Raw genomic sequence first — 57,671 nt, 5'->3', positions numbered from 1 at the left:
CGCCTTCGGGCTCGGCACCGACGTACTGACCTGGGTCGGCCGCGCCGTGGGCCTTTCCGAACGTATGGCCACCGGCAGTGAGCGCGACGGTTTCCTCGTCGTTCATGGCCATGCGCGCGAAGGTTTCGCGGATGTCCCGCGCCGAGCCCAGCGGGTCCGGCTGACCATTCGGGCCCTCGGGGTTCACATAGATCAGGCCCATCTGGACGGCGCCAAGCGGGTTCTCGAGTTCGCGGTCGCCGGTGTAGCGTTTGTCGCCCATCCACTCAGCCTCAGGCCCCCAGTAGATGTGCTCTGGCTCCCACACGTCTGGCCGCCCGCCGGCGAATCCGAAGGTTTTGAAACCCATCGAATCCATGGCCACGGTGCCTGCCAGCACCATCAGGTCGGCCCAGGAGATTTTGCGGCCGTACTTCTGTTTGATGGGCCAAAGCAGACGGCGCGCCTTGTCAAGGTTGCCGTTGTCCGGCCAGCTGTTGAGCGGGGCAAAGCGCTGGGTACCGGAGCCGGCACCGCCACGGCCGTCGGCGATGCGGTAGGTACCTGCGCTGTGCCACGCCATGCGAACGAAAAGCGGGCCATAGTGGCCGTAGTCGGCAGGCCACCAGTCCTGCGAATCAGTCATCAGCGCATGCAGGTCGCTGACCACGGCATGCAGGTCCAGGCTCCTGAATTCTTTGGCGTAGTCGAAGGACACGCCCATCGGGTCCGACTGGGGGGAGTGCTGGGTCAGCAGCTGAAGATTGAGCTGGTTGGGCCACCAGTCCGCATTGGATCGGGTGCCGGCGGCCGTGGACTTGCGCGCTGCGCTCGCGAAAGGGCATTGTGTTTCTGTGGACAAGAGATTCTCCTTGGGGGCAAAAGGTTGAGGCAAGCGAAGTCTAGGTTTAGGGTCTTGATAGATCAACTCAATGTTTCCAATACCATCGATAGTCTGACGGTATCGATAAGCTTAAGCGGGCTGAAACGGCTCCGACCCACCGCCGGCGGGTGCGAAGGTGCAGCGTTATGCTGGCAGTTTCATCTCGGGAGGCACACATGGACGAGGCATTTGAAAAGGGCCTGGCCACACGCAAACAGGTGATGGGGGAGAATTTTGTGGCCAGTGCCTTTGACAAGGCTTCTGCGTTTTCGGCGCCCATCCAGCACTACATCACGCGCAATGCCTGGGGCGACGTGTGGCAGCGCCCGGGCCTGGACCTGAAGACGCGCAGCCTGGTGACGGTGGCGATGTTGACGGCGCTTGGCAAGCAGCATGAGCTGAAGGGCCATGTGCGCGGCGCACTCAACAACGGCGTGACGCCTGAAGAACTGCAGGAGGTGCTGCTGCACGCCAGCATCTATTGCGGCCTGCCCGCGGCGGTGGAGGCTTTCCGCACAGCGGCCGAAGTGGTAGACGCCCCCAGGGGCGTTTGAATCTGGATGAGAGTCATTTTGGCCATTGGCCCAATAACCGCGGGCGCGAGCAGCTATTGAATTGATAGCTGCTGCATGGGCCGCCGGAAGTCCATCCCATGGCTGCATGCGGTGAGAAAGATGCTGTGCAGCTGCATCTTTCAATAAACGCAGACCTTACCCGGGCATGCGAACGAAGACTACAGCCAGCGCGGATTACAGGTGCACAATGAATTTTCTGGCCGCCATTTCGGCGGCTTGCTGGCAGCGCACCGGTCGCCCGTGCGCTGCTGCAGTCTGAAAGGAAAAAATAACCATGCAAATTCAGGTCAATTCCAATCACACCATCCATACCGGCGAAACATTTGAGCGCTGGGCAACTACTGAGCTCAATGAATCCCTGCGCCGCTTCAAGGACGACATCACCCGCATTGAAGTGCATATGAGCGAGGAGAACAGTGACAAGGCCAGCAACGGCCACATGCGTTGCACGATGGAAGCCCGGCTTGCCCATCAGGAACCCGTCGCCGTAAACCACGATGCGCCCAGCCAGGACTTGGCCTTCCGCGGTGCCAGCGACAAGCTCAAGCGGCTGCTTGAACACACGCTGGACAAATTGCGCGACCACCGCTCGCGCGAATCCATACGCCGCGTCGAGGACCTGGACGCCGCCTGACGGCCGAGAAGGCCTGCCCGGAGCAAAGAGGGCTTCAGCCTTCCATCAGCTTGTGCACCAGGTCGGCAGTGGTTGACGCCTTGTACTTTCGCATCAGGCGGGCACGGTAAATTTCCACCGTGCGGTGGCTGATCCCCAGCGCGCGGCCGATTTCCTTGGAGGTCAGGCCGTCCATCAGGTGCGCGGCGACCTCGCGTTCGCGCGCGGTGAGTTCGGCCTTGACGGGGCGGCGGGAGCTGAGGTCTTCAAAGGTCCAGATGCCGGACTCGTGGGGTGCCGCACGGTTCAGGGCGCGTCCGGTGACATGGCACCAGAAGGTTTCGCCCTTGAGCCGGCCATCGACCCGCTTCATGATGCGGTCGTCCGCGTAGTGCCCTTTTGCATTGAGGATGGGCAGCATGCGCGCACCTGTTCGCTCGTACTCGTCGGCGCTGGGGTAGAGAATCTGGAAAGATTGCCCGGTCAGCTGCTCGCGTGTGGCGCCGAACATCTCGCATACATGCTGGTTGCAATCGACAATGGACCGGTTTCGCGAAAGCACCAGGCCCACGGGGGCCATGTCGAAGGCCAGGCGGTAGTCGATGTCCATGGTGCGATGCGGGAATGCGGGTTTGACTTTAGGGATAACTACGTATGCTGATAAGTAGTATCGTAAGGCTTTTAAAGTTCGTGTTGAAGTTCTCCAGGAGATTTTGTGAACAAACTTTTTCCCTCCGCTGCCGAGGCCCTGAAGGGCGTCGTCAAGGACGGCCAGTTGATGGCCGTGGGCGGTTTCGGCCTGTGCGGCATTCCCGAGGCGCTGATTGAAGCGCTGAAGGCCAGCCAGGTCAAAAACCTCACCGTGATCTCCAACAACGCAGGCATTGATGGCTTCGGCCTGGGTAAGCTGCTTGAGACACGGCAGATCAAGAAAATGATTTCCAGCTACGTGGGCGAGAACAAGGAGTTCGAGCGTCAATACCTGGCCGGCGAACTGGAGCTGGAGTTCACGCCGCAGGGCACGCTGGCGGAAAAGCTGCGCGCCGGCGGCGCTGGCATTCCGGCGTTTTTCACGAAAACCGGTGTGGGCACCCTGGTTGCGGAAGGCAAGGAATTGCGCGAGTTTGATGGCGAAACCTATTTGATGGAGCGTTCCCTGGTGCCTGACGTGGCGCTGGTCAAGGCCGACATCGCCGACCGCTCGGGCAACCTGCGCTTCAACTTGACGGCGCGCAACTTCAACCCGGCCGCAGCCATGGCGGGCAAGATCTGCATTGTGGAGGTGGAGCGTATCGTCGCCACCGGCGAGTTGGCGCCTGACGACATTCACCTGCCCGGGATCTATGTGCACCGCATCGTGCACAACCCCACGCCCGAGAAGCGCATTGAAAAGCGCACCACCCGCGACCGTAAAGTTTGAGGAGCACGAACATGGCTTGGACCCAAGATCAAATGGCCGCACGCGCGGCACAGGAACTGGAAGACGGTTTTTATGTGAACCTCGGCATCGGCATTCCGACGCTGGTGGCCAATTTCGTGCCCGACCACATCGAGGTCTGGCTGCAAAGCGAGAACGGCATGCTGGGCATTGGCCCCTTTCCGTATGAAGACGAGGTGGATGCCGACCTGATCAACGCCGGCAAGCAGACCGTGACCACCATCAAGGGGTCGGCGATTTTTGGCAGCCACGACAGCTTTGCCATGATCCGCGGCGGCAAGATCAACCTCAGCATCCTTGGCGCGATGCAGGTGAGCGAGAAGGGCGATCTGGCCAACTGGATGATTCCGGGCAAGATGATCAAGGGCATGGGCGGCGCGATGGACCTGGTCGCCGGCGTCAAGCGCGTGATCGTGCTGATGGAACACGTGGCGAAGAAAAAAGACGGTACAGAGGACCTGAAACTCCTCGAAAAATGTACCTTGCCCCTGACCGGGGTCGGCGTCGTGGACCGCATCATCACCGACCTCGCCGTGATGGACGTCACGCCGGAAGGTCTCAAGGTCATCGAACTGGCGCCAGGCGTGACCATGGAAGCCCTGCAGGCCAGAACCGGTTGCAAGCTGCATTGAGAACTTGGCGGGCCACTGACCTTTTCAGGCCCGAGGAGCCTGCGCGGCAGAAGGATCGCCGGCCGCAAAGCGACCACATGCCGGTCCATTTTTCGCCCGCTTTTCGCCCCATAGCTGACTGGGCAGACTGTCCAGCCTGAATTGGATGCGCTGCCGGGCTGCTGGCACGTCGGCTTCCCGTCTGCGTGGCTGGCCGCTACATTTGCTTTCCCCAGCATCACGCGTAAACTCGTCTGCACACTGCCCAGGCGGCAGGGCGGACGCTTCAGGAGGGATGATTGGGCGTTCGTTCAATTCGGCCTCCCGTTTTCCCGTCTTTTGGAAGATCCAAAACGACGGAAGGCTCCTGGCAAATGGAGCAGTAACCAGCAAGATGCGGCACCGGTGGGAAAACTATTCCCTTAATGCAACAGTATTAAGACCGACTTGTAACATTCTATTGCTTTTTTCGGTTCAAACGCATAATCGGGGGCAGGTTGCACCTCCAAAAAGAGTTAAGCAAGACATGAACATTCTTTAACAAGTACTTGAAAACATGAGTGTTCTTTATTTAGACCACTTCGAGCTTTCATCAGATCCCTTCCGGATTACGCCAGACACAGGACTCTTCTTCACCGGGGGGCAGCGCGGCGACATTCTGGAGGGGCTGGTCGTCGCGTCCATGCATGACGAAGGGATCGTCAGCGTCGTAGGCGAAATTGGCATGGGCAAGACCATGCTCAGCCGCATGCTCCTTGAGCGTTTGCGCCCTCTACCATCAGATACGGTCTACCTCGCCAACCCTGTCTTTGATCGCGACGAGATCCTGGGCGCCATTGCCCATGACCTGATGTCCGAGCCGCCCCAAGGCAACCGGGCGCACATGCTTGCAGCGCTCGAGGCCGAGCTGATCGCGCGTTATTCGCAGGGGCGGCGCGTTGTCGTGGTGATTGACGAGGCGCACAGCATGCCGGCGACCACGCTGGAAGAAATCCGGCTTCTGTCCAATCTGGAGACCACCCAGAACAAGCTGCTCAAAATTGTGCTGTTCGGGCAGCCTGAACTCGACGAACTGCTCGACGCGCCGCAACTACGGCAAGTCAAGGACCGGATCAGCCACCGCTTTGAGTTGCAGCCCCTTACCGCCCCGGAGGCTTCGGCTTACCTGATGTTCCGGCTTCACAAGGCTGGCTGGAAAGGTGGCGAGCTGTTTGATGCTGCCGCGATGCGTCTGCTGGTTCAGGCGTCTGAAGGCCGTACCCGCAAGCTCAACATGCTCGCCGATAAATCCATGCTTGCCGCGTACGCGGAAGGCGTCCCCCAGGTCGGCCTCGAACAGGTGCGCCGCGCCGCGAGCGACAGCGTGCCCAAGACAAGGCGCCTGCCGTTAGCGGCGCACGCGGACATGAAGGCAGGTTCTACAGGACTGTTGCGAAGATATGCGGCGGCTGGTCTTGGCCTGATGGCGGCCTTGGGCGTAGGTTACGTTGTGGGAAGTGGACGGGGCGCGGAAAGGCATGAACGGGTAGCAGCGACCCAGCCGGTGACGAGTGCCAGCGTGGGTGCGGTGCCAGCCGTGCCGGCCGTCTTGCCACCGCCAGCCTCCCAGGTTGCCGCACGGGTTGTCCCCGTTCCGGCGTCACCCCCAGCTCAAGCAGTGGCTCCCACGGCAGTGCTCGAGGTCGGGACACCCGCAGTTAATGGACTCCAGCCTGTCGTGGCTGCGACAAATACAACAGGCGAATCCAGTCTAGCCCAGAAGTTGCGGGACAGTTCCCTGGCCTTGCGCATGCGGGTGACAGACGAATTCATGGCCAATTCCTCCAGCAAAGGTTTCACTGTCCAAGTGCTTTCGCAGCGGGCACCCCGGGAGACCGAGGTGCTGGCAGTGGCCAAAGAAGTGCAAGGGGCGCTGGACGGTTCTGGGCAGGCCGATGTGCCGGTGTTCGTTCACAACCGGCTTTACCAGCGCCAGGTGTTTCATGCCCTCTATGCCGGGCATTTCGAGAGTCGCCTGGACGCGCTCGAATTCATACAATCTTCTCCTGCAGCAATCCGGCGCTACAGCCCGGTCGTACGCAGCCTGGACGCCATCCGGAAGGAACCCGCCCCTTGAACACTCCACGCCCTTTCTGGCAAATGGTGCTGGCCGGCGTCATGCTCGCCGGTTGTGCCACGCCACCGCCGCCGCTCTTGAAAGGCCATCTGGCACAGGAGCCTGGCCAGATTCCGCCACTGGCACAGCCCGTCGTGGATGCAGCCGTTATTCCCGCGCTGTCGGCCGGCGCGCCGCGCCTGCCGGCGCCCCGCGCGGTCGTGCCCCAGGAAACCTACAGCGTGGTGGTCAGCAATGTCAGTGCGCAGACGCTGCTGTTTGCTCTGGCGCGCGATGCCAAACTCAACCTCGATATTCATCCGAGTATCACGGGCAACGTGACCCTCAACGCGCTGGACCAGACCATCCACGAGTTGCTCGACCGCGTCGCGCGCCAGGTCGACATGCGTTATGAGCTGGAAGGAAAAAACCTGTTTGTATTGCCTGATTCGCCTTTCCTTCGCTTGTACAAGGTCGACTATCCGAACATCACGCGTGATTCGTCCAGCAGCACGGGCTCAGAGTCACAGGTCGCCACCACGGGGCAGGGCACGGCTTCGGGCACCGGCAATTCTTCTTCGGCATCGATTCGCAACACCTCGAACAATCGTTTTTGGCCCACGCTGACCGATAACATCCGCGACCTGCTACGCGAAACCGACAAGGTGATTGATCCGGCGGTAGCAACCGCGCCGGTTGCGGCTGCTGTTGCGCCGGCACCTGCTGCAGCTGTTTCGTCAGCGCCGGGCGCCGCAGGTGCGGCGTCGCGCACACTCACCGCGGCTGCCGCGGCACCCGCTCCTGTGGCCGCCGCGCAGCCGCTTTACCGGGAAGCCGCGTCGGTGATCGCCAACCCCGAAACCGGCGTCATCAGCGTGCGTGCGACAGGCAAGCAACATGCGCGCGTGCGTGAGTTTTTGGACCAGGTGGTCGGCAACGCGCGGCGGCAGGTGCTGATTGAAGCCACGATTGTGGAAGTCGCGTTAACCAGCGATTATCAGCAAGGCATCAACTGGGCGGTGATCCGTAACGCGGTCGCCCCTGGAGGGACGGCCCTCGCGCTGGGAATGTTGCCGGGCGGCGGGACCGCCTTGTCGACCGGAGTGAACCCGCCCTTTCTGGGCCAGTTTGTAGCGTCCAGAACCGGTAGCAAGACTGACATTGGGGCGGCGGTTCGCCTGCTTGAATCATTTGGAAAGACGCGCGTTCTGTCCAGTCCCAAAGTCAGTGTCATGAACAACCAGGCCGCACTGCTCAAGGTGGTGGACAACAAGGTCTATTTCACGATTTCGGTGACGCCCGGCACGCCAGCGTCGCCCGGCGTCGCCGCCGTCGCTGCTGTGTACACCACCACCATCAACACGGTGCCGGTCGGCTTTCTGATGAATGTGACGGCGCAGGTCGGCGACGACAACGAGATCACACTGAACTTGCGGCCCTCGGTATCGCGCATCACCAGCTACGCGAATGACCCCAGCCCCGCGCTGGCGCAGGCCGGCATCACCAACCGCATTCCGGAAATTCAAACCCGCGAATTCGAATCGATCATGAAAGTTCGCGACGGCGAGACGGCGGTGCTGGGCGGACTGATGCAGGACGACCGGAACAACGCGACTGACCAGATTCCCGGTGTGGGCGACGTTCCCGTGGTCGGGGAGTTGTTCAAGCTGCGCAGCAACCAGTCCAACAAAAGCGAGTTGGTGATTTTTTTGCGGCCGACCATATTGCGTGACTCCAGCATTGATGGCGATGCATCCTTTATCCGTAGCCAGTTGTCGATTGGCACACCGGTGCCGGTGGGGCGGCGGCAATGAGTCTTTTGCTGGATGCGCTCAGGCGGGCCGAGCAGGATTCAAAAAAACGCAAGCTGGCGGACGCCGAAACGCCCGCGGCCGCACCTGATCTCGCGCAGTCGGATTCCGCTGCCGCTGCAGAGCAGGCTGCACCCCTTGCCGAACTCACGCTGGAAGCGCAAACAGACGTGGCACTGGAGCCGGTACCGAAAGCAGAACCGGCACCGGTGCCACAACCTGCAGCGCAAGCGCAGGAAGCTGTTCAATTGGACATGGCAGCCACGCCGGGGCCTGCGGGCCTGCGACCGGCGTCCGATGCCAGTTTTCTGGATTTCGAACTGCCAGCAGAAGATACACCTTTGCCGGAGGTCGTGGTACCAGCATCTCTGGCGCCGCGCAAGGCATCCAGTCCCTATGGCCGCTACGACAGGCCGGCGTGGGAGGACTCAAGTTCCAATTGGGGGGCGTTGGTCGCCAATCCGGTTTCGTCCAAAAGGCCTGCATCCGGTGCGGCGGCCAGCGGTCCTGGCCCGCTCAGGCCGGCGGCACGCGGGATGACAGACAAACCATCCGAGGGCCACTCCAGGCCCGCAGGCACTGCAGTTGCCAGGCCGGCCGAAAAACAGTCTGTGCCAACGCCGCCGCTGGCACCTGTGACCACGCCTCGCCAGGCACTGTCTGCGGCAGGCGTCATGGCAGGCAAAAAAACGGGCAAGGCCACCGATCTTCGGCCGCAGCGGCGACGCCAATGGGTGCTAGGGATCATCGCACTGCTGCTTGCATTGCCCATCATGGCCTTCCTGCTGTTTGGTGACGCCATGTTTGGCTCTTCGAGCAACCTGGTGGCGGTCAACACACCGGCCTTGTCCGCACCCCCTGCGTCGCCGGCTGAACCTGAACCTGCTGCTCCCGTGGTGGCACCGGCCGCTGCGCTTCCCGAAGCCGTTCCGGTGTCGCCGCCCGAGGCTGCGCCTGCCTCTCCCGTTGTTCAATCTGTGCCACCTTCGCGAACCCCTGCAGCAGATGCGCCTACTCGCGTGGTGGTCAATAAACCTGCCCGTAGCCCGGCATCGAGAAGCCGGCCCGCGCGCATTCAGGGGCCGGTGGCCGCTAGTGTCGCCTCTTCGCCCCCGCCAAGCAGCACGGCCAGACCCGGATCGCTCATGGATTCGGCGTATGCGGCTTACCAGTCGGGAAACACCGTCGAAGCGGCGCGCCTGTACCGCGAAGTTCTCAAGGCCGATGCCACGCAGCGCGATGCCTGGCTTGGCCTGGCGGTCATCGCGCATTCAAACAACCAGCTTGAACCGGCGATGGACGCCTACCGGCGGGTGCTGCGCCTGGAGCCACAGAACGCCACGGCTTTGGCTGGTGTGAGCAACCTTAGCCGGGCCGCCGGTGAGCCGCAGCAGGAGTCGCGCCTGCGCGAACTGCTGGCCCGTTCGCCGCAGGAAGCCGACCTGAACCACGCGCTAGCGCTGGTGTTGTCGGGCGAGCAGCGCTGGTCTGAAGCGCAACCGCTGTTTTTCAAGGCACACGCGCTGGCTCCGAAAGAGCCGCAGTTCGCGTACAACCTGGCGGTTGCGCTTGATCACATGCGCAAGTCCAGCCTTGCGGCCCAGTATTACGAAACAGCCCTCGGGCTCGCGCAGGGGAAGGCTGCAGGGTTTGACGAGTTGAACGCGCGGACCCGGCTGGCTGCGCTGAGGGCCGCCAGGTGAGCACCAAGCTCGATATCTACAACCCCACAACGTTCTATCTTGAACTTGAGCGTAGCGGCCTGATCACGCAGGACCAGGCCGAAATTGCCTGGACGGAGCGCGAAAAGCGCGGCGGCTCCTTCGGTGACATCCTGGTCAGCCTGGGCATGTTGTCGATCGACGACCTGACGGCCATCATGGCCGCGGCCAGCGCGACTGAGGCCATCAAGCTCAGCGACATGGTGCCCGACGACGTGGCCATCAAGCTGATCCCGAAAACACTGGCACAAAGCTACGATGTGTTCCCGGTCGGCTTCGATGCAGACAGCCGCAAACTGACAGTGGCCATCAGCGACACCAACGACGTCGTGGCCATGGACCAGTGCCGGTCTGTGGTGCCGGTGGACATTTCGCTGGCATGGCGTCTGGCGTCCAAGGCCGATATCAAGGCGGCGATTGACCGCTTCTACGGCTATGCGCTGTCGATAGACGACATCCTCAAGGGGCTGCGTACCGGCCGAATGGATGATGATGCCTTGTCGATGCGGGGTATCGAGGCATTCGCGCACCCCATCGTTCGGCTGATTGACGCGCTGCTCGCCGATGCTGTGCACGAAGGCGCCTCCGATCTTCACTTCGAACCCGAAGAGGGTTTTTTACGGATTCGTTACCGCATTGACGGCGTGCTACGGCAGGTGCGGGTGTTGCACAAGCAGTACTGGCCGGCGCTCTCCGTCCGGCTCAAGGTGCTGTCGGGCATGGACATTGCAGAAACCCGCGCACCCCAGGACGGCCGCATCTCGATGGTGATCCGCGGCCACGACGTTGATTTTCGGGCCGCTGCGCAGCCGACGATTCACGGCGAGAATTTTGTGCTGCGGGTGCTGGACCGGCGCAAATCCATTGTGCCCATGGACAAGATGGGTCTGCCCGAAGCGCGCATGAACACGCTGCGCATGATGCTGGCGCGGCCCTACGGCATCATCCTGGTGACCGGGCCAACCGGCAGCGGCAAGACCACCACGCTGTATTCCATCCTCAACGAGATGAACACCGAAAGCGTCAACATCATGACGTTGGAAGACCCGGTGGAATACCCAATGGCCCGCATCCGGCAGGCCTCCGCCGCGGACAACCCGAAGATGGATTTTGCCAACGGCATCCGCTCCATGATGCGGCAGGATCCGGACATCATCCTGGTGGGCGAGATTCGCGACCATGAAACGGCAGAGATGGCGTTTCGCGCCGCCATGACCGGCCACCAGGTGTTTTCAACCCTGCATGCCAACTCGGCGGTACTGGCCATTGCGCGTTTATTGGATCTCGGCATACCTGCCAGCGTGATGACCGGTAACCTGATAGGCATCGTGGCGCAGCGTCTGGTGCGCCTGTTGTGCCCCGAATGCAAGGAGTCTTATGAGGCGGGTGATGTCGAGAAAACCCTGCTCGACGCACCGGTCAAGCTCCCGCTGACGCTTTACCGGGCGGTCGGCTGCCCGCAGTGCAAAGGGCAGGGCTACAAGGGCCGGACCAGCATCATGGAACTTCTGCGCTTTGACATGGGTCTGGACGACCTGCTCTCGCGCAATGCCCGTACGCCGGAGATATCGGCCTATGCGCGCAGCAATGGCTTCACCACCATGGCCGAAGACGGCTTGGCCCGTGTGAAAGCTGGCAGCACCTCGCTCGAGGAAGTCGCCCGCGTGGTTGACCTGACGCGCGTGGGTACCTGATGCTTGAATTCAGCTACCGCGCCGTTACCGCTGAAGGACGGACCATCTCCGGCCGGCAGTCGGCCACCAGTGAATCAGACCTGGAGGCCCGCCTCGGGCGCATGCAACTCGAATTGCTGCAGGCCAAGCCGGTTCGCGCGGCAACCATGTTTGCGAGCAAGAAGCTCGAGAGCAAGGAGCTAATCAACATCTTCATCCACATGCAGACGCTCAGCCAGGCCGGTGTGCCCTTGTTCGAGTCTCTGATCGATTTGCGCGATTCCGCCGACACGCCGAGTGTGCGGCGTTTCATTTCTGACCTGGTAGACCGCATCGAGGGCGGTGCCAGCCTGTCGGATGCGCTGGAGCAATCTCCAGCGGGCATCGACAAGGTCAACATCAGCCTGATCCGTACCGGCGAAGCCACCGGCAAATTGCCTGAGGTGCTCGCTGAACTGGTGGAAAGCCTGAAGTGGTCGGACGAGATTGCCACGCAGACGAAGAAGCTGCTGATGTACCCTGTGTTTGCCGGCACCATCGTGCTGGGGGCTGTCGGTTTTTTGATGGTTTACCTGGTACCGCAGCTGATCCCGTTCATCAAGAACCTGGGTGGAACCATTCCCATCCAGACGCGCGCGCTTGTCGCATTCTCCGGGTTTCTGCAGAACTATTGGTACACCATACCGCTTGCGATTGCGCTGGTAGCCATCACCTGGACTACTGCTGTGCGTGTTTCACCCGAGGCCAGGCTGTGGGTGGATGGCTGGAAGCTGAGTTTTCCGCTGCTTGGTCCCATCCTCAAAAAAATCATCATGGCGCGATTTGCCAAGTCGTTCGGCCTGATGTACCGCAGTGGGGTCTCGGTGCTGGACGCTATGGGTTTTTGCGAAACCCTGTCGACCAACGCCGCGTTTCGCAAGGCGATCAACAGTGCGGCCCGAAGCATTTCACAAGGGCAAAAAGTGTCGGATGCGTTTGCCGCAACCACGCTGTTTCCGGCGCTGGTGGTGCGCATGATCCGTGTCGGTGAAACCACCGGCGGGCTGGACAAGGCGCTCGACAACGTCAGCTATTTCTACACGCGTGAAGTCAACGACGCGATTGAAAAATTGCAGGGCCTGATCCAGCCGGTGCTCACAGTGTTTCTGGGTGGCATGATCATGTGGATCATGTCGTCTGTGATGCTGCCGATCTACGACCTGATCTCCAAGGTCAAGTTCTAGTATGGCTGCGTTCGCCCTCGTTATCGCCCAGCAGACGGTGCACCTGTACCGGTTGTATCGCGCCGGGGCAGAGCCGATCGCGACGGCGCGGACGCACGACGATCCGCTGACCTGGGTTGCCGCTCACTTGCCAGCGCGCGCCGAGTGTTCGTTGGTCAGCGACATCATGGACGAGGCTTACATTCGCAACGTGTTGCCGCCGATCTGGATGTCTGCCACTCGGCAGCAACTGCTGCAGCGGCGGTTGACGCAGCAACTGCGCGACAATCCCTACCGCGCAGCGGTTCTGGAGCCGTCCGGTTCATGGCGGCCACCTACGCGCGTGAGTCTGATCGGTTTGGGCCAAAGCGAGCGCATCGGCCAGTGGCTGCATGCTTTGACGGCGCATCACATTCACGTCAAGGGTTTGTGGCCCCTGTCGGCCCTGGTTGCGCTTTCCGTCAATCGCAAGGCGCCCCGGCGGGCACCCTCCGACACGCCCGCCGAAACCGGAAACAAGGTTCAGGTGCCCGGGATCGTCCCGCCTGTGCTCGCGCTGGTGGCCACGCCGGCGGGTTTGCGTCAGGTGCTGGTGCGGGGCAAAACTCCGCTGTTCTCCAGGCTGGCGCTGAGCGCCGGTGAGGGCAGCCTGTCGGCTGACTTCGTGCTCGCCGAAGCGCGGCGAACCATCCAGTACCTGATCTCCCAGGAGTGGATCAGCAGTACCGAGCAACCCGTGGCCACCCAGATGTGGCTTCCGTCGGACGACGAGCAGGCGCTGGAAGCCTCGCGTAGTGACCCGGCACTGGATCTGCAAATTATCGAGCCGGTGCTTGATGCCTATGCGTATTTGTTGCCACGACTCAAGTCGGCATCCGCGCAACTGCAGTTTTTGCCCGATGAGTCGCGCACCCAGTGGCGTGCAGCCCAGGTAGCCCGCACTGCGACCATCACCGGTGTCATCGCCCTGGTCGTCGCGGGCTTGTGGTCTGCAGACTTGTTATGGCTGTCCTGGGGCAAGCGCAACCTGGCGCAGCAGCAAGTGATTGGCGCTGCAGCCATCAACGCGCAGGCCAAGCAGGAAGTGCTGCGCGCCAAGGGTGACCTGAGCGAAGCCGGGCTTGCTGTGGCGACGGTGCAGGCCTGGAAACAGACGATTGCAGCCCAGCCCGACCAGTTTTCCGGCCTGCAACACCTGGCTGCTGCGCTCAGCAATGCGCGCGGGGTGGAGGTGCAGAAAATATCGTGGGAGTTGCCGCGCCTGCAAGCCCAGGTCGCCGGCGCGCCTCCCGCTACGGCTGCACCCTTCGCGTGTCCCGTGATCATGGACCCCGCCGCTCCCCCCGTGGAACCGGTCCCCGCTGCTGAACCAGCAAAGCCTGCGCTCGCCCTGTTGAGTGTCAGTGCCGAGTTGCCACGCTCGCTGACACAGAGGCAGGCGCTGGCCTTGCAGGACAGCCTGTTGACGAGTCTCAACTCGGGTGGCTGGTCAGCGTCGCTGCTCAAGTCCACCGTCACCCTGGACCCGGTGCAGGTCCAAACCGGCACCTTGGGTGAAGTCGGCGCGCGAACACTTGAGTTGTGTTTGCAGAAGGTGGCAGCATGAGCGCGTCGCAACAGTCACGGAGCATCTGGCAGATCGCGGCCAAACCCCTCGTGTGGAGCGCTGCCATGTGTATCGCCGCTGCCGCGATGGCTGGCGGTTCACATTGGCTGGCGCAAGACCTTGCGCTGGAGCAGGCGAGGGCCCAGGCGACTCTGGACGCGGCCAATTTGTCGCTGGAAAACACTCAATCGGACCGTGCAAGGCTGGAGGAAAATCTGCAGCTGTTCGGTAAGCTCAAGCAGTCCCGTTTTGCCCACAAGCCTGATCGATTGGCCATGCTGGAGACGCTGGAAAGCGCGGCGCGTGACCTGCGAAAAAGCGACCTGTCGTGGGAGCTGGGCGTGCAGGAAAAGTTGAGACCATTTACCGACGACAAGTCTGGGGAGACAGTGGCACATCTGGTACGCGTCCCGATGAAACTCGGTATCAGTGCAGTGCATGAGGAGGAATGGATTACCGTGCTTTCGCGCCTGCAGGGGGGCGGTGGCGGGTATTTCACCACTGACAACTGTGTGTACGACCGGAAAATGTTCATGAAATCTGGCGCATCAACCCCCGCTGTGGATGTGAAGTGCGAACTCTCCTGGCTTTATGTGGTGGCTGAAAATTCAGCGGTCAAGCCCCCATGACAGGGAACGCTGTGAAAATCCATGGCCTACTTCTGCATCGCGCCATGCCGTGGGTACACATTGCTGCCTGTGGCCCGCTCGCGCTGTTTGTTTTTTCCGCGCTTGCCCAGACAGGAAAACCTGAAATGCCTGTTGGAACCGATACCGGGGCGATACGGAAACTTGGGTCCCTGCTGCTCTCACCCGCGCAGCGGCGGAACCTGGAAGCAGTGCGAAACCTCAGTGCTGACGTGGAACAAGGGGTGCAGGCGCTCCCTTCTGAAAATCAGGCGTTGGCACTTCCCGATACGCTGGTCGTCAGCGGCTTTGTCGTACGCTCGGGCAATCGCAGCACGGTATGGGTCAATGACCAGCCCTTGTACGGACAGGCTTCAGTGACTCCACTGCGCACGCTGGCAGGCCAGGCCGGTGTATTGAGGCCGCTGGTGAAAGACGTCCAGCTCAAGGTCAAGCCCGGTCAGGTGGTTGACGTGCCTTCCGGGCAGGCTCTCGACATGCTGCCCCCGGGATCCATCCGAATCAATCCGCCAAAGCTGGCCCCGGTCTTGCGCAACAAGGAGTGACGATATGACTCAAAAAACTTTTACTGCCGCCCGAGAACGCTCCTTTGCCAAAGGCCGGCAGCGTGGCTTCAGCCTGATCGAGATTGCCCTGGTGCTGGTCATTGCGGGACTGGCACTGGGAGCGGGCATGGCTGCGTTGGGCCCGCAATTGATCAACAAAAAATTTTCCGACACGCTGCGCCAGATGCAGGATGCAAGCGATGCCGTCCTCGCGTTCGCCATGGTCAACCGGCGCCTGCCGTGTCCAGCCACGGCAACCAGCGCGGGAAGAGAGAGTTTCTGTACCAATCCGAATCCTGGGGCCGGTTGTGGTGCGGAGGTTTTTGCGCCCGCCACAGGCCAGGGGTCGGAGCGAGGGCGTTGTTTTACAACGGCTACTGCCAACACGGGTTTTGTGCCGGCTGCGACACTGGGCCTGCCAGGACAAAGTGCAAATGGTCTTGCGCTGGATGCCTGGGCCCGTCCCCTGCGCTACATGGTGCCCACCACTTTGAATACCACGACAAACAACGGGTCCGTCACACTGGCGATCACGCCGGCCACCTGCGCAGGGGGTGTCGCAAGCTGTTACCCCTTCACGCACGCTGACGGTATTCGCAACCGCTACTACAACCCGGTTGCTGCTCCTGTGAGTGATATTTTTGTTTGTGACTCGATTGGCGCTGCCGCCTGTGCGGGTGGCCGACAGCTCGCCAATCCGGCTTACGCTGTGTATTCCTACGGCGCCAATCTCAATGCGGCGCCGCCTGCCCTGAGCGTGGACGAGACCGCAAATACAAACAATGACAGGGTCCTGGTGTCGCGGCCCCGGTCCGAGTCGACTGCGCCGAACGGATACTTTGATGACCTCGTGGTGTGGCTGACCATCGAACAGCTGATCCAGCGCATGCAGGGAAATGGTGTACTGCCCTAGGGGCATCACCGGTACCCGCAACACAGCTGTCTCAATTCATTACCCCTTCATCATGCAAGGCCGCCGCACCGTTCTTGTTGTCGAAGACGATGCCTCTTTGCGCGATTGGTGGTCCGGCTCGCTCGAAGACATGGGTTACGACGTGCTGTCGGCTGGCTCTCCCGTGGAAGCCCTGGCAATTTCCCGCCGGACGCAGACGGCGTTTGATCTCGCCGTTCTTGATCTCGGCCTGCCGCCGCATCCCAATGAGCCGACAGCGGGCCTGGAGTTGTTGCGATTGCTGATGGTCGACCGGCCTTCGCTCAAGGTGGTGGTGCTGACGGGGCAGGATGAACCTTCCGTAGCGCTCACTGCGATAGGTCTGGGAGCTTTTGATTTCCTGAACAAACCTGCCAGCAGTCAGCGCGTACGGGAAGCCCTGGCCAGGGCGGTTTTATTCCTGCAGGCGGAAAACCAGCTCAGCATGGACGGTCAGGCGCGCATGACGCTGACCGCGCCCATCAGCGAGGGGGTGCGCGAATTCGGCGAGGCGGCGCAGGAGCGCCTGGTGCGTTCGGTGCTGGCGGAAAGCCAGTTCAATGTGGCGCAGGCGTCCCGCAAGCTGGGCCTGACGCGGGAGCACCTGTATTACTTCATGAAGAAATTCGGTATTGAAAGAGCTTCGTCGTGACCGACTTGTACGACGCAGCCGTTGCCCTGGTTGTGGCCGGCTCGAGCGTCGGCCTGACCCTGTTCTGGCTCCGCCACCTGAGCCGCCAGCACCGTGGGCGCATGGACCAGTTGCTGGCCTTGCGCGAATCCCTGCACGACGATTTGCTGGGCACCCTGGTCCTCCATCAGAAAACACTGGCCGATCTGGGGCTGCGCAGCCTGGACTGGCGCGGCAACTGGTATGGCTCGCCTGTGTTCACGCGCCTCGGCGCAAAAATACCGCTCAGGCCGCATGAAGGAGGAGCCCGTCTTTCCTTCGACGCGGAGCGGATCAGCGACCGGATTCTTCACCAGCGCTTTGACTACGACGACATCTCGCTGGAATTCCGCATCGGCCTCAAGGGACTGCGCGGAGAGCGTCACCTGTTTGCCGTCCAGGCGTCCGAAGTGCTGTTCGCGATGATCCAGGGGGCGCTGGCCGCCCGCCAGCTGGCGCTGGTGGCCGCCTCCAGTCAACGCGCCCGGGTGGGGGTGTTCCTGCAGCACGACATGCGCAACCTCGCGCAGTGGGTGCAACTGGTGGCGGAGGATTTTGGATCCGCCGAAAGCGATGCCGAACTCCTTACGCGCGCAAAACGCCTAAAAAAAAATGCCGCGCATGCCACCCAACGGGCGGAGCGCATGAGCCAGGCGCTGCTGAACCCGGCCTGGCAGGCCTCGGTGTCAGCGCCACTTGAAATGCATGGAGCGGCGGAGTTGGAACTGCTTGATCTGCCGGAGCACATCCGGCAGGCAGCAGAGTTGCATCAGGTTGAGATCGATCTGGCAGGCTCCGCGCGGGTGGAATGGGACAGTCATGCGCTGGCGGCTGTTCTGGACAATGTGCTGGGCAATGTGTCCAGCCTGTCGCGTGAGCGCATGCTCCCGGCCAGTTGCCGCATCGTGATCAAGCAAGACGCGCAGAACACCCTGGTTTCCATGGAAACAAAGCACTTGCGGCTGGAGATTCCCCTGGAAAAGCTGTTTGAACCCTGGTCCAGTTCTGGTTCGGTGAACAAGGGACTGGGCATGTACCAGGCGCGCAAACAGGCGCAGGCAGCAGGCGGGGAGCTTTTTGCGGAAACCTTGGGGACGGGCCTGCGGGTGATGCTCTCCATCCCCCTGTAAAAAATCCTGACTCCCTGATTCCTAAAACAAAAGATACATTTTCTTACCGGCGCAATTCGTGCCGTCTAATTTGGAGTCATGAATGAAGTCATTCAAAAAGCAAGCCGGTTTCACTCTGGTGGAAATCGCAATTGTGCTGGTCATTGTTGGCCTGCTGCTGGCAGGTGTCCTTAAAGGTCAGGAACTGATCGAAAGCAGCAAGATCAAGAATATTGGCAAAGATATGGACGCAGTCAGCGCCGGGGTGCTGAGCTACCGTGACCGCTACCGGGCCCTGCCAGGGGATGAAACCATCAACACGACAACGCAAAACGGCTGGGCCGCCAACGTCGGCGGTGGGAACGGCAACGGTTTGATCGGCGTCACCGGCGGCGATCCTTATGCGGTGGCTGCAGGGGAGACCGTGAATGCATTTCGCGCACTCCGTTATGCGGGTTTTATCTCTGGCAGCGCTGTTCTCGCTGGGGCCGCTGCGCGTCCGGTTCATGCCGGCGGCGGCACAATTGCGCTGGGTAACGGCGTTTATGGCTTGAGCGGAAACACGGTCTGTCTCAATGGATTGTCAGGAAAATTCGCGGGTGCCCTGGACCGGATCCTTGACGATGGTGTCAACAACACCGGTGTGATCCGCTCCTCTATCGTTGCGCCTGCTGGGGCTGCGCCTGTTGCGGCTGCCTATATTGAAGATACGCAAAATTTCTTTTTGTGCAAGCAGCTTTGATTTGCAAGACGGCACTGTGAATACCGGGCGTATGCCCGGTTTTTTTGTGCGCCCAGCATGGGCGCACTCCTGGAGGTGAAAGTCCTCCCGCGAGCTGACCACAGCGAGCGAAGCGAAACGCAACTGCATGAGGGCAACCGAGTGTGGGAAGGAAGCGTGGAACATAAACCGCGAGTCGAGGAACACGAATCGCATATGAGGCGACGCCGATCAGGGCGAGCAGGCAAGAAACTGCGAAGCTCTTGTGGTCAAGGATTGGGCGGCGTAAATGCGGCGATTGTGCGGTGAAGGAGTGCATTCTTACCTGGGGAGATCCCGCCTCACGCCTGAAAGGGTGACCGGGCAACCGGCAGCGGGAAGTCAGCAGAGGCCATAGTAGCCGGGGCAACCCGGCGAAGGGCCGAACGAGAAGGACAGTGACGAGACATGTCGCTTGGAAGTGAACAGCATCAGAAGTCTGCCGAGACGGCAGAGCGAATGGACTACGCATCGAGTGAAGCCCGAGGCGGGTCCGTGCGCGATGAATCACCAACGGCGCGGCATGAACAAACGAGCTGGGGGTCAGACCTGCTTGCGCAGGCTCTGGCAAAGCAGAATATGGCGATGGCGTGGAAACGCGTCAAAGCCAACAAGGGAAGCGCCGGCGTCGATGGACGCACGGTAGAGCAGACCGGGGAGTACCTCAAAACCCACTGGCTCGTCATCCGGCAAAGCCTGCAGGACGGCACCTACCGGCCCAGTCCGGTACGCCGCGTGCAGATACCCAAACCGGGCGGCGGCAAGAGAGAGTTGGGCATACCCACGGTCACCGACCGTCTGATTCAGCAAGCCCTACTGCAGGTGCTCCAGCCTGTGATCGACCCCACCTTCAGCGAGCACAGCTTCGGGTTTCGGCCCGGGCGCGGCGCGCACGGGGCGATCCTGCAGGCACACGGCTATGTGCAGGAAGGTTATGCGGTGGTGGTGGACGTGGACCTGGAGCAATTCTTTGACCGCGTCAACCACGACATCCTGATGGACCGGCTGGCCCGCCGCCTCACCGACAAGGTGGTGCTGCGGCTCATACGCCGATACCTTCAGGCCGGGATCATGGACGGTGGGCTACAGACGGAGCGCCACGAGGGCACGCCGCAAGGCGGGCCGCTGTCGCCCCTGCTGGCCAACGTGATGCTTGACGAGGTGGACCGCGAACTCGAACGCAGGGGGCACAAATTTGTGCGCTACGCCGACGACTGCAACGTCTACGTTAAAAGCATCGCCTCAGGCCAGCGGGTGCTGGCGGGACTCAGACGCTGCTACGCGAGGTTGCGGCTGTCGCTCAATGAGGCCAAGACGGCTGTAGCACCTGTGTGGAAACGCAAGTTCCTCGGTTACTGCTTCTGGCTCTCGCCTACGGGCAAGGTACGCCGGGACGTGGCCGATGCGGCGCTCAAACGTTACCGCCAGAGGGTGAGGCAACTCACCCGACGGCAGACCGGACGCAGCCTTCAGGAAATTGGAGCGGCGCTGCAGGCCTTCATGCCAGGCTGGAAGGCGTACTTCCAGCTAACGCAAACGCCCAGCACGTTCCGCGCCTTGGACAAGTGGCTGCGGCACCGGCTCAGAGCGATCCAGCTGAAGTTCTGGCGTCGGGGAACAACGGTGTTCCGGGAGCTTCGGGCTCTGGGGGCCTCCGTGGATGTGGCCGCGCAAGTGGCTGCATCTACCCGGCGCTGGTGGTACAACAGTGACAAGTACGTCAATCTGGTGCTGACCGATGCGTACTTCGACCGCTTCGGCATTCCCCGACTATGCTGACCTCAACTTCTCGAACCGCCCGGTGCGGACCCGCATGCCGGGTGGTGTGGCAGGGGCGCAGCCGATAATGGCTGCCCCCTATGCCGATACCCAGGGATGTTTCGCGAGTAGGCGTTGTCGTTTGGAGCGGGTGAAGGGAATCGAACCCTCGTATGAAGCTTGGGAAGCTGCCGTTCTGCCATTGAATGAGCCTCCAGTGCAGTCATTGCGGTCAAGTCAGAAACAGCCGCGCATACTTGTCGGTGGGCTGTCGGCCTGTGTTGATGAAGTCAGCCAGTGACTGAGCCACATCTTCCACGTTGAAGCCAAGCGTTCGCATACTGACCGGGATGTTGCTGCTGCGTACGACGGACTTCGCGTAGCCCTGAATAAAAGTTTGCTCGACGATGTGTATGGTGCCCAACTCGTAAAACGCCGCAATCCCCCGGATGTAATCATTTTTGTCAACGTCTGCGAAAGAAAAGGGCAGGAGCCCGTGCGAAATGAGTGCGGCATTGGCAGCCAGCCGTGAGCTGCGCTTGTTGCCGTTGGCAAAGGCTTGCAGGTAGGGAATGCGCGTCATCAGGTAGAGCGCAGCCTGGACGGGGTGAAGTGTGTTGGCGCTTGTAATGATTTGCGCCAGCGCTTTTTCGATGTAAGCCGTGGCAGGCCGAAACGGTGGAACGTAGGCCGACGCACCCAGAGTGACGTCTTCAAACTCCCGGGGCCTGCCTCTTTGGTGCGCGGGCAGAAAATGGTCCGAGTCCGCCAGTTCTGCCAGCCCATGGTCGTCCGTCAGCAGCGCATGCATGGCGCAGACGTTGTCAACGGTAAGTGCGCGGTGCGTCCACAGATATTCGGCAGCTCTTTTGTGGTTGAGCACAAGAACGGCGTCAGCCGTCGGTTTGTCCTTGTTTTTTTGCCCGTATTGAATCAACGCTTCGGTATCCAGCGCAGAGTAGGTGCCCCCTTCAAGCACCGACGAACCCCAGGAAAAATCAACTAGAAAAGTCGAGAGGTATCGCTTGTCAATCGGGTTGGCAATGGCCTGAATCTGCGCGCAGCGTTGTGCTTTGGCAGCATCGATGTTGGGCAGTGCCGCCAGGAGCTCTTCTTTGAAGTAAGCCACGGGACGTTGCTGCCATGGCATGTTGAAGTACGCGTCGATATCGGCGCGTGTGAATGGTGAGGCTGAGACATAGCGGGTGGCGCGCCCGGCCCCTTCGGCCTTGATGGCGCCCGCTTTCACCAGCTCAGCCAATCTTCTGTTGATCGTTGAGCGGCTGACAGGGCTCAGTAGCTTCTCAAGCGCTTCGGGGCTCTGCCCTGCCGGTCCAGCCGTGATGAGCAGCGCAACGATCTCGGAGGGCGTGGATTTTGGCATGATTGACAAGAATGAAATACGCTAACTTATTGAATAATAAAGATTATTCAAATTCTTGTCACAAAAACAAAAACCGCTGATTTCCTTGTCACAGGACCAGCGTGTGCATTGAGTCGAGCTGCAATCGGCGTCAAGCCATGTGTGGAGCGGGTGATGGGAATCGAACCCACGCTATTTGCTTGGGAAGCAAAAGTTCTACCATTGAACTACACCCGCGTTACCTGATTGTAAAACCACGGCGAGCCGGGTGGCTCGGTTTTTGACGCAGATGTTCAGGGCCGGAGGTAAGCCCAGCCGTCCTGCTGTTTTTTCATGATTTCAGTTACGCCGGCCGGCACGTAGCTGATGGCGGGCAACATGTCGTCCTTGCCCAGCTTCTGGCCGCGCATGGTGTTTTCGCAGGCGACAACGCGCACATTGGCTTTCATGGCGTCGGCAATTCGCCCACCAGTGGGCGAGTCCAGCTTGAGCATGCCAATGCCCGGCCCGTAGGCGACGATGGCGATGTCCACGTTGGCGGCGCCCACGTCTTCCTGCACATTTTTGGCATTGTTGAGGGCCAAGTTCCACTTGGCCGGGTCATTGTCGCTGACCTGGATCACAAGTTTGTGACGTTTTTGGCCTGCAGCCCCCGTCCCCTGGGCGTGAGCAGCTATCAAAAACGGAGTGGATAAGGCAGCAGCACCGACGATGCCGGCTTGCAAGAGGGTTCTGCGGTTCATTTCTGTATGTCTCCCATGCAAAGGTATTTCATCTCGAGGTACTCTTCCATGCCATGGCTGGAGCCTTCCCGGCCCAGGCCGGACTGCTTGACGCCACCAAAAGGCACGTGTTCGGTGGCAATCACGCCAGCGTTGATGCCGACCATACCGTATTCCAGCGCCTCGGCGACGCGGTAGATCCGGCCGATGTCGCGGCTGTAGAAGTAGCTGGCCAGACCGAACTCGGTGTTGTTGGCGGCGTCAATCGCCTCCTGCTCATCCTTGAAGCGAAACACCGGCGCAAACGGGCCAAAGGTTTCTTCTTTGGCGCACAACATGTCGCCGGTGGCCTCCGAGATCACGGTGGGCTCGAAGAACTGGCCTTTGAGCTTTTTGCCGCCGGCCAGCAGCTTGCCGCCTTTGGCCAGCGCGTCGTCCACATGGCGCTGCACCTTGTCAACGGCCGCGTCTTCGATCAGCGGGCCCTGAACCACGCCGTCTTCAAAGCCATTGCCAACCTTGAGCAGCTTGACCTTGGCCGCGAATTTCTCGACGAACTGGTCGTACACGCCGTCCTGCACATAAATGCGGTTGGCGCAGACACAGGTCTGGCCGGCGTTGCGGTACTTGCTGGCCATCGCCCCTTCGACGGCCGAGTCGATGTCGGCGTCGTCAAACACGATGAAGGGGGCGTTGCCGCCCAACTCCAGCGCCAGCTTCTTGATGGACGGCGCGCTTTGCGCCATCAGGATGCGGCCCACTTCTGTCGAGCCGGTAAAGCTGATGTGGCGCACGATATCGCTGGCGCAGAACACCTTGCCGACAGCAATCGAGTTGGCGCTGTCGGCGGTTAGCACATTGAGCACGCCGGCCGGAATGCCGGCGCGTACAGCCAGCTCGGCGGCGGCCAGGGCGGTCAGCGGGGTCAGTTCGGCAGGCTTGATGACCACCGGGCAACCGGCGGCCAGCGCTGGGGCGACCTTGCGGGTGATCATGGCCAACGGGAAGTTCCAGGGGGTGATGGCGGCGCACACGCCGATGGGCTGCTTCAAGACCATCAGGCGGCGGTTGTTGTCGAACTGGGGCAGGGTTTCGCCGTTGACGCGTTTGGCTTCTTCGGCAAACCACTCGACAAAACTCGCGCCGTAGGCGATTTCGCCTTTGGCTTCCGCAAAGGGCTTGCCCTGCTCGGCGGTCATGATGCGGCCCAGGTCTTCCTGATTGGCCATCAGGAGCTGGTACCACTTGAGCAAAATCGCATGGCGCTCTTTGCCGGTCTTGCTGCGCCAGGCCGGCCAGGCGGCGTTGGCGGCGGCTATGGCGGTTTCGGCCTCCTGGGCGCCCAGGTTGGCCACGTCGGCGAGTTTGAGGCCGGTGGCGGGGTCGTTGACGTCAAAACGGGCCGCGCCCTGGACCCACTGGCCGTTGATCAGGGCGTCGGTTTTGAACAGGCTGGGGTCTTTGAGCAGGGAAATGGGGGAGGTTTTCATGTCCATGGGGAATGTCCTGGAAAAGGGGGGTATCTGGAAAAAGAGTGGGGTATCCGGGAGATGGCTTGATTTTGACCGGTTTCGGGCCAGGGTGTCTTGTGGCCGCTTGCTTCCCGGGTGCCGGGCAGGGGCGGGCGCTCAGCGCCGGCGCCCGCGCAGCCATTCAAGCAGCAGCAGGAGCGTTGTGGTGAACAGAATAAGCAATGTGGCCACGGCCGCGATCGTGGGTGAAATATTTTCCCGGATACCTGTGAACATCTGCCTCGGCAAAGTGGCTTGCTCCGCGCCTGCCAGGAACAGCGTGACCACCACTTCATCAAACGACGTGGCAAACGCGAACAGCGCGCCGGAGATCACGCCCGGCGCGATGACCGGCAGAGTGATCCTGAAAAACGTGCGCAACGGTGTTTCGCCGAGGCTGAGCGACGCGCGCACCAGGTTGTGGTTGAAGCCGGCGAGCGTCGCCAGCACGGTGGTCAGCACAAAAGGCGCACCCAGGGCGGCGTGCACCACAATCAGCCCGAAGTAACTGTCGGCCAGACCCAGCGGCGCGAAATACAGATAGGTGGCCACACCCACCACAACGATGGGGACCACCATGGGCGCGATGAGAATGCCCATCAGGAGGCTCTTGAACCGGAAGTTGGCTCTGGACAAGCCGACGGCGGCCAAAGTGCCCAGTGCGGTGGCAATCAGGGTTGCGGCAGGCGCCACGATGAAGCTGTTTTTGGCAGCCCGGGCCCATTCAGGTGAATCCAGCAGGTTGTGGTACCACTTCATTGACCAGCCCGGGATGGGGTAGGTCAGAAAAGAGCTGTCTGAAAAAGACAGTGGCACCATCACCAGGATGGGAGCCAGCAAGAAAACCAGAATGGCAACACAGACGGCGCGCACCAGCCACCAGCCGGCCTTGTCTGCCAAAGTGGCATAGCGGGGAAAGACTGGGCCTTTGATTTTGAACATGGTGAGCCGGTGTCTGCGTCTGTAAAAGAAGAAAAAAATGTCAGCCAATGCTGAGCTCGGCCTTGCCGATGCGCCGGTAAACGCTGTAAAGAATCATCGTGGCCACCAGCAGCACGGCGCCCAGCGCACAGGCCATGCCCCAATTGACTTCGACGTTGGTATAGCGGGCGATGTAATAGCTCAGCATCTGGTCATCAGCGCCACCGAGCAGGGCGGGGGTGACGTAATAACCTATCGAGAGAATAAAAACCAGCAGCGCGCCGGCGCTGATGCCGGGATAGGTCTGCGGTACATACACCCGAAAAAAAGCGGCCAGCGGCGCGCTGCCCAATGAAACGGCGGCCCGCACGTAAGTCGCCGGCACGTTTTTCATCACGCTGTAAAGCGGCAAGATCATGAAAGGCAGCAGGATGTGCACCATGGCAATCACCACGCCGGCGCGGTTGAACAGCAGCGCCAGGGGGCTGTCAATGAGGCCAATACCCATCAGCCCCCGGTTGACCAAGCCTTCAGATTGCAGCAGCACAATCCAGGCCGCCACGCGTACCAGAATCGATGTCCAGAAGGGCACCAGTACCAGGATCATCAAAAGATTCGCCTTGCGTGCCGGCAATGAAGCCAGCCACCAGGCCAGGGGGTAGCCCAGCGCCAGGCAAAAAATGGTGACCACAAAACTGATCTGGAAGGTGCGCAGCAAGATGGCGCCGAACGCCCGCTGCTCTGGCGGCATGCGCTCCACCTTGCCTTGGCTGTCGCGCTGCAGGTCCACCGACGCCAGCAGGTAGTCGGGTGTCCAACGGGAGCTGTTTTTGGCGATGGCTTGCCAAAAACCAAGCTCCCCCCAGCGCGGATCAAGCTCGAGCAGCCTGGCCTGTATTTCCTCTGGCGAGCCCGTGACAGGCAGCGCGCGGTAGGTGCTCATCACGAGGGAGCGCGCACCGGGCACCTCAGAGTTGAGGCGGCGTGCCAGCGCGCCGGCATCTGAACTGTCGGGAAGGTGGCTCAGGTCCTCCACCAGCGCCGAGTAACTTGCAGGTGCGGGTGGCGTCTGGGCGTTCCAGTCCTTGAGGCTTTGCACCGTCCGTGGCAGCGCGGCCACCACTTCCGGGTTTTCAACGGCGCGTTGCAGCAGGGCCGCAATCGGAATGAGCAGGGTCAACAGAAGAAACACCAGCAGGGGCACGGTAAGCGCAAAGGCGCGCCATTTTCGCCGTGCATCCGCGCGCGAGAGCGCGCGTCGCAATGCGAGGACGTCACCGCCCTGAAGGCGGCCCTGGCTGGTGGTACTGCTCATGGGGGTGCTTGCTCCGTCGGCTTATTGCGTGGCCCAGGAGGCAAAGCGTTTTTCAAGCGCCTCACCCTGGTCGGCCCAGAAGCCGACATTCATCTGGATGGCCTCTTTCGCATTGGCTGGCGACGTTGGCAAATCATCCAATACCTTTTTGTCGAGCTTGGCCAGGGCCTTGTTGTTGACCGGGCCATAGGCAATGTTCTGGGCATAAACAGCCTGCGTAGCGGGCTGGCTGGCGAAGGCAATGAATTTCATCGATGCGTCCTTGTTGGGGGCGCCTTTGGGAATGACCCAGTAGTCCAGGTCATAAATGCCGCCGGGCCAGTAGATCTTCAGGTTGCGGCCCTCGCGGTTGGCGGCGTCAATGCGGCCGTTGTAGACCGTGCTGAGGGCGACGTCACCGGCCACAAGGAACTGGGCGGGCTGGGCGCCAGCCTCCCACCACTGGATGTTGGGCTTGAGCTCTGTCAGCTTGCGAAATGCGCGGTCGGCACCGTCCTTGGTACCCAAAACTTTGTAAACGTCGGCGGGTTTGACGCCGTCGGCCATCAGCGCGAATTCCAGGTTGTAGCGGGCGCCTTTGCGCATGCCGCGCTTGCCCGGGATCTTCTTGACGTCCCAGAAGTCTGCCCAGCTGGTGGGGGCGGTTTTGACTTTGTCGGCGTTCCAGGCCATCACGGTGGACCATACAAAAACGCCGACGCCGCATTCCTTCACAGCGGCCGGCAGAAAGTCGGCCTTGTTGCCGATCTTGCTGAAATCGATTTTTTCAAACAAGCCTTCGTCGCAGCCGCGCTGTACGTCGGGTGCTTCGACCTCGACCACATCCCAGGTGATCTTTTTCGTCTCGACCATGGCCTTGATCTTGGCCTGCTCTCCGTTGTATTCCACGGCAACAATTTTGGTACCCATTTTTTCGTAGGGCTCGTAATAGGCCTTTTTCTGGGCGTTGGCATTCGCGCCGCCGAAGTTCACGACGGTGAGCTGCTGCTGCGCAAGCGCAGGTAAGGCCAGGCACGAAGCCACGGTGATGGCGATGATGTTTTTCTTCATGGTGCTATTTCCTCGGTGGTTGATAAAGGTAAAGGTGACGTTGAAAATGGTGAGAGAGAAAGCGCTTACGCCGCGTAGATCCGCGTGAACGCAGCTGGGAATTCCAGATGCACGGTCTCACCCGGTTGCGGCGGCGCCTGGCCATTCAACAGCGTCAGGGGCAGCTTGACGGTCGCTTCTGCCTGGCCGGCACCGACATCACACAGCAGCCGCAAGTGATCGCCGAAATAAATGATGCGCGCCACGCGGGCCGGCAAAACATCGACCGATGAAGCCGGCGCCTGGCGATGCAACATAATGCGCTCCGGCCGGATGTAGGCCTCGACCTGCGCACCGGCAGCGGCTTGATTGACGTTGATACCGTTCAGAACACGGCCACCCGGCAATTCAATGCCAGCCGTATGTCCCTTGCCTTTGAGTACCGTGCTGTCACCGACGAAACCGGCAACAAAACGATTGGAGGGCGTTTCATACAGTGTCTCTACCGGCGCCAGCTGCTGGATTGCACCATCGTTGAAAACGGCTACCCGGTCGCTCATCGTCAGCGCTTCGCCCTGGTCGTGGGTGACATAGACAAACGTCACGCCCAGTTGCTTGTGCAACTCCTTCAGTTCAATCTGCATGTGCTCACGCAGCTGCTTGTCAAGTGCGCCCAGCGGTTCGTCCATCAGCACCAGCTGGGGTTCGAACACCAGTGCTCGCGCCAGTGCAACGCGCTGCTGTTGCCCGCCCGAAAGCTGTCCGGGCAGGCGATCCGTCATGCCCGACAGGCGGACCATGTCGAGCGCGCGCTGCACGCGGCTCACCTGGTCGGCCTTCGAAACCTTGCGAACAGTGAGCGGATAGGCCACGTTCTGGCCCACCGTGAGGTGGGGAAACAGCGCATAGTTTTGAAACACCATGCCGAAGTTGCGCTTGTGCGGCGGCGTGCCTGTGATTTGTGCGCCATTGAGAAAAATCTCGCCCGCCGTGGGGGACTCGAAGCCGGCCAGCATCATTAGCGTGGTGGTTTTCCCCGATCCCGAGGGGCCCAGCAGGCTCAGGAATTCCCCGCGACGAATGTCAAGGTCGAGCTGCTGCACAACAAGCTGTTCGCCGTCATAGGTTTTCTGCACGCCTGAAAAGCGCACCAGGACATCGCTATCGGTCATCGTCTTTCCTGAACTGGTCACGGAGATCAACGCGATGCGGTGAAACTGTCGGCCAGAATTTGCAGGCCTTCGTCCAGCAGGGCGTCGGATGCCGTGAGGGGAACCAAAATCCTGATCACATTACCGTAGGTGCCGCATGAGAGCAATATCAAGCCACGCCGGGCGGCTTCGGTGACCACGCGTTTGGTCAGTGCCGCGTCAGGGCGGGCGAGGTCCCCATTTTCAAAGAGTTCGATGGCCACCATGGCACCCAGGCCGCGCACATCGCCAATGGCGGGTTCTTTTTTCGCGATAGCGTGCAAACCTTTGAGAAGGTGGGCGCCCATTGTCTGGCTGCGTGCCAGGAGCTTTTCATCCTCGAAGACCTTGAGCACGGCCAGCGCGGCTGCGCAACCGATGGGGCTGCCGGCGTAGGTGCCGCCCAGGCCGCCGGGGCCCGGCGCATCCATGACATCGGCCCGGCCGACCAGGCCCGAGATGGGGAAACCCCCCGCCATGGATTTGGCGAGGGCAATCAGATCGGGCGCCACCGGCCATTGTTCGCTGGCGTACCAGGTGCCAGTTCGCCCCGCACCCGTCTGGACTTCGTCGGCAATCAGCAGGATGCCATGCCGGTCGGCCAGCGCTTTCAGGCGGCTGATGAACTCGGGTGGGGCGATGTAAAAGCCTCCCTCGCCCTGCACCGGCTCAATGATGAAGGCCGCCACGCGCTCGGGCTCCACGTCATTTTTGAGGATCTGCTCGACCGAGTGCAGCGCTTGGTCAATGCTCACGCCGTGCAGCGCGTTGGGGTATTCCGCATGAAACACCTCGCCCGGGAAGGGGCCGAACCCCAACTTGTAGGGCGCCACTTTGCCGGTCATGCCCAAGGTCATATTGGTCCGGCCGTGGTAGCCACCCGTGAAGGCAATGATGCCGGGGCGCTTCGTGTAGGACCGCGCCACCTTGACCGCGTTCTCGACCGCCTCGGCGCCGGTTGTCAGTAACAAGGTCTTTTTGGCGAAATTGCCGGGCGCCAGGGCATTGAGCTTTTCCGCCAGTTCAACATAGGGCTCATAGGCGACCACCTGAAAGCAGGTGTGTGTGTAGAGGTCGAGCTGGGCTTTGACCGCGGCGATGACTTCAGTATGCAAGTGGCCGGTGTTGAGGACGGCGATGCCGCCAGCGAAGTCGATATAGCGGCGGCCTTCTACATCCCACAGCTCGGCATTTTTTGCCCGGCTGACAAAAATCTCGTGTGCCTGGCCCACGCCGCGTGTCACGGCGGCTTGGCGGCGCGCCATCAGGGCGGCGTTGTTGGAGGTTTGAGTTGACTGCATGATGAAAGTGATTTCCGGGTTTAAGAAGGGGATGAGCGGACTTTAGAAGTCCGCGCCAGGCCCGTCCATGTACACCTTTGCGTTCTTTTCAACATACTGTGCAGGTCTAGAATCCTGTACATGGATTCCCCAACCCGGTGCGTGAGAACTGCTGTGCACAATCTGCTCTTTTTGGTTTTTTGATGCTCACACTCAGCCCGGAGCTGCAAACCCCACTGGTGAGCCAGATCGTTGACGGCCTGCGTGGGATGATTGCCGGGCAAGCGCTGAAACCGGGGGTCAAGCTGCCTTCCATTCGCGCTTTTGCCGCCATGCATGGCGTCAGCGTCTTCACCGTGGTGGAAGCTTACGACCGCCTTGTGGCCCAGGGCTGGCTTGTTTCCCGGGCCAACGCCGGGTTTTTCGTCAAGCGCAGGGGCGATGATGGTGCGTCGGGTGCGCCGTATGCGCTGCCCGAACAGCCGAAATTTGACGCACGCTGGTACCTCAAGCAGATATTTGAAAACCGCAACCTGCCGATGAAACCGGGTTGCGGCTGGTTGCCGCACGATTTCCTGTTTGGGGACGCGCTTCGCCGCAGCATGCGGCACCTGTCAGCGGACGGCTCCTCCCTGGAAGGTTATGGCCTTCCCTACGGGCATATGGCACTGCGGATGATCATTGCGGAGGCGCTTGCTGAAAACCAGATATCGGTCGAGGTTGACCAGGTGCTGCTGACGCAAGGCTCCAGCCAGGCGCTGGACCTGGCGGCCCGGCAGCTCGTGAAGCCGGGTGACACGGTGCTGGTCGACAGCCCCGGTTATCCCAACCTGATGTTCATGCTGCGTTTTCTGGGCGCCAAGCTGGTGGGTGTGCCGCGTACCCCCACGGGTTATGACCTGGTGGCGCTGGAGGCGCTGCTGGCGGTGCACAAGCCCAAGGCCTTTTTCACACAACCCCGTCTGCAAAGCCCGACCTGCTCGGTGGCTTCGGCGGCCCACCTGCACCGCCTGCTGCAACTGGCCGAAGCGCATGGGTTCACACTGGTGGAAAACGATATCTACGCCGACATGGACCCCACCTCACGGTCCACGCTGGCCAGCCTGGACCAGTTGCAGCGTGTCATCTATATCGGCAGCTATTCCAAGACAATTTCGCCGAGCCTGCGCGTGGGTTACCTGCTGGCGCGAGGGGAGTTGATCGAGGATCTGGCCCAGCTCAAGATGATTTCGGGGCTCACATCTTCGGACATTGCCGAGCGGCTTACTTTCGGGGTGGTGACCGACGGCCGCTGGCGCAAGCACCTCAAGTCGCTTCGTGAAAAGCTGGCGCTGGCACATCGCAAGACCGAGAAGAACCTGACCGCGCTGGGATTCGAGCTGTTTCATGAGCCGGGAGCCGGCATGTACCTGTGGGCTCGGCATCCGGACCTTCCCGACAGTTCCGTCCTGTCCAAGGAGGCTACGCCCGAGGGCATCATGCTCGGCCCGGGGCAATTGTTTCTGCTGGAGCCCCACCCGACGGGGTGGCTGCGCTTTAACGTGGCTTTCAGCGACGATGAGCGCTTGTGGCGATTCCTGTCCCACCGGATTGATCTGGGCCGGCAGACCGCCCAATAGGCGGACATCCCCCCAAACCTATAATCGAGGGCTTAGCCAGCGGGCGAGCCCGAGGGGCGCCTGCCTTGCCAAAACCAATCTTCCAGACCATGAGCCATCCCACCTCTACGCCAGCTTCCACGCCTGCATTCACCGTCGCCGACATCCGCAAGACCTTTCTGGACTTTTTCGCGTCCAAGGGGCACACCGTGGTGGCGTCGAGTTCGCTGGTGCCGGGCAACGACCCGACCCTGATGTTCACCAACTCGGGCATGGTGCAGTTCAAGGACGTGTTCCTCGGCACTGACAAGCGCCCCTACGTGCGCGCGGCGTCTGTGCAGGCCTGCCTGCGTGCCGGCGGCAAGCACAACGACCTGGAGAACGTGGGCTACACCGCGCGCCATCACACCTTCTTCGAGATGCTGGGCAACTGGAGCTTTGGCGACTACTTCAAGCGCGAGTCGCTGAAGTGGGCGTGGGAGTTGCTGACCGAGGTTTACAAGCTGCCGGCGGATCGCCTGCTGGCCACCGTGTATGAAGAGGATGACGAGGCCTACGACATCTGGACCGAGGAAATCGGCCTGCCGCCCGAGCGCGTGATCCGCATCGGTGACAACAAGGGCGGCCGCTACAAGTCCGACAACTTCTGGATGATGGCCGACACCGGCCCCTGCGGCCCGTGCTCCGAGATTTTTTACGACCACGGCGACCACATCCCCGGCGGCCCGCCCGGCAGCCCCGATGAAGACGGCGACCGCTTCATCGAGATCTGGAACAACGTGTTCATGCAGTTCAACATGGCCGAAGACGGCTCGGTGGCGCCGCTGCCCGCACCGTGTGTGGACACCGGCATGGGCCTCGAACGTCTGGCCGCCATCCTGCAGCATGTGCACAGCAACTACGAGATAGACATTTTTGCCGAGCTGATCAAGGCGGCATCACGCGAGACTGGCGAAAAAGACCTGGGCAACAAGAGTCTGTTCGTGATTGCCGACCACATCCGCGCCACCGCCTTCCTGGTGAGCGACGGCGTCAACCCGTCCAACGAAGGCCGCGGTTATGTGCAGCGCCGCATCATTCGCCGCGCGATTCGCCATGGCTACAAGCTGGGCAAGAAGACGCCGTTCTTCCACAAGCTGGTGGCGGACCTTGCACGGTTGATGGGGGACGCCTACCCCAAGCTCAAGACCGATGAAAAGCGCATCACCGCCGTGCTCAAGGCGGAGGAAGAGCGCTTCTTCGAGACGCTTGAAATCGGCATGACCATCCTGGACACAGCCCTGGCCGGCGGCGCGAAAGTGCTGCCTGGAGACGTGGCCTTCAAGCTGCATGACACCTACGGCTTCCCGCTGGATCTGTCAGCCGATGTCTGTCGCGAGCGTGGTGTCGAGGTAGACGAGGCCGGTTTCAACGCCGCCATGGACAAACAGAAAAACCAGGCGCGTGCGGCCGGCAAGTTCAAGATGGACCGCGCGCTGGAATACTCCGGCGAAGGCAATACCTTCACGGGTTACGAGAGCCTGGAGGCCAGCGGAAAAATTGTTGCCTTGTACGCCGACGGCGTGCCGGTGGTGGCGCTCAAGACCGACCAGCAGGGCGTGGTGGTGCTGGACACCACCCCGTTTTATGCCGAAAGCGGCGGCCAGGTGGGCGACCAGGGCGAGCTGGTCAGCGGCTCGGCGCACTTCGAGGTGGGCGACACGCTCAAGATCAAGGGTGACGTGTACGGCCACCACGGAAGCGTGGCGCAGGGCACGCTGAACGTGGGCGACCATGTGTCGGCACGTGTCAACCTGGCCGTGCGTGCCGCCACCGTGCGCAACCACAGCGCCACACACCTGATGCACAAGGCCTTGCGCGAAGTGCTGGGCGACCATGTGCAGCAAAAAGGCTCATTGGTCGATGCCGAAAAAACCCGTTTCGACTTTGCTCATAACGCACCGGTGACCGATGAACAGATTCGCGAGATCGAGGCACGCGTGAACGCCGAGATCCTGGCCAACGCCGCGACCGATGCGAGTGTGATGGACATGGAAGCGGCGCAGAAAACCGGCGCCATGATGCTGTTCGGCGAGAAGTACGGCGACCAGGTGCGTGTGCTGAGCATTGGTTCGAGCAAGGAGCTGTGCGGCGGCACGCACGTGGCACGCACCGGCGACATCGGCTTTTTCACCATCACCGCCGAGGGCGGCGTGGCGGCTGGCGTGCGGCGCATTGAGGCCGTCACCGGCCTGGCGGCGCTCAACTATGTGCAGGCCATGGAAGCCACCCTGGGCGGCGTGGCTGGCACGCTTAAGGTCACGCCGCACGAAGTGCCGGCCCGGGTCAGCAGCCTGCTGGAGCAGATGCGCGATCTGGAAAAAGAGCTGACGGCCATCAAGGGCAAGCTGGCTTCGGCGCAGGGTGACGAGCTGATGTCGCAGGCGATCGACGTCAAGGGCCTGAAGGTGCTGGCCGCCAGGCTGGAAGGCGCAGACGCCAAGACCTTGCGCGAGACCATGGACAAGCTCAAGGACAAACTGAAAACCGCTGTCATTGTGCTGGCCGCCGTGGATGGCGACAAGGTGCAGATCGCGGCAGGCGTGACGGCCGACAGCGTGGGCAAGGTCAAGGCTGGCGAACTCGTCAACTTTGTTGCGAAGCAGGTAGGCGGCAAGGGCGGCGGCAAGGCCGACATGGCCATGGCCGGCGGCACTGAGCCTTCCAGGCTCGGCGATGCGTTGAAGTCTGTCCAGGCCTGGGTGGCCGAGCGGACATGATGGTTGAATGCTACAAAAACAATAGCTGGTGGCGTAGGTGAAACAAGGGCTGAAGGCGGTTTTTGCTGCGAACTTGGTGTTGCTGGCCTTTTCGGCCGCGGCTGCGGCCGCGCCGCAAGAGGTGCACTTTTACAGCCTCGACGGAACAGCACTCAAGGCCTGGGTGTTCCAGCCCGCCGGACAGGCGCCCAGAGGCACAGTGATTGCGCTGCACGGCTGCGGCGGCCTCTACGCGACGGTGGGTTCCCGTAAGGGTGAGCTGAACGCTCGGCACCAAGCCATGGCCGACCTGCTAGTGGCCCAAGGTTATGCCGCAGTGTTTCCCGACAGCCTCACGCCGCGTGGCGAGACGGAGCTGTGTACGCAGAAACTTGGCACCCGCAACATAGACCAGGCGCAACGCCGTGCCGATGCGTTGGGAGCCCTGGCCTGGGTGGCCGTGCAACCGTGGGCAAAAGCTGAGCACATTGCCTTGCTGGGCTGGTCGCATGGCGGCAGCGCTGTGCTCTCCGCCACCGACGTGTCGCGTGCCGACGTACGCGGGCAGACCGTACGGCCCGCGGTGGCCATCGCGTTTTACCCGGGCTGCAGCGCCGCGCAGAAGTCGGGCTACAAAAGAGGCGTGCCCCTGGTGCTGATGCTGGGTGAAAAAGACGACTGGACGCCACCGGCTCCGTGTATTGCACTGGGCAAAGCCGTCGGCGCCGAAGTCAACGTCTATCCCGACAGTTACCACGACTTCGACAACCCGGCCGGCCGCTTGCAGGTGCGGATGGATGTACCCAATGGCATTCACCCCGGTCAGGGCGTGCAAGTCGGCCCCAATCCGGTGGCACGCGAAGCTGCCTACGCGCGGCTGCGCGAGGTGCTGCACAAGGCTTTCCAGTAGCGCTCAGGCCGGCGCCAGTTCCCGCAGCTCCTGCAAACTGGCGACGGTACGCAGGCAGGCCTGCGCCACCTCTTTGCCTTTGACCACAAAGTGCTCGCTGAAGAAGCGGCGGTGCTCTTCATGTTCGTGGAAATGGTGGGGTGTCAGCACCGCCGAAAACACCGGCACGCCGGTGTCGAGCTGCACCCGCATCAGGCCGCTGATCACGGCGTCGGCCACAAACTCATGGCGGTAGATGCCGCCGTCCACCACCAAGCCGCAAGCCACGATGCCGGCGTAGCGCCCTGAGCGTGCCAGCTGCTGCGCATGCAGCGGGATCTCGAAGGCGCCTGGCACCTCCAGCAGGTCAATGTTTTCCTGCGGCACGCTGTGCTTGGCCATTTCTGCCAGGAAGGCGTCGCGTCCCTGGTTGACGATGTCGGCGTGCCAGCCGGCCTGGATGAAACAGAATCTGGCGGGGTGTTGTTGCGGCAGTGTGGCCGCCCGGGGATCTCTCTGACTCATGGGCTTCTCCTGAAAACGGTAACCAGAAATCAGGGCGCACGAGCCGGTGGCCCCGGCAGGCCGGCGCGCAGGCGCCAGCCCACAGCGGGGCCATGGACTTCGCGCTCTCTTTCATCCGGACTGTGACCGTCGGCTTCGGAGTTGAACCGAATCTGCTGACCCCGGCCTCCGTGAAGAAGCCGGGCGCTCGCGGGCTGATGCGCTTGCACGCAAACACCGCCGGTGGGGAATTTCACCCCGCCCTGAGAACGCTGCCCCGGCAAAATGGCCAGAGCGGGGTAATCATAAGTCCGACGGGAGTGACGTCAACGCGCCCCTTTCTGACCGCCCTACGGTGCGTAGGGAAACGAAGGGACGTTGAGAAATTGTGCGGTTTTCAGGCAGCTACAGGGTTGTTCGCCTGCCCAAAAACAGATTCAGCGTGCCGGATCCTTGGGCGGTGCGCTTGCCGGTCTTCTGAAAAAGTACTCGCGGACATGCGTCATCCCCGCGTCGTCGGCGTTGTCGACGTACATCCACATGACGTCCGGGCTTTCGAAGTTGTAGACGGCGATGCGCGGAGAGCTGGACTTTGGCGCGACATGTTTGATGGCCACCGTTTTGTCCGTTGTGCCCAGCAGCTGATAGCTCTGGCTTTCCCGGAAGCCTTGCAGCAGACTCTTTTTACCTTCGGCGGTTTCGGTCCGGACATCGGGTATGTCAAATGTGAACGTGCTCGCCGTGATCTTCAAGGTCATGTGCCCCATCAGCTGTGACAGAAACCGCGCTGTCTGGGGCTGGAGTTTGGCATGCGCGTCGTTGAATGCCGTCGAGCGTGCCGCATCTGATTTCCATTCACCGACAAGGTCTGGCGCCGCCAGAGCGGCGCCAGACAGCGCCACAAATACCAGCAGGCCAACGGATATCTTCTCAGCAGAAAACATGCCGCTCAGCCGACTTCGGCGATCAGGTCGATTTCGACGCAGGCGCCCATGGGAATCTGGGCAACGCCGAAGGCGCTACGGGCATGACTGCCCGCAGGGCCGAAGACTTCGGCAAACAATTCACTGGCGCCGTTGGTCACCAGGTGCTGCTCGGTGAATTCACCGGTCGAGTTGACGAGGCTCATCAGCTTGACGATGCGCGTGATCTTGTTGAGGTCGCCCACGGCAGCGTGCAGCGTGCCCATCAGGTCGATGGCAATGGCGCGCGCGGCGGCCTTGCCTTCTTCCGTGGCCATGTTCTTGCCGAGTTGTCCCACCCAGGGCTTGCCGTCTTTTTTGGCGATATGGCCGCTCAGGAAAACCAGTTTTCCCGTTTGCAAAAAGGGTACGTAAGCTGCTACGGGCACGGCGACGGGCGGCAGAGTGATGCCCAGGGCTTTGAGTTTGTCGTAGACGTTGCCGGTGCTTGTGCTCATGAAATGCTCCAGAAGGTGGATGGTTAAAAATTTGAATGAAATATGCCACTAGTGGCCTGTAACGCTGAAACCAGAAGTCGCTGCCCGCGCGATACAGGGCACGCTGCGGCGTTGCAAATGCGCGCAATGCCTGAGGCATCGCTGTGCTTTGCGCCTTGCATCGAACCCCGTCTCACGCGTTCCTCGCCTCCTATTTCAACGTTACAGGCCGCTAGCCCTTATTGTACGGGCGCATGCCGCTATGAAAAATATAGCGCGTTCAGACGATTTATGGCAATTTTAGCCCGCGAAGTGAAGGGCGTGCCGCGGCTTGGCGGCCAGCCGGCATCACTCGGCTTCGGGGAGCTTGGTGATGGGCGTCATCGTCACGGCCACATTCAGCACGTGACGGGAGCCGCCGCGTATCACGCCGCGCATGGGCGACACGTCGAGGAAGTCCCGGCCGGTGGCCAACGTTACGTAGTCTTCGCCGGGGGCGCGATTGTTGGTGGGGTCGAAGTCCAGCCAGACGCCGGGGCTTTGCCCGTCGGCCAGTGCCATGCCGGCGCTCTCGCTTTCCACCGGGCAGTACACCGACGCCCAGGCATGCGAGGCATCGCTGCCGATCAGGCGCGGCTGGCCAGGGGCGGGCGAGGTCAGCAGGTAGCCGCTGACGTAGCGCGCAGGTACGCCCATGGCGCGGCAGCAGGCGACCATGATGTGGGCAAAGTCCTGGCACACGCCTTTGCCGAGTTGCAGCGCTTCGAGCGCTGGTGTTCCCACCTCGGTGCTCTTGCTGTCGTAAGTCATGGTTTCGTGGATGCGCTCCATCAGGTCCTGGGCGGCTTCCGGCAGCGGCCGGCCCGAGACAAAGCTGGGCCGGGCAAATTCCGCAAATGCCTCGTCGCGCGGCACGTAAGGCGAGGCAAAGACGAACTCGCAGGCACTGTCGTAGGCGGCGCCGGCCTGGTAGCGGAACTGCTCGCGCACCTGCTCCCAAGGCAGTCCGGCGAGCGTGTTTTCAGGCCCCGTGCTGAGCGCCAGCGTGGAGACAATGCTGTCGGCCACCACGGTCAGCCGGTCGTGCGGCGTGTGCAGCGAAAAATAACTCCGGCAGTTGCCGTACACGTCGGTCAGTTCCTGCAGCCGCGCGGGTGGGGGAGTGATCGTCAGCTGGTGGCGCAGCAACTGCTGGCCTGGATGGATGGCTGGCCGGAGGTGCAGCACATGGTGCGCGCTTTCCACGGTGGGGGTATACGCATAACGCGTCTCATGAACAAGGTGAAGCAGCATCGCCGAAACAAAAATGAGGAAAGATTGCTAGTAGGCTGAGTCAGTGAAGTCGCTGGCAAGCGGCCGCCCAGCGGCGTGCCAGGCAAGGCGCAAAGCACAGGCGGGCCCGCTGGCCCGGCGCGCATTTGAAACGCCGCATGGCGCGGCGAGGGGCGGTCGAGTGACAGTGAATTTCATTGATTCGGCCTACTGAGTATTGCGGCCGGACTCAGGCGCCCAGGCTGTGTTCGTCCGGGGCCACGTGACTGAAGTAGCGCCGGCTCAGCGTGTCCGATAGCTCGAAAGCCGCGTTGCAGCATTGCTCGAGCTGGGCCAGCAAGCGCGCGTACGGCTCCTCGTCCGGGGCGCCGGGGGCGGGTGTGCACAGGTCGTCGAGCAGCCAGCTGCCCGGGTCGGGCAGGGTGGGGGTCAGGTCGGGCACCGGCTGCGGCGCGCCCACGGTGTTTTCGGCCAGGCGCGCGAGCCGGCCGCGCAGCGTCTGCGTGACCCAGCCGAGCGAGCGCGGGTTGTCGCGGTCGAGCACCAGCAGGTCCAGCAGTGCCGGCACATTGCGCTGCTGCTGGTATTGCGCGTGGAAGGTGATGGTGCTGTCGAACAGCGACAGCATGGCGCCGAAACCGCCTTCGTCGTACACGGCACCGGTTTCAAAGCCGAGGATCAGCGCGGACGCCAATGTGTTCAGGCGTTCGATATGGCGGCCTGTGCTGAGCAGGCGCCAACCGTCGTCGCGGCTCATGCGATCGGTTTGCGCGCCGGTCATCGCGGCCAGGAAGCCGCTGGCCGATTCAAGTGCGGCGAGGGCTTCGACCGACGAATATTCGAGTGCCTGCGATGCCGGGTGTTCGGGCCCGCTGAAGGCTTCGCAGCGCCGGAAAAAATCTGTCTCGGCGCGCATGATCACGTGCCATTGCTCCTGCGACAACCGCTCGCGCACGGCCGAAGCCGCGCCCTTGATCGCACGCAAGCTGTAACCCACGCTGGCAGCATTCTCGGTGTCGGCCAGGCTGGCAATCAGCGAGCGCTCGAACACGCGGCGCGACTGGGTGGCAGGCGGCACCGAGTCCAGCACCAGGCCGTTTTTCACGGCCAGCTCCGAGAGCCAGGCCAGCAGCGGCCGCGACGACTGGTCTTCGCCGTTGAGGGACTGCAGGGTCAGCTGGGCCATGCGGATGGCGTTTTCGGTGCGCTCGGTGTAGCGGCCCAGCCAGAACAGGTTTTCGGCGGCGCGGCTGGTGACCGGGGGTTTGTGCAGGGTGCGCGCCATCACACGCGGCGCGGCGCCCGGTTCTGCGCCGGAAGGGGACAGCGGTGCGAAGTCGGAGCTGACTGCCGGGCTGGCGGTCCGCCCTGTACTTGCCGGGGCTGAGGCCTCGGCCGGTGCCCACACGTCGGCGCTGCTGCCGCCTTGCTGCATGGAGGCGATCTTGTCGTTAGGGCCGGCCAGCCGCGCCAGGCCGCCGGGAAGCACCTGCCAGGAGCCCGCGCCGTCAGACACCGCGAAGACCCGCAGCATGGTGGAACGCGGCGCGATCCTCTGGCCCTGCCAGGTGGGAGTTTGGGACAGTGGCAAATAGGCCTGCACCGTGTAGTCTTCGCCGCGCCGGACCAGACGGCCGGCCCATTCATCGAGCTCGCGGCGGGACAGCGTCTGTGCAATCACCGATTCAATGCCGGACTCTGGATAGGTCCCCTTGATGACACAGTCCTTCAGGCGCGGCAGGACCGACTGCAGCGCAGCCTGCTCGCCGCACCACCAGGTGGCCAGCGAGGGCAGGGCCAGCGGCTGGTCCAGCAGGTGGCGCGACAGCGCCGGCAAAAAGCCCAGCAGCGCGCTGGACTCGAGAAAGGCTGAGCCTGGCGCGTTGGCTACCAGCACGTTGCCGGCGCGTATGGCCTGCAGCAGGCCGGGCACGCCCAGCGTGGAGTCGGAGCGCAGTTCCAGCGGGTCCAGAAACTCGTCGTCCAGGCGCTTGAGCAGGCCATGCACGGGCTCCAGCCCCTGCAGGGTCTTGAGGTAAAGCTTGTCGTCGCGCACCAGCAGGTCGCTGCCTTCGACCAGCGTCAGGCCGAGGTAACGCGCCAGGTAGGCGTGTTCGAAATAGGTCTCGTTGTAGGGGCCGGGAGTGAGCAGCACGATGCGGCTTTCCTCGCCGCAGGCCTGCGCCGGGCTGGCCGCCTTCATGCCGTCCACCAGCGCCTTGTAGGAGGCTGCCAGGCGCTGCACCTTCAGTTCGCGGAAGGCTTCCGGAAACAGCCGCGAGATCGCCAGGCGGTTCTCCAGCAGGTAGCCGAGGCCAGATGGTGCCTGCGTTCGCTGCGACACCACCCACCAGCGCCCGTCCGGGCCGCGCGCCAGGTCAAAGGCGGTGATGTGCAAAAAAGTCCCGCCGGCCGGCAACACGCCGTGCATGGCGCGCAGGTAGCCGGGGTGACCCTGCACCAGCGCCGCGGGCAGCAGGCCCAGCGCCAGCAGTTGCTGCGGGCCATACACGTCGGCCATGATGTGCTCCAGCAGCCGGGCACGCTGGCGCACGCCAGTGGCAATCTGCGCCCAGTCCTGCGTGGACAGGATCAGCGGAAACAGGTCCAGCGACCAGGGCCGCTGCGGGCCGTTGGCGTCCGCATAGACGTTGTAGGTGACGCCGTTGTCGCGGATCTGGCGTTGCAGGTTGGCTGTGCGGTGGTTCAGGTCGTCAAAACCGTCGCCGCCGAGGAAATTGAAGAAGCGGGTCCATTCAGGCGCCAGGCCGGCGAAGGCGGGCGCAGGCACGCTGGCGTCGGGTATGGGGGGTGGCAGTGCAGCACCGGCCAGTTGCAGCGATTGCTGGGTCTGGCTTTGGCTCTGGCCGCTGGCGGCCAAGGCTTTGTCTAGGGTGCGGCCGTGCAACTCGTCAAAATGGCCGGCTGCAGCCGGCAGGGCCAGGGCTCGCGCCAGATCGTCAGGCGCTTCCAGCGCTGCCGCTGCAAAAAGTGAGTCGTTGTGTTCCACGGTGGCCCAAGTATGCCTTTATGCCTACGCGGCGGACCGCGCAGGGTGCAATTGACTCGATCTTCAGCGCACGATGGCACGGCCCCGCACCGCAATTGTTGTGGCCGCAAGACAAATAGCGGGAACAGTTTCTAGCGCAGATCCAGCGTGAACGGAAACTCGCGGCTAGCCTGCGCGGGCTGGACGCGGAGCTTCCCGGGTGTATGGCCCATCTGGAAGAAGCGGTTGAGCCGCCGGCTTTCGGCCTCGTAGGAATTGACGGGTAAGGTGTCGTAGCTGAGCCCACCCGGGTGTGCCACGTGGTACTGGCAGCCGCCCAGCGAGCGCTCCATCCAGGTGTCGACGATGTCAAAGGTCAGCGGCGCATGCACGCCAATCGACGGGTGCAGGGCCGAGGGCGGGTTCCAGGCCTTGTAGCGCACACCGGCGACGTATTCACCAACGGTACCCGTGCTCTGCAGCGGCAGGGCGCGGCCGTTGGCAGTGATGACGTAACGGTTGTCGTTGAGGCCGGTCACATGCACTTCCACGCGTTCGAGCGAGGAGTCCACATAACGCACCGTGCCGCCCGACGATCCTTCCTCGCCCATCACATGCCAGGGCTCCAGCGCGCTGCGCAAGGTCAGCTCAATGCTGTTGGCCTTGACCTGGCCGATCATGGGGAAGCGGAACTCGAAATGCGGGTCAAACCATGACATGTCAAACGCGTAGCCGGCCTCCTTGAGTTCGGTCAGCACATCGGCGAAATCCATGCGCACAAAACCTGGCAGCAGGAAGCGGTCGTGCAGCTCGGTGCCCCAGCGTGTCATGCGGCCGTGGTAAGGCTTGTTCCAGAAGCGTGTCACCAGTGCGCGCAGCAGCAGTTGCTGCACGATGCTCATGCGGGCGTGCGGCGGCATCTCGAACGCGCGCAGCTCCAGCAGGCCGAGGCGGCCGGTGGCCGAGTCGGGCGAATACATCTTGTCGATGCAGAACTCGCTGCGGTGCGTGTTGCCGGTCACGTCCACCAGGATGTTGCGCAGTGTGCGGTCAACGATCCACGGTGGCATATCCTGGCCATACTTCTCGCGATTGGCGGCGATCTCGCGCAGCGCAATTTCCAGTTCGTACAACTGGTCGTTGCGCGCCTCGTCCACACGTGGCGCCTGGCTGGTCGGGCCGATGAACATGCCCGAGAACAAATAACTCAGCGATGGGTGGTTATGCCAGTAGGCAATCAGGCTGCCCAGCAGCTCGGGCTTGCGCAGAAAGGGGCTGTCCGGCGGCGTGGCGCCGCCGAGTACAAAGTGGTTGCCGCCGCCGGTGCCGGTGTGGCGGCCGTCGGTCATGAATTTTTCGGCCGACAGGCGGGTTTCGTGCGCGATTTTGTAGAGGAATTCGGTGTGTTCGACCAGTTCGTTCCAGTTGTAGGCGGGGTGGATGTTGACCTCGATCACGCCGGGGTCGGGCGTGACCTGCAGCATCTTCAGGCGCGGGTCACGTGGCGGCGGGTAGCCCTCCAGCACAATCTGCAGGCCCAGGGCTTGCGCGCTGGCCTCGACGGCGGCCAGCAGATCGAGGTAGTCCTCCAGGCGCTCCAGCGGCGGCATGAAGACATACAGCGCACCGGTTTCCGCTTTTGCGCCTTTTTCTTTCGGCGCCGCCTTGGGTTTGTCTTGCGGGCCGTTGGCGCGTGATGGGTCGCGCACTTCCACGCACAGCGCGGTGCGGGTCAGCCAGGCGGCGGACTCGCCCGGCTTGGGCATGCGGGCGGCTTCTTCAGCCGCCGGGGCTGCGGCCGGCTGGGTCGTCGCTGCCGGGGCTTTGGTACCCTGGCCCTGGTCGAAACGTACGTCGGTGCTGACGTTCGCGGGCTTGAACTGCAGCAGCCGGCTGGCTTCGTTGCGCGGGCCGCTGGCCGTCATGTAGCGCGCCATGTACTGGGCCAGCATGCTGGCGCTGGTCTGCCCGCCGGCGGCAGGGGCCGCTTCCTGCGCAGCGGGGACCAAACCGGTGGCGGCGTTGTAGCGCGCAGCCAGGGCTGCGGTGGACGGCAGCTCGTCCCGCGGCGCAAACGGGTCGGCCTCCGTCATGTAGGGGAAGTCGGTTTTGGAAACCCAGGGCACAGAGTCGAGCGGCAGGCGGTAACCCATGGGCGAATCGCCCGGCATCAAATACATGCGCTCGTCGCGGAAGAACCAGGGACCGGTGGACCATTGCGGGCCTTGGCCTTTTGCGCTTTCGTCCCGTACCTTGAGGGGCAGCACATAACCCACCACGGCGTCCAGCCCCTGCGAGAACACGCGGCGCAGGCGCGCGCGCTCCATCGCGTCGTCGAGCTTGGTGTCGAAGGGGTCCACGTTGACGGGCAGCCGACGCTCACGCCACAGGTAGTACCAGGCGTCTTCATAGCCCGGGGTGATGTATTTGGCGGACAGCCCCAGCTTGCCGGCCAGCATGTCGGCAAAGCGCCGGGCATCCAGGCTGGTGTAGTTGCAGCCGTCCTTGGTATTGCGTTCATCGGTGAACAGGGCCGGGTTTTGCCAGACTGGCTGGCCGTCCTTGCGCCAGAAAATGCTCAGTGCCCAGCGCGGCAACTGCTCGCCCGGGTACCACTTGCCCTGGCCAAAATGCAGGAAACCGCCCTTGCCGTATTCGGCGCGCAGCTTTTGCACGAGTTCGGTTGCGTAGCCGCGTTTTGTAGGGCCCAGCGCGTCGATATTCCATTCGGCCGCATCGCGGTCTTGGGTGGCAACAAAGGTCGGCTCGCCGCCCATGGTCAGCCGCACATCGCCGGCCACGAGGTCCTGGTCCACCTTGTGGCCCAGCTTGAGCACGTCGGCCCACAGGGCTTCTGTATAGGGCTGGGTGACGCGTGGTGATTCGTAAATACGCTGCACACCCATGTGGTGGGAGAACTTGACTTCACTTTCATCGACGCCGCCTTCAATCGGCGCGGCGCTTGATGGCTCGGGCGTGCAGGCCAGCGGGATGTGACCTTCACCGGCCATCAGGCCCGAGGTCGGGTCCAGGCCGACCCAGCCGGCGCCGGGCAAGAATACCTCGCACCAGGCGTGCAGGTCGGTGAAGTCGGTCTCGGCGCCGCTGGGGCCGTCGAGCGACTTGACGTCGGCTTTGAGCTGGATCAGGTAGCCCGAGACAAAACGCGCGGCCAGGCCCAGGTGGCGAAACAGCTGGACCATGAGCCAGCCGGTGTCCCGGCAGGAGCCGATGGCGAGTTTCAGAGTTTCCTCAGGCGTTTGCACACCCGGCTCCATGCGGATGGCGTACTTGATGTCGTGCTGCAGCTTCTGGTTCAGCCCGACCAGGAAGTCGATGGTGCGTTTGGGCGTGCGATCAATGGCATCAAGGTAAGTTTTGAGCAGCGGCGTCGCGGGTTCGGTGACCAGGTAGGGCGCCAGTTCACGCGCCTGGGCCTTGGCGTAGGTGAAGGGAAACTCCTCTGCTTCGGGCTCGAGGAAAAAGTCAAACGGGTTGAAGACCGCCATTTCGACGACGAGGTCCACCGTGACCTTGAACTCGCGTGTCGGTTCGGGGAACACCAGCCGCGCCTGGTAATTGGCAAACGGGTCCTGCTGCCAGTTGATGAAGTGGCCCTTGGGCTCCACAGTCAAGGAATAGGACAGCACCTTGGTGCGGCTGTGCGGGGCAGGGCGCAGGCGGATAACCTGCGGACCGAGACGCACCAGGCGGTCGTATTGGTAGTGGGTGATGTGGCTCAGGGCAACATGGATGGACAAGGCAATCTCGCTTTTCGAATAATTCAGGGCCGACCTTGTCACTATGCCGCAGAAACAGCGCGTCAGTCCCGGAATAACGGTTTTAATGCGATCAATGCAAGCAAGAGCTGCGCCAAAGCAGGGCGGTGTCAGCGCATGGCATGCGTGTTTCGTTAAGAGGGACGTGGACCACACGTTAAGAAAAACAAGGGGAGAGCTTTTGCCTGGAACAAAGTCGGCCACAGCGCCTCCGGCCGCCAGGCTGCTGAGCCTGGTTTTTATCGGCTTGATCGTGGGGGCTGCCCTGCAGCTGCAGCAGCGCGCGCTGTGGGACGGCTGGTCGTATGCCGGCATGCTCCTGGTTGCCGCCCTGCTGGCCGGCCTGGTTGGCGCGGTGACACCTCCCGCGACAGCCGCGTGGTCGGCGCGTGGCCTGGCGGCGCTGCTGCTGGCATTGGTGGCCGGGTTTGCATTGACGGGCCTGCGTGCCGCGGTGTTTCAGGGCGGTGCCCTGGTGCCAGCGCTGGAGGGCAAGGACATTGACGTCACGGGCCGGGTGCTGGCCATGCCGCAACGTGGCGAAGACGGGCTGCGTTTTCGTTTTGCGGTCGAGAGCGCGCAGCTGCACGGCAAACCGGTGCAACTGCCGCCTCAGCTGTACCTCGGCTGGTATGCAGGCTTCAGCGGCCGGGATGCTGCAGAAGCTGACACCCTGGATGCGCCGGCGGCGCTGCTTGCGCTGCAGCGCCAGCCGCAAAACCTGCGTGCCGGCGAGTACTGGCGCATGACGGTGCGCCTGAAGGCACCGCATGGCAACCGTAATCCGCACGGCTTCGACTACGAACTCTGGCTCTGGGAGCAGGGCGTGCAGGCGACCGGTTATGTGCGGGCCGGGCCGCGCGATACACCCCCGCAATTGCTTGCCGACGGCTTGCGCCATCCGGTCGAACGTGCGCGGCAGCGTATGCGCGACGCGGTATTTGCGCGCGTGGCCGACCGGCAACTGGCGGGCGTGGTTGCGGCCCTGCTGGTGGGCGACCAGAACGCGATCGAGCGCGCCGACTGGGATGTTTTCCGCGCCACCGGGGTCGCACACCTGATGTCGATTTCGGGCCTCCACATAACGATGTTTGCCTGGCTGGCAGCACAGGCCATTGGCTGGCTGTGGCGGCGTTCCGCGCGCTGGAGCCCCGCCCTGTGCCTGGTGTTGCCAACGTCCAGTGCCGCGGCCTGGGGTGGGCTTTTGCTGGCCGCTGCTTATGCCTTGTTTTCGGGCTGGGGCGTGCCGGCACAGCGCACGGTCTGGATGCTGGCTGCCGTTGTGCTGCTGCACCAGAGCGGCAAACGCTGGCCCTGGCCGCAGGTGTGGCTGCTGGCCATGGCGGTGGTTGTTGTGCTGGACCCCTGGGCCTTGCTGCAAGCCGGTTTCTGGCTGTCGTTTGTGGCGGTGGGGGTGCTCTTTGCGGCAGGTCCGCAGGACAAAGAGGCAGACCTGGGAAGCAATGGTCATGCTATCGATTCAGGAGCTGCTCGCGTCCATGGAGAAAGGGCTGGAGGCCAAAATGACCATCAAACATCGCGCTTGGCGGCCCTGTCGCCCGTTTGGCTGGGCGTTGCCGGGCGATCTGTGGTTCGCTCTGCCCGCGAGCAGTGGATCGTGACCCTGGCGCTGGCGCCGCTGTCGTTGCTGCTGTTCAACCAGGTGTCGCTGGTTGGTTTGCTGGCCAACGGGCTGGCGATTCCCTGGGTGACCCTGCTGGTGACACCGTTGACTATGCTGGGGGTGTTGTGGGCGCCGGTCTGGGAGCTGGCTGCCGCGGCGGTGGCGGGGCTGATGCTGTTTTTGCAGTGGCTGGCGCGCTGGCCACTGGCGAGCATCAGCGTGGCGGCGGCGCCGCTATGGTGTGCGGTCGCCGGTGTGGCCGGTGGTCTGCTGCTGGCCATGCGCCTGCCCTGGCACTGGCGCGCGCTGGGCGTGCCGCTGATGCTGCCGGTGCTGCTGTGGCAGCCGCTGCGACCGCCCGTCGGCGAATTTGAACTGGTCGCCGCCGATGTGGGGCAGGGCAATGCGCTGATTGTCCGCACCGCCGGCCACACGCTGGTGTATGACACCGGCCCGCGCTTTTCACGCGAAAGCGATGCCGGGCACCGGGTGCTGGTGCCCCTGCTGCGCGCCATGGGGGAACGCGTGGACATCCTGATGTTGAGCCACCGCGACGGCGACCATATCGGCGGCGCGCCGGCGGTGCTGGCCATGCAGCCGCAGGCGGCGCTGGTGAGCTCGATCGAGGACGGCCATGCGCTGCAGGCCCTGCGGCCTTCACGCCGCTGTGCAGCTGGCCAGGGCTGGGTGTGGGAGGGCGTCAGTTTTGACGTGCTGCACCCTGCGGCGGCGGACTACGAGGTGCCGGCCAAGCCCAACGCGATGAGTTGCGTGCTGCGCATTTCCAACGGCAAAAGCAGCGCCCTGCTGGCCGGAGACATCGAGCTGGCGCAGGAGCAGCGCCTGGTGGCCGCGGGAGCAAAATTGCAGGCCGATGTGCTGCTGGTGCCGCACCACGGCAGCAAAACATCGTCCAGCGCGGCGTTTCTGGACGCTGTGCGGCCCACGCTGGCGCTGGCGCAAAACGGCTATCGCAATCGTTTTGGCCACCCGGCCGTACCCGTGCTGGAGCGCTATCGCGAACGCGGGATACCCGTGGTGACATCGCCTGTGTGCGGCGCTGCCAATTGGTCCAGCCAGCACCCGTCGGAGGTCCGCTGCCAGCGGCAAACCGCATTGCGCTATTGGCACCACCCCACCGACGCTGCCTCCTCGGCGGCCCCCTGAGTGCCGGACATCCCGTATAAATTAGTTGCTCATTTGCGAACGGCTGGCGCATTACTTGCTAAGCTAGTGGCATAACAATCCATTCGTAAACCTGCTGGAGACCAAGCTGATGAGCCGCCCCATGTTTGATGAAATGAATGCAGCGGCGTCCAGCGTCCGCGAGCATTACCAGGCCTACCAGCGCTGGCTGGCCAGGCAGCCGGATCAGGTCATGCAGGCCAGGCGCGCAGAAGCCGAAATGATCTTCCGCCGCGTCGGCATCACCTTTGCTGTGTATGGCGACAAGGACGACGGCAACTCCGAAACCGGCGGCACGGAAAGGCTGATTCCCTTTGACCTGATTCCGCGCATCATTCCCGCCCATGAGTGGGCCAGCATGGAAAGCGGGCTGGTCCAGCGCGTGACCGCGCTGAACCGCTTCATCCACGATGTCTACCACGACCAGGAGATCATCAAGGCCGGCGTGATCCCGTCCGAGCAGATTTTCCAGAACGCGCAGTTCCGCCCCGAGATGATGGGTGTCGAGGTGCCTGGCAACATCTACTCTCACATCAGCGGCATCGACATCGTGCGTGCGCCCAATGCGCAGGGCGAAGGCGAGTACTACGTGCTGGAAGACAACCTGCGCGTGCCCAGCGGCGTGAGCTACATGCTGGAAGACCGCAAGATGATGATGCGGCTTTTTCCCGACCTGTTCAGCGAAAACCGCGTGGCCCCCGTTGCGCATTACCCCGACCTGCTGCTCGAGACTCTGCGCGACAACTCGCCGGCGCACCGCGCCGAGCCGACCGTGGTGGTGCTCACGCCCGGCATGTACAACTCGGCTTATTTCGAACACGCCTTCCTGGCGCAGCAGATGGGTGTCGAGCTGGTGGAGGGGCAGGACCTCTTCGTCAAGGACAACTTCGTCTACATGCGCACCACGCGCGGCCCGAAACGTGTGGATGTGATTTACCGCCGGGTCGATGACGATTTTCTGGACCCGTTGGCCTTTCGTCCGACCTCCACACTCGGCTGTGCCGGCCTGCTCAATGTGTACCGCAGCGGCAACGTGGCGCTGTGCAACGCCATCGGTACCGGCGTGGCGGACGACAAGTCGATCTATCCCTATGTGCCCAAGATGATCGAGTTCTATCTCGGCGAAAAACCCATCCTGAAAAACGTGCCGACCTACATGTGCCGCAATGCGGACGACCTGAAGTACACGCTGGCCAACATGAAAGACCTGGTCATCAAGGAAGTGCACGGTGCCGGCGGCTACGGCATGCTGGTGGGCCCGGCGGCCACCCAGGCCGAGATCGAGGACTTCCGCAAGGCCGTGCTGGCCAATCCGGCCGGCTACATTGCCCAGCCAACGCTGAGCCTCTCGACCTGCCCGACTTATGTCGAAAGCGGCATCGCACCGCGCCACATCGACCTGCGGCCTTTTGTGTTGAGCGGCAAAACCGTGCAGATGGTGCCGGGCGGCTTGACGCGTGTGGCGCTGAAAGACGGCTCGCTGGTGGTCAACTCCTCGCAGGGTGGCGGCACCAAGGACACCTGGGTGCTTGAAGATGGCGATACGCCGCCGCAGTCTCAGTCCCAATCGCAGTCCGGGCAGTCCCAGACACAGTCGCTGGCATCGAACTAACAAGGAAAGGGAATCATCATGCTTTCAAGAACCGCTGATCACCTTTTCTGGATGTCCCGCTATACGGAGCGCGCTGAGAATACGGCGCGCATGCTGGATGTGAACTACCAGACATCCCTGCTGCCGCAATCAACCGCCGTGGCGCAGGTGGGCTGGAAGGGCCTGCTCAGCATCAGTGAGCTTTCTCATGCCTATGAAAGTAAATACGGCGACGTGAACGCGCGCGACGTGATGGACTTCATGGTGCGCGACGAGAAAAATTCGTCGAGCATCATCTCCTGCCTGAAAAATGCCCGGGAGAATGCGCGCGCGGTGCGAGGCACGCTGACCACCGAGGTCTGGGAAACACAAAATCAGACCTACCTCGAGATTTTCCGCATGTTGCGCAATGGCGAGTTCGAGCGTGACCCGAGCCAGTTTTTCGAATGGGTCAAGTTCCGCTCTCATCTGTCGCGCGGCGTGACGGTCGGCACCATGCTGCAGGACGAGGCGCTGTATTTCATGCGGCTGGGCACTTTTCTCGAGCGCGCCGACAACACCGCGCGCCTGGTCGATGTGAAGTTTCACGCGGTGCAGAGCGACTTCTACGGCGCCGCCAGCGAGAAGGACCAGGAGTACGACTTCTACCACTGGAGCGCAATTCTGCGCAGCGTCAGCGCCTTCGAGATTTACCGGCGTGTTTACCGCAACGTGATCAAGCCCGAACGCGTGGCCGAGCTGCTGATCCTGCGCGCCGACATGCCGCGCTCACTGGCCGCCAGCCTGCAGGAAGTGGTGAGTAACCTGCAAAGGGTGACAGACGACCAGTCCAGCGAAACCGTGCGCCGTGCCGGCAAGCTCAATGCCGACCTGCAATACGCACGCATCGACGAGATCCTGGCCACCGGCCTGCACGCCTACCTGACGCAGTTCCTCGACCGCGTGAACGAACTCGGCGCCCACATCAGCCGCGACTTCCTGGTTCCGGCGACGGCGTGAAATACGACCACCGCCCCTCGGGGGCACCCCTCGACAGGCTCAGGGCGAACGGGAGGGAGCCGTGAGCAACCGTGTGGGCTCTTCAATCAAGCAGGGGCCGCGGAACCGGTTTCGCCGGGCCGCAGGCGCAGCGGCCCCCCCGGGGGGCAGGGCGCTACACGCAGTGAGCAACCGTGGGGGCGTCATGACCACCGTGGGGGCCTTATGAAGTTACACGTCCGCCACACCACGCGTTACCGCTACACCGAGCCACTTCGTTATGCCCTGCAGACGCTGTGGCTGACGCCAAAATCCGGCCCTTCGCAAGACGTGCTGTTCTGGACACTGGGCGCGCCGGGTGTGTTGCATGAGCAGCACGACGGCTTCGGCAACAGCATCCATTCCTACACCTTTGTTGCAGATGCCGCGGCGCATGTGACCGGCAGCCTGGTCAATGCTGCGGGGCAGGTGGACACGCTGGGAGAGGCCGAATTCACCGACGATGCGGCGATGCCGCATCCGGCCTTCTTTCTCCGGCCGACGGCGCTCGCCACGCCGCATGCATCACTGGCAGAGTTCGGTCGCCGCTTCGTGCAGCCGCCTGCTGTCGCCGGCGTAACGGATTTGGGCATGCTTTTGGCCCTGAGCCAAGGTGTGGCGGGCGCTGTCAGCTATCAAAAAAATAGCACAAGCGTCACCACCACGGCACTGCAGGCCTTTGAAGCCGGCGCCGGCGTGTGCCAGGACCAGGCCCATGTGATGGTCGCCATCTGTCGCAGCCTGGGGCTGCCCGCGCGTTACGTCAGCGGTTATTTTTACGCCGCCAACGAGCCCGACCTGGCCAGCCACGCGTGGGCCGACGTCTGCCTCGACGTGGCGGCGCGGCGTTGGGTCAGCATCGACGTCACCCACAGCTGCCTCATCGACCAGCGCCACGTGCGCCTGGCCGTGGGCACCGACTACAACGCCTGCCCGCCGATCAAGGGCATACGGCATGGCGGGGGTGAGGAGGACATGTTGGTGGATATCACGATCGTGCCGGCGTGAGCGCGTGCGATGTCCGGAATATTTCACACGTCGCTTGCAAGTCAAGCCAACCCAACAAGATCGCAACTTCGGTTGATGTCGCGGGTAACGGAATGAACAAGCCTCAGGCGTCAAAAAAAGAGATCTGACATGACATCTATCGGCCCGGCCCTGCTTCTTATTGGCTTGGCTCTCCTCATGGGTTCGCAACTGGCAATCGCTTTGCACGCCTTCACCGGTAATCCCCTTTCGGGCTTGCTCTGCTTCTTTGTCCCTCTGTATGTCTATGTTTATGCCCGAAAGAACAAGGTGGGCGTTTGGCTTATGCGAAGCTGGTACGCGGGCGTTGCGCTATTCGTTGTCGGCGGCGTGCTTTCTACGTAAATCCGACGTCACGTCTAGCGGCCGGCATCGCATTGAGCACACCCGATTACCTGCAAGGCAAAACGCTGCTGCAGTCCAACACCCGGTTCAATGCCTGGCAGATGTGGGCCAACGCCCTAGTGTCCTGTCCCGCAAATAAAGGCGATATGAAATCGCCCATTCAGCCGGCATGCGGCGTTGCTCGTCGTTGCCATAGCTACGGCTATGTCGCCTCCTCGCGCCTTGCCTGACGACTGACTGGACAATTTCATCTCATCACCTTATTGACGGGACAGGACACTAGACAACGCCATCTGTGCAGGCCGGCTCGGTTGAGCATTACTGCTTCACACTGGAGCCGCCGTTGATGGCCTGAGAAGGGAAACCCTAGCGCTTGAGCGCCTCCATCGACACCAGCAAGGTAATCTGATCGCTGATCAGCGGCGCGAATCTGCCCAGATTGAACTCGCTGCGCCTGAGTTTTCCGGTGGCGTTGAGCCCGCAGGCTGGTTTGCGGAGCGTCGGGTGCATCGCGCATTTGAACTGGGTCACCGTCAGGGTCAGCGGGTGGGTGATGCCTTTGACGGTCAGGTTGCCTTCGACGGAAACAACATCGTCGAGCTTGCCAAAATTGAGCCGGTTTGACTTGAAGGTGATGACCGGAAACTTCTCTGCGTCAAAGAAGGTGTCACTCAACAGGATCTGGTTGAATACGGCCGAGCCGGTGCTGATGGAGCGCACGTCGATGCTGACTTCCACGCTACCCACCTGGTTTTCCAGGTCCAGGGTGACGGTGGCGTCGACCTTGTCGAAGCGGTCGCGCTGTGTGCTGAAGCCGAGATGGCTGAATTCGAAGAAGGCAAAGGTGTGGTCCGGGTCGCGGTCATAAACATCGACCGCCAGGGCCGACATCAGGGGCAGGCTGCACACCAGGGCTGCAAGGAGTTTTTTCATGGTTGCCTTTCAATTACGGGCTCGTCAAGGCCGGAGCACCAGCTGAAACTGTACGGTCACTTCGTTGGCCACTACTTTGACATCTCCCCAAACTCCACCCCCGACACCGAAATCGAGGCGCCTGATCACAAAGGAGCCTTGCATCACTGCCTGGCTTGCACTGCGCTTGAGCACGGCGTCAAATACGACGGGCTGGGTGACGCCTTTGAGGGTGAGGGCGCCACTGATCTGAAACCGTTCACCGCCCTGGGGGAGGATCTGGCGCATTTCGAAGCGCGCATCAGGATGGCGTTTGACGTCAAACCAGTGCGTACCCACCACTTCTTCATCGACCTCGCGCACACCGGTATCGATGCTGGACAGGTCGATCCGCAGTTGTCCCCGGGCTGCTGAAGGCGCTTCCGGATCGAATGCCAGACTTGCGTCGAACTTCCGGAATGCACCGTCCACCGGGACGCCCATTTGGCGGGAGGTGAAGCGGATCTGGCTGGCGGAGAGGTCCACCCGTTTGTATTCAGCGGCCTGGATGGACGTGGACGCGAGTAGCAGCGAGAGGACGACGGCGATGGTTTTCATGGGCGGGAACGGTTGAAGTGAAACATCCGGCCCAGCACGCCGTCCCGGTCGATGAAATGATGTTTGAGCGCAGCCGCCACATGCAAAGCCGCCAGGGCGAGCAGCGCATAGGTGAGGATGCGGTGCAGCTCGCCCAGAAAAAAGCCCAGGGCCTCGTTGCGTGCCACGGCATTGGGCAGGGGCCACAGGCCCAGGTAAACCGTGGTGACGCCTTTGGCCGAACTCATCAACCAGCCGGAAAGCGGCACGCAGATCATCAGCAGGTAAAGCAGCAGATGACTGGCATGCGCTGCGCCCACTTCCCAACCCGGCATGCGTGCCGGCAAGGGTGGCGGCGGATGCAGGAGGCGCCAGACAACGCGCAAAAGCAGCAGCGCCGCCACGCTGACGCCCGTCCACTTGTGGTACGAATAGAGCTGCAGTTTGAGCGGGCTGAGCGGCAACTCCACCATGGACAAGCCGATGGAAAACCCTCCAGCAATCAGCAGGGCCATGACGCCATGGAGGATGATCGCGGTGCGGGTGTAAGTGGCAGGTTGCAAGCGGCTTGTTGGCGGGGTAAGTTTCTCCGGCCATTGTGACGTTATCCCCATGCCAGGGCAAGCGGCGGCGCCTTGGCTGTGGCCTGTTGCCGGCGGAGTGTTTGCCGGACCTTGCGCCAGGTATCGGCAGTTGCCACACCCCGCTAGGGTTTTTTACCTGCTGCCGTGTACGCCTGGGCGACTGACTGTCCCAACTCGATCACGGCCATCGCGTAATAACTGCTCCAGTTGTAGCGCGTGATCGCGTAGAAGTTCTCGGTGCCGGCGACGTAAACAGGTGCGCCTCCGCCGTTGAGCAGTTCGATCAGTGCCAATGGGCCGGTGTGGTTCTGCGCGTCGACTTCCAGCACAGCGCCCTTGGCGGTGAAACCGGCCACGCTGAAGGTGGGCAGGATGTCAGGCGCCATCAGGGCGTTCATGTCCAGGGTGGCTGCATCAAAACGAACCGGGTAATGCGTGGGCATGCCGGGTTGCCAGTTGAAGGCCTTGAAATAGCTGGCGACCGAGCCGATCACGTCGGCGGGGCTGTCCCACAGGTCCACCTTGCCGTCGCCGTCGAAGTCCACCGCATGTTTGACCCAGCTGGAGGGCATGAACTGCGGCATGCCCATGGCGCCGGCGTAACTGCCGCGCGGCGCCAGCGGGTCGCTGTCGAGGCGGCTTTGCATGCTCAGGAACTGCTCCAGCTCACCCCTGAAAAACTCGCTGCGTTCACGGGCGCGCGGGTGCGTGGCTGGAAAATCAAAGCTCAGTGTGGCCAGTGCGTCGAGCACCCGGAACTTGCCGGTGTCGCGGCCGTAAATGGTTTCCACACCGATGATGCCGACGATGATCTCCGGGGGCACGCCGTATTCTTTTTCCGCGCGTGCCAGGGCGGCCTGGTTTTCCTGCCAGAAGCGCACACCCGCCGCGATGCGGACCGGGTCGATGAAGCGGCTGCGGTAGACGCGCCAGTTCTTGGTGAAGGTTTTGGCAGGGGGCTGCATCAGCCGCACGATGGTCGGGCTGTAGCGTGCATGGCCGATGGCTTCACGCACCCATTGCACATCGAGGTCGCGCCGGCTGGCCAGGTCGTCGGCAAAACGCATCGCTTCCGGGCGGCTGGCGTAGGCGCTTTCCTGTTCTGCGGCTTGCGGCACCTTGATTCTCCGGGCTTTGAGGTCTTTTGCGCTGCTGGCCCCCGCTGTACCTGCGCCAACAGCTATTAAAAGAAGAGCAACCAGGAGCCGTGGCGGGACGGTTCTGAAAAACGGAAAGGCAATCATGCGAAAAGGCGTGTCCAGGCAGCGGGAAGTAGGCAGAAAGACCGACAGTATGGCGCCAGGCAGATAACCTAGGAGCCTGTCGGACTTGGGAATCGTCGGCTGCAAATCGACCGCAGCGGTCCATTTTTCACCGTCTTTTTGGCCCATAGCTGGGCTATGGGCCTGTAAATCCGGCAAAAACTGTCCTCGCTCGGGCTGATTTTCACTTTCGACGCCCCAAGCCCGACAGACGCCTAGCGCGAAGCGGGAAAGTCAGCCCGGCCAGCTCAGTTGGTTGTATTGCTTTTTCAGCGGTGCCAGGCGGGGGGGCGTGCCACCAGCGAGCGCAGCGGCGTAGCGCTGTACTTCGAGTTGCAGCAGCCAGTCGTGCAGGGCCTGCCCTTCACTGCCATAACGCTGCATGACCTGTTGCGCCAGCTGGCGCGGGGAGGTGGCGGCATGGCTGGCCAGGCCAGCCTTGCCCAGCCGCCTGCGGGCGCGGCCCAGCAGGCGCAGCCATGGGTCGTGCTGGGTGCGGTCCCACAGGGTCCAGGCAGCGCCGGCCAGACTGACCAGCACAACCACCCCGATCAGGACATAGGCCAGGTCTTCCCAGCTCGGTGACTCAAAACCGATGTCCTTGAGCAACTCTAGCTGTTTGCCCTGGGTGTAGTTGAGAATCCACTGGTTCCAGCGGTTGTTGACCGCCTCCCAGGTCGCGCGCAATTGTGCGGCCAGGGTCGGGCTGAAGTTGCCAAATGCCTGCCCGACCACGCCCTGCGGTGCGGCCAGCCGCTGGAAAGCGCCGGTGCGGCCGGGGGAGACGGCCGAAGTCGGGTCCACGCGTACCCAGCCCTGGCCCGCCTGCCAGACCTCGGTCCAGGCATGGGCGTCGCTCTGGCGCAGTACCCAGAAGCCGTCGACGGAATTGGTCTCGCCGCCCTGGTAACCCGTGACGATGCGGGCCGGTATGTCCATGGCGCGCATCAGCACCACAAAAGCCGAGGCGATGTGTTCGCAAAAGCCCTCCTTGCGATCAAACCAGAACTCGTCGGCCGTGTTGGCGCCATACACGCCCGGCTCCAGCGTGTAGGTGTAGCCGCCGGTGCGCAGCCTGTCCATGGCGGCCTGCACCAGTGCCGGGGTGCCGGCCCGTGCATAACGCGGGTCGGTGCGCAACTCGGCAGCCAGCGCCAGCGTGCGCGGGTTGAAGCCGGAGGGCAGTTCGACAAATTCCTGCAGACCGACTTCCCGCTTGTCCGGCCCGTGCCGGAACACCGGATGGCTTTTCACCTGATAACGGATCAGATCGGTGATGGGGCGATCGGTCAGCCATTGCAGGTCGCTGTTCATGCGGGTCCGGTAGCCGGAAGGCAGGCTGGGGCTCTCGGCGGCTGCGTCCATCACAAACAGCCAGGGTCGGCTGGTAGGCTCGAGTGTTACCTCGTAACGAAGGGCTTCGCCCAGGACGGACAGGTTATCGGGCAGCTTGTAACGCGAGGGAAAACGCGAGCTTGACGAGGGCCGCCACTCGCGCCCGTCGAAGCTAGAGAGCACCGGCCCGCGAAAATACAGTTCGCGCTGCGGCGGTGGCCTGCCTTCAAACGCAATACGCATGGCGATGCTGCTGTCGAGTGCCAGACTGGCAATAGTGCCGACCTGCATGGTGGCGCTGAGGCCGCTGCGGCCCGTCATCGCATCGGACGGAACACCCCACAGCGGCGCCAGGCGCGGGAACAGTACGAACAGCAACACCATCACCGGCGCGCCCAGCAGGGCCATCCAGCCGGCGGTTTTTGCGGCCTGCAGCAGCGGCGGTTTGCCCACCGGCATGTGCGCATTGACCAGAGCCGTCAGCAGACCGAGCAGGGCCACCAGCATGCTGAAGGCCGTCAGCAGGGACTGGGAGTAGAAAAAGTTGGTGAGCATTGTGAAAAAGCTCAGGAAAAACACCACAAAGGCGTCGCGTTTGGCGCGCAGCTCCAGCGTCTTGAGCGCCAGCAAAATCACGATCAGCGTGACGCCGGCATCACGGCCGAGCAGCGTGCGGTGCGTCAGCAGCGTGGCGCCAACGGAGATGACCAGAAGGCCCAGCAGCCACCAGCGGCCCGGCAGCGCCCTGGCACTGAAAGCCAGCCGGCCACGCCACAGCAACATGCCTGCCGCCAGCGCGCTGCACCACCAGGGTAATTCGCTGACTTGCGGCAGCAGCACCCAGGCGATCACAGCCAGCAGGAAGAGGGTGTCGCGGGCTTCGCGAGGCAGGGTTTGGAGGCGGGCTAACATTTGCCGCCTTCATAGGTTGATGGTGCTGCATGGACCGAAGGCTGATGGTGTGCCAGCAAGCCGGGGGTTGCCCGGCGGCAAGTAACTTTCTTTTGCGTCGCCAAAAGAAAGTCACCAAAGAAAAGGCGACCCGATGGTCCGGGTCCTTCCGCTTCGCTCCAGGCAACCTGCGGTGC

General features: G+C 62.4%; 47 protein-coding genes, 1 tRNA gene and 1 riboswitch (1 of these 49 running past the window's edge). Of the genes, 25 read left to right on the top strand and 23 right to left on the bottom strand.

All coding sequences use genetic code 11. The features are described 5' to 3' along the window. Window positions 1-841: the beginning of a catalase/peroxidase HPI gene (katG, locus tag ABI660_RS03370; protein ID WP_348064943.1), read on the bottom strand. The gene continues 1,346 nt to the left of window position 1, outside the view; only the first 841 of its 2,187 coding nucleotides appear in the window; the start codon lies at window positions 839-841; its stop codon lies beyond the left edge, outside the window. A 197-nt stretch (window positions 842-1,038) separates the two neighbouring features. On the opposite strand from katG, the gene ABI660_RS03365 reads away from it, so the two are divergent. Then, window positions 1,039-1,416 (top strand): carboxymuconolactone decarboxylase family protein, encoded by a 378-nt coding sequence (locus ABI660_RS03365; protein ID WP_348064941.1) that lies wholly within the window; start codon window positions 1,039-1,041, stop codon window positions 1,414-1,416. Window positions 1,417-1,711: 295 nt separating this feature from the next. Further along, window positions 1,712-2,071, top strand: coding sequence for an HPF/RaiA family ribosome-associated protein (locus ABI660_RS03360; RefSeq protein WP_348064939.1), 360 nt, complete (start codon window positions 1,712-1,714; stop codon window positions 2,069-2,071). 34 nt (window positions 2,072-2,105) lie between these two features. Here the strand turns inward: ABI660_RS03360 and ABI660_RS03355 are convergent, their stop codons facing one another. Next, window positions 2,106-2,660, bottom strand: coding sequence for a PAS and helix-turn-helix domain-containing protein (locus ABI660_RS03355; RefSeq protein ID WP_348064937.1), 555 nt, complete (start codon window positions 2,658-2,660; stop codon window positions 2,106-2,108). A gap of 105 nt (window positions 2,661-2,765) precedes the next feature. Here ABI660_RS03355 and ABI660_RS03350 point away from each other — a divergent pair, with 105 nt between their 5' ends. From ABI660_RS03350 to ltrA, 15 genes are all read left to right on the top strand, one after another. After that, the gene (locus tag ABI660_RS03350) at window positions 2,766-3,470 is read left to right on the top strand and encodes a CoA transferase subunit A (RefSeq protein WP_348064935.1); all 705 of its coding nucleotides are present in this window, start codon (window positions 2,766-2,768) and stop codon (window positions 3,468-3,470) included. An 11-nt stretch (window positions 3,471-3,481) separates the two neighbouring features. After that, the gene (locus ABI660_RS03345) at window positions 3,482-4,120 is read left to right on the top strand and encodes a CoA transferase subunit B (RefSeq protein ID WP_348064933.1); all 639 of its coding nucleotides are present in this window, start codon (window positions 3,482-3,484) and stop codon (window positions 4,118-4,120) included. Between the two features lie 535 nt (window positions 4,121-4,655). Then, window positions 4,656-6,215 carry an AAA family ATPase gene (locus tag ABI660_RS03340; RefSeq protein ID WP_348064931.1) on the top strand — a complete coding sequence of 520 codons (1,560 nt, stop codon included), beginning with the start codon at window positions 4,656-4,658 and terminating at the stop codon, window positions 6,213-6,215. Continuing rightward, a complete protein-coding gene (mshL, locus tag ABI660_RS03335; RefSeq protein ID WP_348064929.1) occupies window positions 6,212-8,008 on the top strand; it encodes a pilus (MSHA type) biogenesis protein MshL in 1,797 nt (598 codons plus the stop codon). Before ABI660_RS03340 ends, mshL begins: the two co-directional genes overlap by 4 nt. Further along, on the top strand, window positions 8,005-9,708 hold the full coding sequence (locus ABI660_RS03330) for a tetratricopeptide repeat protein (RefSeq protein ID WP_348064927.1): 1,704 nt from the start codon (window positions 8,005-8,007) through the stop codon (window positions 9,706-9,708). The genes mshL and ABI660_RS03330 overlap by 4 nt, the downstream gene beginning before the upstream one ends. Then, window positions 9,705-11,420: a GspE/PulE family protein gene (locus tag ABI660_RS03325; RefSeq protein WP_348064925.1), complete on the top strand. Its 1,716-nt coding sequence runs from the start codon at window positions 9,705-9,707 to the stop codon at window positions 11,418-11,420. The genes ABI660_RS03330 and ABI660_RS03325 overlap by 4 nt, the downstream gene beginning before the upstream one ends. Beyond that, a complete protein-coding gene (locus ABI660_RS03320) occupies window positions 11,420-12,622 on the top strand; it encodes a type II secretion system F family protein (RefSeq protein ID WP_348064923.1) in 1,203 nt (400 codons plus the stop codon). Before ABI660_RS03325 ends, ABI660_RS03320 begins: the two co-directional genes overlap by 1 nt. Window position 12,623: 1 nt before the next feature. Next, window positions 12,624-14,207 (top strand): hypothetical protein, encoded by a 1,584-nt coding sequence (locus ABI660_RS03315; protein ID WP_348064922.1) that lies wholly within the window; start codon window positions 12,624-12,626, stop codon window positions 14,205-14,207. Next, a complete protein-coding gene (locus tag ABI660_RS03310) occupies window positions 14,204-14,836 on the top strand; it encodes a hypothetical protein (RefSeq protein ID WP_348064920.1) in 633 nt (210 codons plus the stop codon). Before ABI660_RS03315 ends, ABI660_RS03310 begins: the two co-directional genes overlap by 4 nt. 272 nt (window positions 14,837-15,108) lie before the next feature. Continuing rightward, window positions 15,109-15,399 (top strand): hypothetical protein, encoded by a 291-nt coding sequence (locus ABI660_RS03305; protein ID WP_348064918.1) that lies wholly within the window; start codon window positions 15,109-15,111, stop codon window positions 15,397-15,399. 4 nt (window positions 15,400-15,403) lie between these two features. Continuing rightward, entirely contained in the window at window positions 15,404-16,312 is a 909-nt protein-coding gene (locus ABI660_RS03300) for a type II secretion system protein (protein ID WP_348064916.1), read from the top strand. Between the two features lie 52 nt (window positions 16,313-16,364). After that, window positions 16,365-16,982: a response regulator gene (locus tag ABI660_RS03295; protein ID WP_348064914.1), complete on the top strand. Its 618-nt coding sequence runs from the start codon at window positions 16,365-16,367 to the stop codon at window positions 16,980-16,982. Then, window positions 16,979-18,130: a hypothetical protein gene (locus tag ABI660_RS03290; protein WP_348064912.1), complete on the top strand. Its 1,152-nt coding sequence runs from the start codon at window positions 16,979-16,981 to the stop codon at window positions 18,128-18,130. The genes ABI660_RS03295 and ABI660_RS03290 overlap by 4 nt, the downstream gene beginning before the upstream one ends. An 82-nt stretch (window positions 18,131-18,212) precedes the next feature. Next, window positions 18,213-18,851, top strand: a complete 639-nt coding sequence (locus ABI660_RS03285) for a prepilin-type N-terminal cleavage/methylation domain-containing protein (RefSeq protein WP_348064910.1) — start codon at window positions 18,213-18,215, stop codon at window positions 18,849-18,851. 477 nt (window positions 18,852-19,328) lie between these two features. Beyond that, window positions 19,329-20,648: a group II intron reverse transcriptase/maturase gene (gene ltrA, locus ABI660_RS03280; protein ID WP_348065037.1), complete on the top strand. Its 1,320-nt coding sequence runs from the start codon at window positions 19,329-19,331 to the stop codon at window positions 20,646-20,648. A 211-nt stretch (window positions 20,649-20,859) separates the two neighbouring features. On the opposite strand, the gene ABI660_RS03275 is transcribed toward ltrA, so the two are convergent. The 9 genes from ABI660_RS03275 to gabT all read right to left on the bottom strand — a co-directional run bounded on the left by ABI660_RS03275 (window position 20,860) and on the right by gabT (window position 29,979). Next, window positions 20,860-22,011, bottom strand: a complete 1,152-nt coding sequence (locus tag ABI660_RS03275) for a Fic family protein (protein WP_348064908.1) — start codon at window positions 22,009-22,011, stop codon at window positions 20,860-20,862. 142 nt (window positions 22,012-22,153) lie between these two features. Next, window positions 22,154-22,227: transfer RNA gene (locus ABI660_RS03270), tRNA-Gly, on the bottom strand. A gap of 56 nt (window positions 22,228-22,283) precedes the next feature. Next, window positions 22,284-22,733 carry a DsrE family protein gene (locus tag ABI660_RS03265; RefSeq protein ID WP_348064907.1) on the bottom strand — a complete coding sequence of 150 codons (450 nt, stop codon included), beginning with the start codon at window positions 22,731-22,733 and terminating at the stop codon, window positions 22,284-22,286. Further along, complete coding sequence (locus ABI660_RS03260) at window positions 22,730-24,208, bottom strand: NAD-dependent succinate-semialdehyde dehydrogenase (protein WP_348064905.1); 1,479 nt, start codon at window positions 24,206-24,208, stop codon at window positions 22,730-22,732. The genes ABI660_RS03265 and ABI660_RS03260 overlap by 4 nt, the downstream gene beginning before the upstream one ends. A 132-nt stretch (window positions 24,209-24,340) precedes the next feature. After that, window positions 24,341-25,165: an ABC transporter permease gene (locus tag ABI660_RS03255; RefSeq protein ID WP_348064903.1), complete on the bottom strand. Its 825-nt coding sequence runs from the start codon at window positions 25,163-25,165 to the stop codon at window positions 24,341-24,343. 40 nt (window positions 25,166-25,205) lie between these two features. Next, window positions 25,206-26,459, bottom strand: a complete 1,254-nt coding sequence (locus tag ABI660_RS03250) for an ABC transporter permease (protein WP_348064901.1) — start codon at window positions 26,457-26,459, stop codon at window positions 25,206-25,208. 21 nt (window positions 26,460-26,480) lie between these two features. Then, entirely contained in the window at window positions 26,481-27,509 is a 1,029-nt protein-coding gene (locus ABI660_RS03245; RefSeq protein WP_348064899.1) for an ABC transporter substrate-binding protein, read from the bottom strand. A gap of 65 nt (window positions 27,510-27,574) precedes the next feature. Beyond that, window positions 27,575-28,660 carry an ABC transporter ATP-binding protein gene (locus tag ABI660_RS03240; protein WP_348064897.1) on the bottom strand — a complete coding sequence of 362 codons (1,086 nt, stop codon included), beginning with the start codon at window positions 28,658-28,660 and terminating at the stop codon, window positions 27,575-27,577. 26 nt (window positions 28,661-28,686) lie between these two features. Then, entirely contained in the window at window positions 28,687-29,979 is a 1,293-nt protein-coding gene (gabT, locus tag ABI660_RS03235) for a 4-aminobutyrate--2-oxoglutarate transaminase (RefSeq protein ID WP_348064895.1), read from the bottom strand. Window positions 29,980-30,161: 182 nt separating this feature from the next. Between gabT and ABI660_RS03230 the strand changes: the two genes are divergently transcribed. The 3 genes from ABI660_RS03230 to ABI660_RS03220 all read left to right on the top strand — a co-directional run bounded on the left by ABI660_RS03230 (window position 30,162) and on the right by ABI660_RS03220 (window position 35,204). Next, window positions 30,162-31,577 (top strand): PLP-dependent aminotransferase family protein, encoded by a 1,416-nt coding sequence (locus ABI660_RS03230; protein ID WP_348064893.1) that lies wholly within the window; start codon window positions 30,162-30,164, stop codon window positions 31,575-31,577. Window positions 31,578-31,666: 89 nt separating this feature from the next. Next, a complete protein-coding gene (gene alaS, locus ABI660_RS03225; RefSeq protein ID WP_348064891.1) occupies window positions 31,667-34,315 on the top strand; it encodes an alanine--tRNA ligase in 2,649 nt (882 codons plus the stop codon). 37 nt (window positions 34,316-34,352) lie between these two features. Beyond that, a complete protein-coding gene (locus tag ABI660_RS03220) occupies window positions 34,353-35,204 on the top strand; it encodes a dienelactone hydrolase family protein (protein ID WP_348064889.1) in 852 nt (283 codons plus the stop codon). A gap of 3 nt (window positions 35,205-35,207) precedes the next feature. On the opposite strand, the gene ABI660_RS03215 is transcribed toward ABI660_RS03220, so the two are convergent. From ABI660_RS03215 to ABI660_RS03190, 6 genes are all read right to left on the bottom strand, one after another. Beyond that, window positions 35,208-35,708 carry a 6,7-dimethyl-8-ribityllumazine synthase gene (locus ABI660_RS03215; protein WP_348064887.1) on the bottom strand — a complete coding sequence of 167 codons (501 nt, stop codon included), beginning with the start codon at window positions 35,706-35,708 and terminating at the stop codon, window positions 35,208-35,210. A gap of 99 nt (window positions 35,709-35,807) precedes the next feature. Then, window positions 35,808-35,962, bottom strand: a riboswitch (FMN riboswitch). A 162-nt stretch (window positions 35,963-36,124) separates the two neighbouring features. After that, entirely contained in the window at window positions 36,125-36,631 is a 507-nt protein-coding gene (locus ABI660_RS03210) for a hypothetical protein (protein ID WP_348064885.1), read from the bottom strand. A gap of 5 nt (window positions 36,632-36,636) precedes the next feature. After that, complete coding sequence (locus ABI660_RS03205) at window positions 36,637-37,107, bottom strand: RidA family protein (protein WP_348064883.1); 471 nt, start codon at window positions 37,105-37,107, stop codon at window positions 36,637-36,639. 327 nt (window positions 37,108-37,434) lie between these two features. Beyond that, the gene (locus tag ABI660_RS03200; RefSeq protein ID WP_348064881.1) at window positions 37,435-38,379 is read right to left on the bottom strand and encodes a transglutaminase family protein; all 945 of its coding nucleotides are present in this window, start codon (window positions 38,377-38,379) and stop codon (window positions 37,435-37,437) included. Between the two features lie 208 nt (window positions 38,380-38,587). Beyond that, on the bottom strand, window positions 38,588-41,368 hold the full coding sequence (locus ABI660_RS03195; RefSeq protein ID WP_348064879.1) for a circularly permuted type 2 ATP-grasp protein: 2,781 nt from the start codon (window positions 41,366-41,368) through the stop codon (window positions 38,588-38,590). Window positions 41,369-41,499: 131 nt separating this feature from the next. Then, the gene (locus ABI660_RS03190; protein ID WP_348064877.1) at window positions 41,500-45,108 is read right to left on the bottom strand and encodes a transglutaminase family protein; all 3,609 of its coding nucleotides are present in this window, start codon (window positions 45,106-45,108) and stop codon (window positions 41,500-41,502) included. A 199-nt stretch (window positions 45,109-45,307) separates the two neighbouring features. Between ABI660_RS03190 and ABI660_RS03185 the strand changes: the two genes are divergently transcribed. The 5 genes from ABI660_RS03185 to ABI660_RS03165 all read left to right on the top strand — a co-directional run bounded on the left by ABI660_RS03185 (window position 45,308) and on the right by ABI660_RS03165 (window position 51,914). Further along, window positions 45,308-47,917 carry a DNA internalization-related competence protein ComEC/Rec2 gene (locus ABI660_RS03185; RefSeq protein WP_348064875.1) on the top strand — a complete coding sequence of 870 codons (2,610 nt, stop codon included), beginning with the start codon at window positions 45,308-45,310 and terminating at the stop codon, window positions 47,915-47,917. Between the two features lie 109 nt (window positions 47,918-48,026). Further along, window positions 48,027-49,547, top strand: a complete 1,521-nt coding sequence (locus tag ABI660_RS03180; RefSeq protein ID WP_348064873.1) for a circularly permuted type 2 ATP-grasp protein — start codon at window positions 48,027-48,029, stop codon at window positions 49,545-49,547. 18 nt (window positions 49,548-49,565) lie between these two features. After that, window positions 49,566-50,525 carry an alpha-E domain-containing protein gene (locus ABI660_RS03175; protein ID WP_348064871.1) on the top strand — a complete coding sequence of 320 codons (960 nt, stop codon included), beginning with the start codon at window positions 49,566-49,568 and terminating at the stop codon, window positions 50,523-50,525. Window positions 50,526-50,729: 204 nt separating this feature from the next. Further along, window positions 50,730-51,551 carry a transglutaminase family protein gene (locus tag ABI660_RS03170; RefSeq protein WP_348064869.1) on the top strand — a complete coding sequence of 274 codons (822 nt, stop codon included), beginning with the start codon at window positions 50,730-50,732 and terminating at the stop codon, window positions 51,549-51,551. Between the two features lie 129 nt (window positions 51,552-51,680). Continuing rightward, window positions 51,681-51,914 carry a hypothetical protein gene (locus tag ABI660_RS03165; RefSeq protein WP_348064867.1) on the top strand — a complete coding sequence of 78 codons (234 nt, stop codon included), beginning with the start codon at window positions 51,681-51,683 and terminating at the stop codon, window positions 51,912-51,914. Between the two features lie 366 nt (window positions 51,915-52,280). Here the strand turns inward: ABI660_RS03165 and ABI660_RS03160 are convergent, their stop codons facing one another. From ABI660_RS03160 to ABI660_RS03135, 6 genes are all read right to left on the bottom strand, one after another. Next, window positions 52,281-52,847, bottom strand: coding sequence for a YceI family protein (locus ABI660_RS03160; RefSeq protein ID WP_348064865.1), 567 nt, complete (start codon window positions 52,845-52,847; stop codon window positions 52,281-52,283). A gap of 24 nt (window positions 52,848-52,871) precedes the next feature. Next, window positions 52,872-53,423 carry a YceI family protein gene (locus tag ABI660_RS03155; RefSeq protein WP_348064863.1) on the bottom strand — a complete coding sequence of 184 codons (552 nt, stop codon included), beginning with the start codon at window positions 53,421-53,423 and terminating at the stop codon, window positions 52,872-52,874. Beyond that, window positions 53,420-53,965: a cytochrome b gene (locus tag ABI660_RS03150; RefSeq protein WP_348064861.1), complete on the bottom strand. Its 546-nt coding sequence runs from the start codon at window positions 53,963-53,965 to the stop codon at window positions 53,420-53,422. The genes ABI660_RS03155 and ABI660_RS03150 overlap by 4 nt, the downstream gene beginning before the upstream one ends. A gap of 143 nt (window positions 53,966-54,108) precedes the next feature. After that, window positions 54,109-55,230 carry a lytic murein transglycosylase B gene (gene mltB / locus ABI660_RS03145; protein WP_348065035.1) on the bottom strand — a complete coding sequence of 374 codons (1,122 nt, stop codon included), beginning with the start codon at window positions 55,228-55,230 and terminating at the stop codon, window positions 54,109-54,111. A 252-nt stretch (window positions 55,231-55,482) separates the two neighbouring features. Then, entirely contained in the window at window positions 55,483-57,495 is a 2,013-nt protein-coding gene (locus tag ABI660_RS03140) for a DUF3488 and transglutaminase-like domain-containing protein (RefSeq protein WP_348064859.1), read from the bottom strand. Further along, window positions 57,489-57,671 (bottom strand): hypothetical protein (locus tag ABI660_RS03135; RefSeq protein WP_348064857.1); only part of this gene is annotated, 183 nt, incomplete at its 5' end. The genes ABI660_RS03140 and ABI660_RS03135, both read right to left, overlap by 7 nt.

This window comes from Polaromonas sp. (genome assembly GCF_039930745.1).
GTDB lineage: Bacteria > Pseudomonadota > Gammaproteobacteria > Burkholderiales > Burkholderiaceae_C > Polaromonas.
This window is presented reverse-complemented; position numbering and strand designations above follow the sequence as displayed.

Excerpts from the sequence above, each read along its gene's own strand:
- ABI660_RS03210 (WP_348064885.1), bottom strand. The coding sequence starts at position 36,631 with ATGTTTTCTGCTGAGAAGATATCCGTTGGCCTGCTGGTATTTGTGGCG.
- ABI660_RS03165 (WP_348064867.1), top strand. The coding sequence starts at position 51,681 with ATGACATCTATCGGCCCGGCCCTGCTTCTTATTGGCTTGGCTCTCCTC.
- ABI660_RS03250 (WP_348064901.1), bottom strand. The coding sequence starts at position 26,459 with ATGAGCAGTACCACCAGCCAGGGCCGCCTTCAGGGCGGTGACGTCCTC.
- ABI660_RS03300 (WP_348064916.1), top strand. The coding sequence starts at position 15,404 with ATGACTCAAAAAACTTTTACTGCCGCCCGAGAACGCTCCTTTGCCAAA.
- ABI660_RS03360 (WP_348064939.1), top strand. The coding sequence starts at position 1,712 with ATGCAAATTCAGGTCAATTCCAATCACACCATCCATACCGGCGAAACA.
- ABI660_RS03155 (WP_348064863.1), bottom strand. The coding sequence starts at position 53,423 with ATGAAAACCATCGCCGTCGTCCTCTCGCTGCTACTCGCGTCCACGTCC.
- ABI660_RS03310 (WP_348064920.1), top strand. The coding sequence starts at position 14,204 with ATGAGCGCGTCGCAACAGTCACGGAGCATCTGGCAGATCGCGGCCAAA.
- ltrA (WP_348065037.1), top strand. The coding sequence starts at position 19,329 with ATGGACTACGCATCGAGTGAAGCCCGAGGCGGGTCCGTGCGCGATGAA.
- ABI660_RS03345 (WP_348064933.1), top strand. The coding sequence starts at position 3,482 with ATGGCTTGGACCCAAGATCAAATGGCCGCACGCGCGGCACAGGAACTG.
- ABI660_RS03160 (WP_348064865.1), bottom strand. The coding sequence starts at position 52,847 with ATGAAAAAACTCCTTGCAGCCCTGGTGTGCAGCCTGCCCCTGATGTCG.
- ABI660_RS03315 (WP_348064922.1), top strand. The coding sequence starts at position 12,624 with ATGGCTGCGTTCGCCCTCGTTATCGCCCAGCAGACGGTGCACCTGTAC.
- ABI660_RS03320 (WP_348064923.1), top strand. The coding sequence starts at position 11,420 with ATGCTTGAATTCAGCTACCGCGCCGTTACCGCTGAAGGACGGACCATC.
- ABI660_RS03330 (WP_348064927.1), top strand. The coding sequence starts at position 8,005 with ATGAGTCTTTTGCTGGATGCGCTCAGGCGGGCCGAGCAGGATTCAAAA.
- ABI660_RS03175 (WP_348064871.1), top strand. The coding sequence starts at position 49,566 with ATGCTTTCAAGAACCGCTGATCACCTTTTCTGGATGTCCCGCTATACG.
- ABI660_RS03365 (WP_348064941.1), top strand. The coding sequence starts at position 1,039 with ATGGACGAGGCATTTGAAAAGGGCCTGGCCACACGCAAACAGGTGATG.
- ABI660_RS03255 (WP_348064903.1), bottom strand. The coding sequence starts at position 25,165 with ATGTTCAAAATCAAAGGCCCAGTCTTTCCCCGCTATGCCACTTTGGCA.
- gabT (WP_348064895.1), bottom strand. The coding sequence starts at position 29,979 with ATGCAGTCAACTCAAACCTCCAACAACGCCGCCCTGATGGCGCGCCGC.
- ABI660_RS03260 (WP_348064905.1), bottom strand. The coding sequence starts at position 24,208 with ATGGACATGAAAACCTCCCCCATTTCCCTGCTCAAAGACCCCAGCCTG.
- ABI660_RS03180 (WP_348064873.1), top strand. The coding sequence starts at position 48,027 with ATGAGCCGCCCCATGTTTGATGAAATGAATGCAGCGGCGTCCAGCGTC.
- ABI660_RS03140 (WP_348064859.1), bottom strand. The coding sequence starts at position 57,495 with ATGTTAGCCCGCCTCCAAACCCTGCCTCGCGAAGCCCGCGACACCCTC.
- alaS (WP_348064891.1), top strand. The coding sequence starts at position 31,667 with ATGAGCCATCCCACCTCTACGCCAGCTTCCACGCCTGCATTCACCGTC.
- ABI660_RS03295 (WP_348064914.1), top strand. The coding sequence starts at position 16,365 with ATGCAAGGCCGCCGCACCGTTCTTGTTGTCGAAGACGATGCCTCTTTG.
- ABI660_RS03170 (WP_348064869.1), top strand. The coding sequence starts at position 50,730 with ATGAAGTTACACGTCCGCCACACCACGCGTTACCGCTACACCGAGCCA.
- ABI660_RS03205 (WP_348064883.1), bottom strand. The coding sequence starts at position 37,107 with ATGAGCACAAGCACCGGCAACGTCTACGACAAACTCAAAGCCCTGGGC.
- ABI660_RS03200 (WP_348064881.1), bottom strand. The coding sequence starts at position 38,379 with ATGCTGCTTCACCTTGTTCATGAGACGCGTTATGCGTATACCCCCACC.
- ABI660_RS03285 (WP_348064910.1), top strand. The coding sequence starts at position 18,213 with ATGAAGTCATTCAAAAAGCAAGCCGGTTTCACTCTGGTGGAAATCGCA.
- ABI660_RS03340 (WP_348064931.1), top strand. The coding sequence starts at position 4,656 with ATGAGTGTTCTTTATTTAGACCACTTCGAGCTTTCATCAGATCCCTTC.
- mltB (WP_348065035.1), bottom strand. The coding sequence starts at position 55,230 with ATGATTGCCTTTCCGTTTTTCAGAACCGTCCCGCCACGGCTCCTGGTT.
- ABI660_RS03240 (WP_348064897.1), bottom strand. The coding sequence starts at position 28,660 with ATGACCGATAGCGATGTCCTGGTGCGCTTTTCAGGCGTGCAGAAAACC.
- ABI660_RS03230 (WP_348064893.1), top strand. The coding sequence starts at position 30,162 with ATGCTCACACTCAGCCCGGAGCTGCAAACCCCACTGGTGAGCCAGATC.
- ABI660_RS03275 (WP_348064908.1), bottom strand. The coding sequence starts at position 22,011 with ATGCCAAAATCCACGCCCTCCGAGATCGTTGCGCTGCTCATCACGGCT.
- ABI660_RS03355 (WP_348064937.1), bottom strand. The coding sequence starts at position 2,660 with ATGGACATCGACTACCGCCTGGCCTTCGACATGGCCCCCGTGGGCCTG.
- ABI660_RS03265 (WP_348064907.1), bottom strand. The coding sequence starts at position 22,733 with ATGAACCGCAGAACCCTCTTGCAAGCCGGCATCGTCGGTGCTGCTGCC.
- ABI660_RS03215 (WP_348064887.1), bottom strand. The coding sequence starts at position 35,708 with ATGAGTCAGAGAGATCCCCGGGCGGCCACACTGCCGCAACAACACCCC.
- ABI660_RS03245 (WP_348064899.1), bottom strand. The coding sequence starts at position 27,509 with ATGAAGAAAAACATCATCGCCATCACCGTGGCTTCGTGCCTGGCCTTA.